Source organism: Bifidobacterium kimbladii (assembly GCF_032193675.1).
GTDB lineage: Bacteria > Actinomycetota > Actinomycetes > Actinomycetales > Bifidobacteriaceae > Bombiscardovia > Bombiscardovia kimbladii.
This window is the reverse complement of record NZ_JASTZZ010000006.1, coordinates 1-57,671: the sequence shown is the minus strand read 5'-3', so window position 1 is coordinate 57,671 and position 57,671 is coordinate 1. Positions and strand designations below refer to the sequence as shown.

At 62.0% G+C, this 57,671-nt stretch carries 46 protein-coding genes and 2 tRNA genes (1 of these 48 running past the window's edge); 30 read left to right on the top strand and 18 right to left on the bottom strand.

Going from position 1 to position 57,671, the window contains the following annotated elements; all coding sequences use genetic code 11:
• The 3 genes from QRX41_RS07775 to QRX41_RS07765 form a co-directional block, all read right to left on the bottom strand.
• Window positions 1–29: the start of an FHA domain-containing protein FhaB/FipA gene (locus QRX41_RS07775; RefSeq protein ID WP_372338672.1), read on the bottom strand. 487 nt of this gene lie to the left of the window's left edge; the window shows 29 of its 516 coding nt (coding positions 1–29); its start codon is at window positions 27–29; its stop codon lies beyond the left edge, outside the window.
• A 36-nt stretch (window positions 30–65) separates the two neighbouring features.
• A complete protein-coding gene (locus QRX41_RS07770; protein WP_015021121.1) occupies window positions 66–770 on the bottom strand; it encodes an FhaA domain-containing protein in 705 nt (234 codons plus the stop codon).
• A 199-nt stretch (window positions 771–969) separates the two neighbouring features.
• Complete coding sequence (locus QRX41_RS07765; RefSeq protein ID WP_313839803.1) at window positions 970–1,827, bottom strand: LPXTG cell wall anchor domain-containing protein; 858 nt, start codon at window positions 1,825–1,827, stop codon at window positions 970–972.
• Between the two features lie 348 nt (window positions 1,828–2,175).
• Between QRX41_RS07765 and QRX41_RS07760 the strand changes: the two genes are divergently transcribed.
• The 5 genes from QRX41_RS07760 (at window position 2,176) to QRX41_RS07740 (ending at window position 12,302) form a co-directional block, all read left to right on the top strand.
• Entirely contained in the window at window positions 2,176–4,584 is a 2,409-nt protein-coding gene (locus QRX41_RS07760; protein WP_313839802.1) for a S9 family peptidase, read from the top strand.
• Window positions 4,585–4,640: 56 nt separating this feature from the next.
• The gene (locus QRX41_RS07755) at window positions 4,641–5,948 is read left to right on the top strand and encodes a chloride channel protein (RefSeq protein WP_313839800.1); all 1,308 of its coding nucleotides are present in this window, start codon (window positions 4,641–4,643) and stop codon (window positions 5,946–5,948) included.
• Window positions 5,949–6,210: 262 nt separating this feature from the next.
• Window positions 6,211–8,847: a YhgE/Pip domain-containing protein gene (locus tag QRX41_RS07750; RefSeq protein ID WP_313839799.1), complete on the top strand. Its 2,637-nt coding sequence runs from the start codon at window positions 6,211–6,213 to the stop codon at window positions 8,845–8,847.
• Entirely contained in the window at window positions 8,844–11,174 is a 2,331-nt protein-coding gene (locus QRX41_RS07745) for a YhgE/Pip domain-containing protein (RefSeq protein WP_313839798.1), read from the top strand. The genes QRX41_RS07750 and QRX41_RS07745 overlap by 4 nt, the downstream gene beginning before the upstream one ends.
• Before the next feature lie 36 nt (window positions 11,175–11,210).
• Entirely contained in the window at window positions 11,211–12,302 is a 1,092-nt protein-coding gene (locus tag QRX41_RS07740) for an alpha/beta fold hydrolase (RefSeq protein WP_313839796.1), read from the top strand.
• A gap of 21 nt (window positions 12,303–12,323) precedes the next feature.
• Here the strand turns inward: QRX41_RS07740 and QRX41_RS07735 are convergent, their stop codons facing one another.
• The gene (locus QRX41_RS07735) at window positions 12,324–15,203 is read right to left on the bottom strand and encodes a heavy metal translocating P-type ATPase (RefSeq protein WP_313839794.1); all 2,880 of its coding nucleotides are present in this window, start codon (window positions 15,201–15,203) and stop codon (window positions 12,324–12,326) included.
• A 119-nt stretch (window positions 15,204–15,322) separates the two neighbouring features.
• Between QRX41_RS07735 and QRX41_RS07730 the strand changes: the two genes are divergently transcribed.
• The gene (locus QRX41_RS07730; RefSeq protein WP_313839792.1) at window positions 15,323–15,604 is read left to right on the top strand and encodes a metal-sensitive transcriptional regulator; all 282 of its coding nucleotides are present in this window, start codon (window positions 15,323–15,325) and stop codon (window positions 15,602–15,604) included.
• Window positions 15,605–15,769: 165 nt separating this feature from the next.
• Window positions 15,770–17,104, top strand: coding sequence for a dicarboxylate/amino acid:cation symporter (locus tag QRX41_RS07725; RefSeq protein ID WP_313839790.1), 1,335 nt, complete (start codon window positions 15,770–15,772; stop codon window positions 17,102–17,104).
• Window positions 17,105–17,275: 171 nt separating this feature from the next.
• On the opposite strand, the gene QRX41_RS07720 is transcribed toward QRX41_RS07725, so the two are convergent.
• Window positions 17,276–17,358: transfer RNA gene (locus QRX41_RS07720), tRNA-Leu, on the bottom strand.
• A gap of 56 nt (window positions 17,359–17,414) precedes the next feature.
• Complete coding sequence (tgt, locus tag QRX41_RS07715) at window positions 17,415–18,713, bottom strand: tRNA guanosine(34) transglycosylase Tgt (RefSeq protein WP_313839788.1); 1,299 nt, start codon at window positions 18,711–18,713, stop codon at window positions 17,415–17,417.
• 232 nt (window positions 18,714–18,945) lie between these two features.
• Here tgt and QRX41_RS07710 point away from each other — a divergent pair, with 232 nt between their 5' ends.
• From QRX41_RS07710 to htpX, 6 genes are all read left to right on the top strand, one after another.
• On the top strand, window positions 18,946–20,808 hold the full coding sequence (locus QRX41_RS07710; RefSeq protein WP_313839786.1) for a trypsin-like peptidase domain-containing protein: 1,863 nt from the start codon (window positions 18,946–18,948) through the stop codon (window positions 20,806–20,808).
• A gap of 173 nt (window positions 20,809–20,981) precedes the next feature.
• Complete coding sequence (locus QRX41_RS07705) at window positions 20,982–22,949, top strand: heavy metal translocating P-type ATPase (protein ID WP_313839784.1); 1,968 nt, start codon at window positions 20,982–20,984, stop codon at window positions 22,947–22,949.
• 118 nt (window positions 22,950–23,067) lie between these two features.
• Complete coding sequence (locus QRX41_RS07700) at window positions 23,068–24,534, top strand: FAD-dependent oxidoreductase (RefSeq protein ID WP_313839817.1); 1,467 nt, start codon at window positions 23,068–23,070, stop codon at window positions 24,532–24,534.
• A gap of 171 nt (window positions 24,535–24,705) precedes the next feature.
• Window positions 24,706–25,887: an ImmA/IrrE family metallo-endopeptidase gene (locus QRX41_RS07695; protein WP_313839782.1), complete on the top strand. Its 1,182-nt coding sequence runs from the start codon at window positions 24,706–24,708 to the stop codon at window positions 25,885–25,887.
• Window positions 25,884–26,483 carry a DUF4411 family protein gene (locus QRX41_RS07690; protein ID WP_313839780.1) on the top strand — a complete coding sequence of 200 codons (600 nt, stop codon included), beginning with the start codon at window positions 25,884–25,886 and terminating at the stop codon, window positions 26,481–26,483. The genes QRX41_RS07695 and QRX41_RS07690 overlap by 4 nt, the downstream gene beginning before the upstream one ends.
• A gap of 87 nt (window positions 26,484–26,570) precedes the next feature.
• A complete protein-coding gene (gene htpX, locus QRX41_RS07685; RefSeq protein WP_313839778.1) occupies window positions 26,571–27,509 on the top strand; it encodes a zinc metalloprotease HtpX in 939 nt (312 codons plus the stop codon).
• Between the two features lie 133 nt (window positions 27,510–27,642).
• On the opposite strand, the gene nagA is transcribed toward htpX, so the two are convergent.
• Genes nagA through QRX41_RS07665 form a run of 4 tightly spaced genes read right to left on the bottom strand, consistent with a single transcriptional unit; the run spans window position 27,643 to window position 32,166 of the window.
• Entirely contained in the window at window positions 27,643–28,950 is a 1,308-nt protein-coding gene (nagA, locus tag QRX41_RS07680; protein ID WP_313839776.1) for an N-acetylglucosamine-6-phosphate deacetylase, read from the bottom strand.
• A 14-nt stretch (window positions 28,951–28,964) separates the two neighbouring features.
• On the bottom strand, window positions 28,965–29,753 hold the full coding sequence (gene nagB / locus QRX41_RS07675; RefSeq protein ID WP_313839775.1) for a glucosamine-6-phosphate deaminase: 789 nt from the start codon (window positions 29,751–29,753) through the stop codon (window positions 28,965–28,967).
• Entirely contained in the window at window positions 29,750–30,856 is a 1,107-nt protein-coding gene (locus tag QRX41_RS07670) for an ROK family protein (protein WP_313839773.1), read from the bottom strand. Before QRX41_RS07670 ends, nagB begins: the two co-directional genes overlap by 4 nt.
• Window positions 30,857–30,861: 5 nt before the next feature.
• Window positions 30,862–32,166, bottom strand: a complete 1,305-nt coding sequence (locus QRX41_RS07665; RefSeq protein ID WP_313839771.1) for an AGE family epimerase/isomerase — start codon at window positions 32,164–32,166, stop codon at window positions 30,862–30,864.
• A gap of 296 nt (window positions 32,167–32,462) precedes the next feature.
• Here QRX41_RS07665 and QRX41_RS07660 point away from each other — a divergent pair, with 296 nt between their 5' ends.
• From QRX41_RS07660 to QRX41_RS07635, 6 genes are all read left to right on the top strand, one after another.
• Window positions 32,463–33,581, top strand: coding sequence for an ROK family transcriptional regulator (locus QRX41_RS07660; protein ID WP_313839769.1), 1,119 nt, complete (start codon window positions 32,463–32,465; stop codon window positions 33,579–33,581).
• Window positions 33,582–33,704: 123 nt separating this feature from the next.
• Window positions 33,705–33,775 (top strand) — tRNA-Gly (locus tag QRX41_RS07655).
• Between the two features lie 95 nt (window positions 33,776–33,870).
• Entirely contained in the window at window positions 33,871–34,344 is a 474-nt protein-coding gene (locus QRX41_RS07650) for a hypothetical protein (protein WP_313839767.1), read from the top strand.
• 650 nt (window positions 34,345–34,994) lie between these two features.
• Window positions 34,995–35,228, top strand: a complete 234-nt coding sequence (locus QRX41_RS07645; RefSeq protein ID WP_313839766.1) for a DUF2188 domain-containing protein — start codon at window positions 34,995–34,997, stop codon at window positions 35,226–35,228.
• Window positions 35,229–35,432: 204 nt separating this feature from the next.
• Entirely contained in the window at window positions 35,433–36,242 is an 810-nt protein-coding gene (locus QRX41_RS07640) for a hypothetical protein (protein ID WP_313839764.1), read from the top strand.
• Between the two features lie 31 nt (window positions 36,243–36,273).
• A complete protein-coding gene (locus QRX41_RS07635; RefSeq protein WP_313839762.1) occupies window positions 36,274–37,029 on the top strand; it encodes an alpha/beta hydrolase in 756 nt (251 codons plus the stop codon).
• 6 nt (window positions 37,030–37,035) lie between these two features.
• On the opposite strand, the gene QRX41_RS07630 is transcribed toward QRX41_RS07635, so the two are convergent.
• The gene (locus QRX41_RS07630) at window positions 37,036–39,258 is read right to left on the bottom strand and encodes a cation:proton antiporter domain-containing protein (protein WP_313839760.1); all 2,223 of its coding nucleotides are present in this window, start codon (window positions 39,256–39,258) and stop codon (window positions 37,036–37,038) included.
• Window positions 39,259–39,779: 521 nt separating this feature from the next.
• Here QRX41_RS07630 and QRX41_RS07625 point away from each other — a divergent pair.
• Both QRX41_RS07625 and QRX41_RS07620 read left to right on the top strand, forming a co-directional pair.
• Complete coding sequence (locus QRX41_RS07625; RefSeq protein WP_313839758.1) at window positions 39,780–42,566, top strand: cation-translocating P-type ATPase; 2,787 nt, start codon at window positions 39,780–39,782, stop codon at window positions 42,564–42,566.
• A gap of 35 nt (window positions 42,567–42,601) precedes the next feature.
• Window positions 42,602–43,054: a nucleoside deaminase gene (locus tag QRX41_RS07620; RefSeq protein ID WP_396176803.1), complete on the top strand. Its 453-nt coding sequence runs from the start codon at window positions 42,602–42,604 to the stop codon at window positions 43,052–43,054.
• A gap of 9 nt (window positions 43,055–43,063) precedes the next feature.
• On the opposite strand, the gene QRX41_RS07615 is transcribed toward QRX41_RS07620, so the two are convergent.
• Entirely contained in the window at window positions 43,064–44,002 is a 939-nt protein-coding gene (locus QRX41_RS07615; protein WP_313839755.1) for a sulfite exporter TauE/SafE family protein, read from the bottom strand.
• Window positions 44,003–44,113: 111 nt separating this feature from the next.
• Between QRX41_RS07615 and QRX41_RS07610 the strand changes: the two genes are divergently transcribed.
• The 4 genes from QRX41_RS07610 (at window position 44,114) to ilvA (ending at window position 51,269) form a co-directional block, all read left to right on the top strand.
• On the top strand, window positions 44,114–45,088 hold the full coding sequence (locus tag QRX41_RS07610; protein ID WP_313839753.1) for a ketopantoate reductase family protein: 975 nt from the start codon (window positions 44,114–44,116) through the stop codon (window positions 45,086–45,088).
• Window positions 45,089–45,148: 60 nt separating this feature from the next.
• A complete protein-coding gene (locus QRX41_RS07605) occupies window positions 45,149–47,059 on the top strand; it encodes a glycoside hydrolase family 13 protein (RefSeq protein WP_313839751.1) in 1,911 nt (636 codons plus the stop codon).
• 161 nt (window positions 47,060–47,220) lie between these two features.
• Window positions 47,221–49,686 (top strand): bifunctional alpha,alpha-trehalose-phosphate synthase (UDP-forming)/trehalose-phosphatase, encoded by a 2,466-nt coding sequence (locus tag QRX41_RS07600; protein ID WP_313839749.1) that lies wholly within the window; start codon window positions 47,221–47,223, stop codon window positions 49,684–49,686.
• Window positions 49,687–50,003: 317 nt separating this feature from the next.
• Window positions 50,004–51,269 carry a threonine ammonia-lyase gene (gene ilvA, locus QRX41_RS07595; protein ID WP_313839748.1) on the top strand — a complete coding sequence of 422 codons (1,266 nt, stop codon included), beginning with the start codon at window positions 50,004–50,006 and terminating at the stop codon, window positions 51,267–51,269.
• A 207-nt stretch (window positions 51,270–51,476) separates the two neighbouring features.
• Here the strand turns inward: ilvA and QRX41_RS07590 are convergent, their stop codons facing one another.
• Window positions 51,477–51,752, bottom strand: a complete 276-nt coding sequence (locus tag QRX41_RS07590; protein WP_313839746.1) for a hypothetical protein — start codon at window positions 51,750–51,752, stop codon at window positions 51,477–51,479.
• A 371-nt stretch (window positions 51,753–52,123) separates the two neighbouring features.
• Between QRX41_RS07590 and QRX41_RS07585 the strand changes: the two genes are divergently transcribed.
• Window positions 52,124–52,390 (top strand): hypothetical protein, encoded by a 267-nt coding sequence (locus QRX41_RS07585; protein ID WP_313839745.1) that lies wholly within the window; start codon window positions 52,124–52,126, stop codon window positions 52,388–52,390.
• Between the two features lie 46 nt (window positions 52,391–52,436).
• On the opposite strand, the gene QRX41_RS07580 is transcribed toward QRX41_RS07585, so the two are convergent.
• The 3 genes from QRX41_RS07580 to QRX41_RS07570 are packed head-to-tail and all read right to left on the bottom strand — an operon-like array spanning window position 52,437 to window position 53,147.
• Window positions 52,437–52,676 (bottom strand): hypothetical protein, encoded by a 240-nt coding sequence (locus QRX41_RS07580; RefSeq protein ID WP_313839743.1) that lies wholly within the window; start codon window positions 52,674–52,676, stop codon window positions 52,437–52,439.
• Window positions 52,673–52,888, bottom strand: coding sequence for a hypothetical protein (locus QRX41_RS07575; RefSeq protein ID WP_313839741.1), 216 nt, complete (start codon window positions 52,886–52,888; stop codon window positions 52,673–52,675). The genes QRX41_RS07580 and QRX41_RS07575 overlap by 4 nt, the downstream gene beginning before the upstream one ends.
• A 43-nt stretch (window positions 52,889–52,931) precedes the next feature.
• On the bottom strand, window positions 52,932–53,147 hold the full coding sequence (locus QRX41_RS07570) for a hypothetical protein (protein WP_313839739.1): 216 nt from the start codon (window positions 53,145–53,147) through the stop codon (window positions 52,932–52,934).
• Window positions 53,148–53,268: 121 nt separating this feature from the next.
• On the opposite strand from QRX41_RS07570, the gene QRX41_RS07565 reads away from it, so the two are divergent.
• Window positions 53,269–53,490, top strand: a complete 222-nt coding sequence (locus QRX41_RS07565) for a hypothetical protein (protein WP_313839737.1) — start codon at window positions 53,269–53,271, stop codon at window positions 53,488–53,490.
• A gap of 248 nt (window positions 53,491–53,738) precedes the next feature.
• Here QRX41_RS07565 and QRX41_RS07560 read toward each other — a convergent pair whose 3' ends face one another.
• On the bottom strand, window positions 53,739–54,059 hold the full coding sequence (locus tag QRX41_RS07560; protein ID WP_313839735.1) for a hypothetical protein: 321 nt from the start codon (window positions 54,057–54,059) through the stop codon (window positions 53,739–53,741).
• Window positions 54,060–54,199: 140 nt separating this feature from the next.
• Here QRX41_RS07560 and QRX41_RS07555 point away from each other — a divergent pair, with 140 nt between their 5' ends.
• The 3 genes from QRX41_RS07555 to QRX41_RS07545 all read left to right on the top strand — a co-directional run bounded on the left by QRX41_RS07555 (window position 54,200) and on the right by QRX41_RS07545 (window position 55,529).
• Window positions 54,200–54,409, top strand: a complete 210-nt coding sequence (locus tag QRX41_RS07555) for a hypothetical protein (protein WP_313839733.1) — start codon at window positions 54,200–54,202, stop codon at window positions 54,407–54,409.
• Window positions 54,410–54,801: 392 nt separating this feature from the next.
• Entirely contained in the window at window positions 54,802–55,152 is a 351-nt protein-coding gene (locus QRX41_RS07550) for a hypothetical protein (protein WP_313839731.1), read from the top strand.
• Window positions 55,149–55,529 carry a toxin-antitoxin system protein gene (locus tag QRX41_RS07545; protein WP_198189747.1) on the top strand — a complete coding sequence of 127 codons (381 nt, stop codon included), beginning with the start codon at window positions 55,149–55,151 and terminating at the stop codon, window positions 55,527–55,529. Before QRX41_RS07550 ends, QRX41_RS07545 begins: the two co-directional genes overlap by 4 nt.
• Window positions 55,530–56,422: 893 nt before the next feature.
• On the opposite strand, the gene QRX41_RS07540 is transcribed toward QRX41_RS07545, so the two are convergent.
• Window positions 56,423–57,178, bottom strand: coding sequence for a Sir2 family NAD-dependent protein deacetylase (locus QRX41_RS07540; RefSeq protein WP_313839729.1), 756 nt, complete (start codon window positions 57,176–57,178; stop codon window positions 56,423–56,425).
• Window positions 57,179–57,671: the final 493 nt, after the last annotated feature.

Here is a 57,671-nt window from a genome sequence, read left to right as displayed (position 1 = left end):
TTGAGGATGGCGAATGTCAGTTCAGTCAGCATAATGATTCGACCTTACTTCAAGGTCTGGGCGACTTACGAATCCTGTTCCTGCGACGATGCCCAGTAGAGGATGCGGGTACGGCCGATGGTGATGGTATTGCCGTCCAGCAGGGTGGCTGCGGGAACCTGATGTCCCTCTACATAGGTGCCGTTGGTGGACCCCAGATCGCGGGCTACCACGCCCTTGTCAGTGATCTCGATCTGCAGGTGTCGGCGGGAGATGCCTGCGTCGTCGATGACGATGTCGCAGGAGGATCCGCGGCCGATGGTGGTGATGGGGGCGGTCAGCAGGTACTGGCGGCCGTTGATCTCCAGCACCGGGCAGTCCTTGGACTCCTCGGGTGTGGTGACGGGTGCCGCGTTGCCCTGGACCGACTCGGCAGACAGGTGGAAGTCGCCCTTGTTCAGGTTGAGGTCCTCCTCGAAAATGACCACGACCGGGCCGACGAAGGCATAGTGCTGGCTTTCGGCGTACTTGGTCAGGTTGTCTGCCAGCTCGTTGGCCAGTGCCTCCGAACCCCACTGCTCGATGCGGTCGAAGTCTGGGGTGGATAGTCTGAACCGATACTCGTTGGGCGCCACGGTGCGGTCGCGACCGACGGGCATGGCCTGTGAGTCTATCTCACGCTCGAGGGCGCTCGACAGGTCGACGGGCTGTAGGTCCTTGGAGCCGAACTTCGAGAAGACACCGTTAACGGCGCCTTCCACGCTCTTCTCGAAACGATCGAGAACGCTCATAGTCATCCCTTTCCATATAACCCTTTCATAGTACGTGACCCTGCCGGAAGGGGGTAATGGGCGGTCGGATGCTTGCAATTTCTCCAATGAACAGGTTCGAACGACCGCGACTGCCAGGTATAAATAAGGCCCCGTGGCCACAATTGACCAGGGGGCCTTTGAACTTCAATCATCATGGGTCAGGCCGAAGCCTGCAGGCTCACAGAGCCAGCTTGCGACGCAGACCCAGGGTGATGCCGGCGGCCAGGCAGAGGCCAGCGGCAATGGCCAGAGGAGCCACGGCGTCGGCGCCGGTCTGAGCCAGAGTGTTGTTGTTCTTGGCGTCCTTCTTAGCCGGATCCTTGGCGGGAGCCTTGTTGTCCTTGGCAGGCTGCTTGGTGTTGTTGTCAACCGGAGCGGTCTGACCAGGCTTGTTAGGCTCGTTGGGAGTGGTCACCTTGGTGTACCTGGCCCTGAAAATAGTGTCTGCGTTGTAGGTGCCACCGGGGACGTAACGGGACCCGCCATTTTCGTTAAACCAACCGTCGAAGGTGTAACCATCGAAGTTGTGAACCGTGGGTTCCTCAGATAGCTTTCCCTCACTATTGGTTTGCATCACGTCCGCGGTGGATTCTTCGATATCTTCCGGATTCATAGTGATGAAAGTGATGTTGTAAGTGATGGGGTTTATCTGGACGAAGTTAGGATAGAGATCCTCGTCTTGGGTGAAAACATAGGTGTTGAAGTCGATTTTTTGTGAATTTGGGTCATCAGCTGGGCCACCAGATCCATTGATAGACCAGCCATCAGCTTTCGTATTCTGATCGGGCAATGTAGGCTCTGGAATCGTGTTGGGATCCAGCTTGCCGTTGGTGTCGGTGTGCAGAGTGGTTGTCGTCTCCTGCCCCTCATCCCCCCGAGGACCATAGGGGTCGTGGAATATGATTTGGTAGCTATCGGCCTTGGTCTGGACATTCTTGCTTTCCACAGCCTGGGCCACGGTGGGCAGCAATGCCAGGCCGCCTGCCAGGGTGGCGCCGGCAGCGAGTACTGCGCATGCGCGTTTGATACGAACCATGATATTCATTGGTTACCTCTATTTTCTCTATTGTCGGTTGCTCCCCAGATACATTCATGAGGTGTCCTGCCTTGACACCCCGACCCCTGGGAAACAGGCATCATCAACCAGTCTTTGGCGATAACACGCTACTATTCTACCGCAGGGAATGGTCATCGGCCGGCCGAAGGCCGGGAATAGGCCATATTCGGCAATAAGAATTTCTCATGTAGAACGATTAACGTCTGCTGCGGGCTGGGTGGCGCTTCGCAGTTGAGCTATTCGAATTCCCCTTTGGCACCTGGGCGCTTATCATCGTGGCAGATGCATGGTCATGGGGATCATGTCAGAGATAGTCGAGGAGCGAGCATGGCCGAAGAGGTGGATCGGGCGATGGAGGCATATCCGCGGGCCAAGGCCCGGACCCTGCGGTTTACGTTGGGTGCGCCACGGTCGGCCCTGGCGGTGGGGGACGGCTCACGGGCTGTCTTTCTACGCTCCGACGGGCCTGAAGACCTGGTGACCGGGCTCTGGCTGTCCGTCTTTGACCAGGAAGGCCGCCACCATGAGGTGCTCCTGGCCGACCCCAGGGCCCTGCTGGAGGATGCGGACCAGGAACAGGTGCCGGCCGCCGAGCTGGCTCGCAGGGAGCGCTCGCGAGAGGGTGGCGAGGGCATTGTCGATTACAGCGTGGATGCTTCCGGGGATCGGGTGGTCTTTGCCTTGGGCGGTCGGCTCTGGCTCTCGCTGATAGCCCCCGATGGTCTCACCGCCTCCACGCGGGTCCTGAGTTTGGAAGACAGCGATTCGGCTGTGCTCAATCCCGCCATCAGTCCGGACGGCACCATGGTGGCCTATACGACTGGCGACCGGCTGATGGTGGTCACTATCGGGCAGGATGCCGGGCAGGATCGAGAAAGGGCTGTCCTGGCCCTGCGCCCAGGCACCGATGATCGAATGCGGCTGGGGCTGGCCGAGTTCGTGGCCGGCGAGGAGATGGACCGCTACCAGGGGTTCTGGTGGTCGCCGGATTCCCGGGCCCTGTTGGTCGAGCACACGGATTCCTCCGATGAGCCGATTTGGTACATCAGCGATCCGGCCAATCCCCAGGTCGGGCCGCGCGCTCGGCGGTATCCCCAGGCTCTGACCGCCAACGCCCGCGTCGGGCTGAGTCTGGTCCTCCTGGGCCAGGATGACGACGACCCCTGGGTGGGCGAGGTGGACTGGGACCATCAGGCCTTCGAGTACTTGGCCGTGGTCCGTTGGCAGGACGGGCATCGGCCCCTGCTGCTGGTTCAGAACCGTCGGCAGACCGAGGACAGGATTCTGGATGTGCAGGTGCCGGATGCCCGCCAGGGCTTGGAGCCGGGGCAGAATATGACCCTGCTTGATCCCGAGGCGGCGCCCAAGGTGGCCACCAGGGTGCTGCAGGAGCATGGCAACGACCAGTGGATCGACCTGGTGCCGGGGCTGCCGGCCTACCGGCCCCAGGGCGGGCTGGTGGATGCCTTCATCGATACAGAAGCCGACACCACTCGGCTGCGCCTGGACGGAAGGGTCTTCTCCCCTGCTGGCTGCCAGATTCGACAGGTGCTGTCCGTGGAGGATCGCGATGTGCTGGCGGTGGTCTCTACTGACCCCCGCAGCTTCGACCTGATGCGCCTGGGCTATGACGGCTCCATTCATGTGCTCAACCGTCTGCCTGGGGTGTGGTCCGCCTCGCGAGCCGGCCATGGCATCGTGGTCAGCGGACGGACCATGGCTTCGGCGCAGGGACAAGTGCGCCATTGCTACCTGGGGGCTGATGGAGATCTGGACCGCCTGGGTGCTGAAGGGCTGGGGCTGGTTGGCGAAGCCCGCCCCGACAGCAGCGCTAAGCAGACTGGCGAAGCTGTGCGGCATGAGCATCAGGATCGTCCTGATCGGCGGGCCGTGGATGCCGGTCATATCAATAGCCAGGGAGCCATGAGCGCCGTCTTGGCCGACACCAGCAGCGATCCCGGGTTCACCCCCAACGTGGACTTCGTGCGTATGGGCCAGCACGAGCTGTTCGCTGCCATCGTCAGACCGTCCGAATCCAGCCCCTACGCCAGCGCCGACAGCCTGCCCGTCCTGCTCAAGCCCTACGGCGGGCCGGGCGCCCAGCAGGTGGTCTTCAACCAGTCCTACTACTGGGAGTCCCAGTGGTGGGCGGATCAGGGCTTCCTGGTCCTGACCGCCGACGGTCGGGGTACGCCGGGTCGTGGGCCTGCCTGGGATCGGGCCATTTTCGAGGACATGGCCCAGGTGACTCTGGATGACCAGCTTGAGGCTCTGGAGGCCCTGCCGGACTTCGCTCCTGAGGCAGACCTGGGACATGTGGCCATGATCGGCTGGTCCTATGGCGGCTTCCTGTCGGCCCTGTCGGTTCTGCGGGCTCCCGACCGGATCCATGCGGCCTGCGCGGGCGCCCCGCCCACGGACTGGACTCTTTACGACACTCATTACACCGAGCGCTATCTGGGTATGGACCCGGCCGTCTACCGCCGCAACGGGATCATTGATGACGCCCCCTCGCTGCGCCGCCCGCTGATGCTGATCCACGGGTTTGCGGACGACAACGTCTCCGTGGCCAACACCCTGAGGCTCTCCGGCGCTCTGATGGCGGCTGGCCGTCCCCATACGGTCCTGCCGCTGACCGGCATCACCCACATGACCAACGACGAGATCGTGGCCGAGAACCTGCTTATTCTGCAGCGGGACTTCCTGCGGGAGGCCCTCAAGAACAAAACGGACTGACAAAAGGCTGTTTGGGCTGACGCTCTGCTGGCGGTTGCTTCCGCTAGATTGGGGTTGTGCATATCCAACGAAAGCCTGACCAGGCTCCAGGGTCCAGTCGCGGATTCCAGCTTCCTCGCAGCTGGGGCCTGGCGGTCTCGGTGCTCTGCCTGGGCCTGCTGGTCGGACTTTCCTCGGGCCTGTTGGCAAGGTTCTTCGAGCTGACCCAGGTCGGCCTGCTGGGTTTCGCTGAGACTCCAAAGACTCCCACGGCTGAGGCGGTGCCGCCGATCAGGAGGCTGGCCTCGGTGACCATTGCCGGGCTGGCGGCCGGTCTGATCTGGGCCTGGCTGCGGACGAGGACCAGACTGGTTCCCTCGGTCGGCCAGGCTGTCAAGGGCGTGCCCATGCCCCCGGGGCGGACCGTGGTTCATGTGCTCACCCAGATCTTCTTTGTGGCTGCCGGTGGCTCCATCGGCAGGGAGGTGGCCCCGCGCGAGGCCGGGGCCCTGCTAGGCGGTCTTTGGTTCAGGATGGGCCGACGGCTGGGGCTGCGTGATCAGGACGGTCCGCTGCTGGTGGCCTCCGCAGCAGGAGCCGGATTCGCCGGCATTTATATCGCGCCGCTGACCGGCGCCTTCTTCGGCATCGAGGTGCTGTTGCGGCGGGTGGATGCCGAAGTGGTGACGGTCAATCTGGCCATGTCGGCCCTGGCTACCCTGGTCGGCGGCTCCATCAAGGGGTTTGCTCCTTACTATAAGGTCGGCTCCGAGCCCTTCCGGCCCTGGCTCATGGCGGTGGTCCTGCTGATCGGGCCGGTCATGGGACTGTTGGGGGCAGGATTTCGGCGGATGACCTCCTGGGCAGAAGCCCATAGAACCACTGGTCCTGCGGCCATCTGGCAGCTGACGGTGGTAGCTCTGTTGACCGGTCTGGTCGCCCTGGCCGTTCCCCAGGTTTTGGGCAACGGCCGGGCTCTGGCCCAGATGGGCATGGATCAGCGGCTGTCTGCAGGGTTCTCGGGACTCCAGCTGGCTCAGTCGCTCGCCTTGCTGGTTATCTTCGCGCTGGCCAAGGCCCTGCTGACCACAGCCACCATCCGTGCCGGGGCCTTCGGCGGCACCCTGACGCCGTCCATAGCTCTGGGATCCGCCATGGGCGCTGTTCTGGGCCTCTTGCTGTCTTGCCTTGTGCCCGGCCTGCCGGTCTGGCAGTGTGCCGTGATTGGCGCCGCCTCCCTGCTGGCCGCCTCCCAGCAGGCCCCGCTCATGGCCATGGCCATGCTGATGGAGGTCTGCCATCTGCCGGTCATGGCCTTCATGCCCATGGGCCTGGCTGTGGCCCTGTCGACGGCGGTCTCCCGTCTGTTCGTGGCCAAGGCATAAACCGTCGTCGGTAGCCCGTGTCGCCCAAGGGATCCGTCCTTACTCATATACGATGAAACCACCATTGGTCGCATGCCTGCCCTTCCGCCTCCAGCATTGAGCGGGCGTCGAGCGGGCATTCACGATCAGCTGACCGGCCTGGGCCAGTAAGGAAGGGTGGCTATACTCGGGCCGGACGTAGGTCCCGGGAGGATGCAGCCGATCCGAGTGGAGCAGGCCAATGCCGTGATACCCCGGACAGACAAGAAGGAGGTGCCTGGCGGTGAAGACCGTGTTGGCCATCTTCAGGCGAGATCTCTGGCGGATACTGCGCAACCCCGTGGCCCTGGTGGTGACCATCGGCGTGGCCGTGCTGCCCTCCCTCTATGCCTGGTTCAACATCATGGCCCTCTGGGACCCCTACAGCAACGTCAAGAACCTGCCCGTGGCCGTCGTCAGCATGGATCGAGGGGCCCAATCCGCGCAAACCGGCAGGATCAATGCCGGCAGATCAGTCATCCAGGAGCTGCGCGCCAACAAAAGCCTGGGTTGGAAGTTCATGGATGATGACCAGAGAGCCATCGACGAGGTCCACTCAGGCAAGTGCTACGCGGCCATCATCATCCCGGAACGGTTCAGCGCCGATCTGGTCGGCATCGTCGAGGGGACCGGGAGCAGGCCTGCGCTGAACTATTACGTCAATGAGAAGAAGAACGCCATCGCCCCCAAGGTGACCGACACCGGCGCCTCCACCATCGACCAGGAGATCAACACCGTCTTCGTCTCGGCCGTCAGCGATGCCCTGGCCGGGAAGGTCCTGCAGACCGCCGGCGATGCCCAGGGTGCGGCCGAGCAGAGCCGCAGCCAGGTGGTGGGCGACCTGGGGGAAATCATCGGCCAGCTGGATCGTACGGATGGCCAGCTTGACCGGATTGGTTCCACCATGGGCCAGGCCCGGCAGACCGTGGCCAGCTCCAGAAGCGACATCAAGGACCTGCAGGGTCAGATATCGGCCACCCAGGCCACCCTGAGCAAGGCCCAGGACCACATGACCAGGACCCGCGATGACAGCCTCCGCTTCTCCTCCGCCCTGAATCAGGCCCTGGCGGACGGGTCGGTGCGGCTGTCCAGCGCGGTCACGGATGTGAATACGGTGGCAGGCGGGATCACCGCCGACCTGAACGCCACCCAGGACAAGGTGGACCGGGTCAATTCCGGCCTGGGCCAGTTGGTGGACGCCAACGGGAAGGCCGTGGACCGGCTCCAGACAGGTCTGGACCAGTCCGGGCTGCATCCCGGGGATCCGGCCTACGAGAGCATCCAGCGGCAGATCGACGATCTGAAAAAGACCAACCAGCAGCAGAAGGCATCCCTGGATGCCTTCAAGAAGAACTCCTCCACGGCCCTGGGCTCGGGCAAGCAGGCTGCAACGGACCTGAGCTCGGCCATGACCGACACCGGCGACACAGGCATCAAGGCCCTGACTGCGGCCAGCCAGAGCCTGACGGGGACCACCATGCCCAACCTCCTGACTGGGCTGGACAACCTCAACGCTTCCAATGGCTCGCTCCAGGGCGCCCTGAGCAGCCTGTCCACCACGGCCGCCCAGACCGATGCCCTGCTGGACCAGCTGGATTCCACCATTGGTCAGGCCCAGTCGACCCTGTCCACCACCAGGGCCTCCCTGGCCTCGGTCAGGTCCGATCTGGAGGGGGTTCGCACCGATGTGGCAGCTCTGGGATCCTCGGCCGCCTGGAACCGGATGTCCCAGACCCTGGGGTTGAGCCCCGAATCCTTCGGAAAGGCCATGGCCTCTCCGGTCAAGCTGGATTCCCACACGGTCTATCCGGTCAGCAACTACGGGTCGTCCGTGGCGCCCTTCTACACCAATCTGGCCCTCTGGGTGGGCGGGTTCATCCTGATCGCCATCTACAAGCTGGAGGTCGACAAGGAGGGCATCCGCAAGTGCACCGCCACCCAGGCCTACCTGGGCCGCTGGCTTCTGCTGGTCTTCGTCGGCTTCTTCCAGGCGCTGATCGCTACAGTGGGCGACCTGATGCTGGGCATCCAGTGCCAGCAGCCGGCCCTGTTCGTCCTGGCCGGGGTCTTTGCCTCCTTCGTCTACATCAACATCATTTATGCCCTGGCCGCCTCCTTCAGGCACATCGGCAAGGCCCTGGCCGTGGTCCTGGTCATTCTGCAGATACCCGGCTCCTCGGGCATGTACCCCATTGAGATGATGCCCGACTTCTTCCGCAATCTGAACCCCTGGCTGCCCTTCACCTACGGGATCAACGCCATGCGCGAGACCATCGGCGGCATGTACGGCAACCATTACTGGCAGGACATGCTCCACATCTTCTGGTACCTGCCCGCGGCCCTCCTGATCGGACTGGTGGTGCGGCGGTACCTGCTCAACCTGAACGCCCTCTTCGACCGGCGGCTGGGCGCCACCGACCTGATGCTGACCGAGCAGAACCATTCGGCCGACCGTCGTCTGAGCCTGGGCAGCCTGGCCCGCTCCATCCTGGGCGAGGGCGACTACCGTGCTGTCATAAGGCGGCGGGCGCATCGCTTCCTGGCCCTCTATCCAACGCTGATCCGGGCTGGTCTGGCCCTGGTTCTGCTGCCGGTCCTCTTCCTCATCCTGCTGTTCAGCACCGAGGCCAAGATCGTCATGCTGATCGCCTGCATCGCCTCCATCGTCCTGATCGACGCCTACCTGATCATCGTCGAGTACATCTGCGACAGCTATGTGCAGCAGCTGGGCCTGACCGAGCGTCCCGGCATGGACTTCCACACCCTGATTCGCCCCCGTCGGCAGGGTCCCTCGGCCATGACCAGGCTGACCACGGCCGTGCGTGAATCAGTTTTGAACCGCGATGAGGAAGGCGCTCGCGAGGATGGTGATCGCCGATGAGGAACATTTGGAGGATCCTGCGCAAGGATCTGGCCGATGCCACCAGCAACGTCATCGCCATCATCGTCCTGATGGGCCTGATCATCGTCCCGGCCCTCTACGCCTGGTTCAACATCGCCGCCAGCTGGGATCCCTACAAGAACACCAAGGCCATCAAGGTGGCCGTGGCCAACACCGACAAGGGGTACAAGTCCGACCTGATCCCGGTCAGGATCAACGTGGGGGAGACGGTCACCAGCACGCTGCGGGCCAACGACCAGCTGGACTGGAGGTTCGTCAACCGCGACCAGGCCCTGGAGGGGGTGCGCTCAGGCGAGTACTACGCCGCCATCGTCATTCCCAAGGATTTCAGCGCGGACATGATGACCCTCTTCTCAAAGGATGTGAAGCACGCCAACCTCGAGTACTACCTGAACGAGAAGAAGAACGCCATCGCCCCCCATGTCACGGAGCAGGGGGCCGACACCGTGGCCACGACCATCGACAAGACCTTCGTCAAGACCGTGGGGCAGGTGGGGATCGATCTGGCCAGCCAGGTTTTCACCTACTCGCAGAGCCCCGAAGTCCAGGATTATCTGACCAGGACGACCGGCCACATCGACCAGATGTCACAGCGGCTGACCACCGCCTCCAGCCAGGTGAATGCCTATGCGGGCCTTCTGGACTCCTCCGGCCAGATGATCGACTCCACCGGCAGAATCCTGGGCCGGTCCGATTCCGCCATGGCCGATGCCAGGAAGGCCCTGAATCAGGGAACCAAGGGGTCCAAGGATCTGGGCAGGTCCCTCTCCGGGTCGGCCCAGGCGGTCGATGCCGCCCTTGACCAGGCCTCGGGCGCCTATGACACCATCGGTTCCAAAATCGACGATGCCTTTGACAAGGTAGGCCAGCAGAGCGATGCCGTCAGCAGCCAGCTGAACGACCTGAGCGAACGGATCAGGGAATCGGCGGCTGACTACGACGGAATGATCGCCAGCCTGGAGGATCTGCGCAGCACTGTGGAATCCGACGCCAATCTGACAGCAGACCAGCGCCAGGCCCTGCTGACCGCCATCGATCAGGCCCAGGCCGGAATGCGGGCGGCCCAGGCGGCCCAGCGCGATCTGGCCGATCGGATCAGCCAGGCCTCCCAGACGGCCAAGGAGGGCAAGGACAAGCTGGCCGGTCAGCGGCAGGATCTGAAGAACAGGATCGCCCAGGCCCGCACCTCGGTGGATCAGGTCCGCGCCCAGTACCGCAATGACCTGAAGCCCCGCCTGGATGACCTGGCTTCCTCCATGGACACTGTGGTCACTTCGACCGACCGGCTGCTGACGGGTCTGGATGGAACCGTCAAAGGCGCCTCTGGGCTGACGGGCCCTATGACCAAGGACATCAGCCAGGCCAAGGACCAGCTGGGCGAGATCTCCCAGCGCCTGGACCAGGCCTCCAAGCGGCTGACCGACCTGGGGGGACACCTGACCCAGGCTTCGCAAGGCAAGGATGCGCAGGAGGTCAAAACCCTGCTGAGCGGGGATTCCGAAACCCTGGCTGCGCTTCTGTCCTCGCCTGTCGGCATCCATCGGCATGCGGTCTTCCCGGTCATGAACTACGGGTCGGCCATGACCCCCTTCTACACCATCCTTTCCATCTGGGTGGGCGCCACCATTCTGGCAGCCATGATGAAGGTGGCCCTGTCCGACAAGAAGAAGGCCTTCGTCCTGCACCTGGACTCCCTGCAGGATGCCTGGAAGAGGGCCGATGACCTGGATGAGGATTCCGAGGGCAGCCGCTCCTGGGGAGCCTTCCGCCCGGAGTCGCCAGGCAACGCCCGCCGCTTCGGCCTTCAGCTCTACCAGGAGTACTTCGGCAGATTCGCGGTCTTCGCGCTGATGGCCATCCTCCAGGGCTGCCTGATCGCCCTGGGTGACCTCTTCTACCTGAAAGTTCAGTGCGTGCATCCGCTGATGTTCGTGCTGGTGGCGGTCTTCGCCTCCTTCGTCTTCATGAATCTGATCTATACCCTGGTCGTCTCCTTCGGGGACATCGGCAAGGCCATCGCTGTCATCCTCCTGGTCATGCAGGTGGCTGGCTCGGGCGGCACCTTCCCCATGGAGACCCTGCCCGGCTTCTTCCAGGGGGTCTATCCCTTCCTGCCCTTCGTCCACGCCATCGGGGCCATGCAGTCGGCCGTTGCCGGAGCCTACGGCATGGAATTCTGGCGGGAGATGGCCACCCTGGCCCTCTTCCTGGTACCCTCGCTGCTGCTGGGGCTGGTCCTGCGTAAGCCCGTCATCCGCTTCAATGATTGGATCGTCAGAAACCTGGAGAGCACCCGGCTCATGTAGGGCCGAGTCCAACAGAAGGTGGTATAGGGTGAGAGCATGAGCGTCCAACTGGTTGAGGAGCGCCGCTACGACCAGATCATGAAGGATCGCGTCCTTCCTGACCTGGCCTCCTGTCGCAGTGACGGATGGATGATCTCCCATGACGGCGGCGAGAATGGGGGAACCGTGCTGGACAAGGCCCATCTCAGCGGCGTGGATCCCTCCCGGCTTCTGCATTACGTCTGTTATGACCGGACGCTGTTTCGTCAGGGCGCGGTGGAGTCAGGGTCGGCTCGCGTGCGCGGGGCCGTAATCATCTCCTTCGGTTTTTCGGAATTCGCCGACAAGTATCAGGAGATGGCCTGGTACTTCCTGATGCAGGGGTACTCTGTCTGCATTCCCGAGCACTGGGGACACGGTTTCTCCGGCCGGGGCGTAAACGATCCCAGTCTGGTATGGGTGGATCATTGGCAGCGGTATGTGGCGGATCTGGCCGCTTTCTGCTCCCAGGTGGGCCAGCAGTACGCCCAGGACAAGCCCATGGTGCTCTATGCCCACTCCATGGGCGGCGGCGTGGCTGCAAGGATGCTGGAAACTTTTCCTTCACTTATTGATAAGGCGGTCCTGTCATCGCCCATGATTGCGCCGCGGACCGGGTTGATGCCCTCGGTGGCATGGACGGCGACAAACGCCGCCTGCATGATGGGCCGCTCGCGCAGCATGGCTCCAGGGTTCGGCCCCTTCCGTCCCGAACTGGACATGGGCAAGTACCCCAATGGCAGCCAGGCTCGGGTGGCTTGGACCCATAAGTTACGTGCCAAGGAACTGCACTACCAGACCAGCGCAGCCACCTTCGGCTGGGTCAGGGAGAGCCTGGAGATGAGCCGGGCCATACTGCGTCCCGACCGGTGCAGCCGGGTGGAGACCCCTCTGCTGCTCTTCCAGGCGCAGCCCGACCGCTTTGTGCTGCCGATGCCCCAGAACCGTTTTGTCGACCAGGTCCAGCAGGGCGGCTGCCAGGCCACGCTGGTGCGCATCCCGGGCAGCATGCACGAGCTCTACCAGATGCCCGACAAGGTTCTGGGGCCCTACTTGGAGCGCATCTTCGACTTTTTCGACCAGCCCTGGCAGCTCGCTGACGACCGCTGATCAGACGCCGAACACGCGATCCTACTTGTCGAGCACCTTCTGAGGATCGGCATCGAAGGTATCGACACAATTCTGCGAGCAGAAGTAGTAGGTCTTACCCTGGTAGTCGCGCTTGGCTGCGGCCGTGCTGGGGTCGATGGACATCCCGCAGACCGGGTCGGTGACCTTGTCTGTTGCTGCCTGATCCTGCTGCATGTCGTCGTGATGATGGAAGAGTCCCATCTCGTTTCCTTTCTCTTGGTTGTGTTCTTGGTGGGTGGAAATACTGAGGTCCCTGGTCAGGGCATCCATGTCGATTGGCTTGGCCTCCTTGACCGGCCTGGCCTTCAGGGGCGTGTGCCGCAGCCGGTTGGCGTTGAGCACCACTGACAGGGAGGAGAAGGCCATGGCTGCGCCGGCGATCATGGGGTTGAGCAGGAGGCCGATGAAGGGGTAGAGCACGCCGGCGGCGATGGGGATGCCCAGGCCGTTGTACCCGAAGGCGAACCAGAGGTTCTGATGGATGTTGCGCATGGTCGCCGCCGAAAGGTCGATGGCCTTGACCGCCGCGTTCAGGTCGCCCGAGACCAGGGTCACGTCGGCGGACTCGATGGCCACGTCCGTTCCGGTGCCGATGGCCATGCCCAGGTCGGCCTGGGCCAGGGCCGGGGCGTCGTTGATGCCGTCGCCGATCATGGCCACCTTGTGCCCCTGGGCCTGGAGGGCCTTGACAATGCCCGCCTTGTCCTCGGGATGGATCTGCGCCACCACCCGGGTGACCCCGACCTGGCTGCCGACCTGCTCGGCGGTGCCTTGGTTGTCGCCGGTCAGCATGATGGTCTGGATGCCGCGCTCGTTCATGTCGTGGATGGCCTGCTTGGACCCGGACTTGACCTGGTCGGTCACGGCAAGAACCCCGGCAAGCCTGCCGGCGATGGCCACGAAGATGGTTGTGCGGCCCTGGTCCTCCCAGCTGCGGGCGGTGTCCAAGAGGGATTGTGCGCCAGCCTGGTCCGCCATGCCGTTCCCTAGATCGATTCCCTTGCCCTCGAGCAGTCTGCGGTTGCCGACAAGGACATGGAGGGTATTCTCTTCATTCCGGCTGTTTTCTGTCATGCTCTTGAAGGAGCCGGAGGGGAAGGTTGCATCGATGCCGGCGCCGGTGACCGAGTCGAAGTCCTTGATCGGGACCAGCTCCAGATTGCGGTCCTTGGCGGCCTGGACGATGGCCTGGGCCAGGGGGTGCTCGGAATTGCTCTCGGCACTCGCGGCTGCCCTGATCAGCAGATCCTCATCCAGACCCTGCACGCTCAGGGCATCAGCCAGTTCGGGTCGGCCCTGGGTGATGGTGCCAGTCTTGTCAAGGACGATGGTATCGACGTCATGCGCTCCCTGCAGGGCCTCCGCCGACCGGTAGAGCACGCCGGCACGGGCGCCGCGTCCGGTGCCGATCGTCACGGACAGAGGGGTGGCCAGGCCCAAGGCGCAGGGGCAGGCGATGACCAGGACGGAGACCGCCGCCACGATTCCGTATACTCCGCGGGGCATGGGGCCGAACGCCCACCAGGCCACGAAGGTCCAGAGCGCTACCAGGATGACCCCGGGGATGAAGATTGACGATATCCGGTCAGCCAGCTTCTGGATGGGTGCCTTGGAGGTCTGAGCCGTCTTGACCAGCCGAATGATCTGCGCCAGAACGGTGTCCTGCCCTACCTGGGTGGCCTTGTAGCGCAGGGAGCCTGTGCCGTTGACGGTGGCTCCGACCAGGGAATCGCCCTCCTGCTTGAGGACAGGCATGGGCTCGCCGGTCACCATGGATTCGTCCACTGAGGATGATCCGGAAATGACCTGGCCGTCCACCGGCAGCTTCTCGCCCGGATGGACCTGGATCACGTCCCCGACGGTTACATCGTCGACGGCGATCTCCTGGGTGGTCTCCCTGCCGTCCTGGTCGGTCCTCACCACGGTGGCGGTCTTGGGCCTGAGCCCGATAAGGGCGCGGATCGCATCGCCGGTGCCGCACCGGGCCCTTGCCTCCAGGATCTGGCCGAGGATCATCAGGGTGATGATGGTGCCCACGGCCTCGTAGTAGGGTTCGCGGCTTCCCTCAGGCAGGAGCTGCGGGGCCACGGTGACCGCCAGTGAGTAGAGGAAGGCCGTGGCAGTGCCTAGGGCGACCAGGGAGTTCATCTCCGGGGCCCGGTGCGCCAGGGCCAGCCATCCGGTGCGGTGGATGGGCCAGCCTGAGTAGAACATCACCGGCAGGATCAGGACCAGCTGGACCCAGGGGTTCATCAGCATGTGGGGCATGGGCAGGAACATGCCGAACATGGCCGGGATGAAGACCGGGAGCGTAAAGACCAGGGCTACGATGAACCGCCTGGTCAGGTCACGGATTTCTGCCGTGCGCTCCTGATCCGCCTCGTCCTGGTCGCTGCCGCCATTGGTCTGGGCGGGCTTGGCGGATTCGGTGGGTTCGGCTTGTGGGCGCTCGCCTTGTGACTGGCTACTTTGTGCTTGTTTGGATTGTGCCTCGGCGCTGCCGGTTGTCGGTCCATCGGTGGCCCGGAGCATCCCGTGGAGCATGTTCATCCCGCAGGCGAAGGGATAGTCGCCGGCCTTGGGCGGGGTCAGCTGGACGGTCGAGGTCTGGAAGGCGGGCAGGGTCTTGTCGATGTTGAAATCGTTGAAGACCACGTGCGAGGAGCACTCTCCGCTCTCCTGGCGGTCGAAGACCAGCTTGACCGGCCGCCTGGCCTGGACTTGGATCAGCTGGGGGCTGTATCCGCCCTTGACTGTGATGTGGACTGTCTGGACGCCGCCCTCATCCTTGGCCTGGGTGGCCTTTCTGGGCGCGAAGAAGTACCAGATGATGCCCGCCGTTATGGCCAGGGCCGCGATAAGGACCAGGATGCTGCTCATGTGGCTCACTATACCCCCCAGGGGTATACTGATAGTGAATTTCGAGATGGGTTTCATGAATTCGAGTCAGTCTTGGCTGCGTCATGAAGGCCATGGGATGAATGCGAATGGAGTGAATCGTGCCCGGATATGCCAACGATAAAAAGCGGACCATCACCAGACTGCGGCGTGTCGAGGGCCAGGTCAGGGCCATCGAGCAGATGGTTGAGTCGGACACCTACTGCATCGATATCCTCACCCAGATCGCCGCCTCGACCAGCGCCCTGAAGTCGGTGGCCCTGACCCTGCTGGACGACCACATGAACCACTGCGTCCGCGAAGCCGCCGAAAAGGGGGGTGAAGAGGCCGACGAGAAGATGCAGGAGGCCTCCGAGGCCATCGCCCGGATGGTTCGCTCCTAGCAGCCCTTGTCAGGCAGGCCTAAGCCACCCCGGAATAGCAGTCCATAAGCAACGGGTATAGGCATTCTTCCGGGAACCGCTGGACTTCCGTCTCTTTCCTGTTAGATTGAACCCAACCCCGGGCCGTTCGGTCCTGGGAAAAGCAGAGGTTGAAGGGGAGAGGCAATGTCGGAAACGAGTTGGGATTGGGCGGCCCTGATAGTGATCGTCATTCTCTTTGCAGGGCTGGCCTTGCTGAGCAGGAGGACCAAGGTCAATTTCAGTTGGCGGGTCATCATAGCGACGGTGCTGGGAATCCTGGTGGGTGTGGGCTTCTCAGGTCACACGACCTATGTGGGGGCATTCGGTAACGTCTGGTCCGAGGTCATATCGGCCCTCGTGGTGCCCCTCCTGCTCTTCAGCATCATCGCCAGCATCAGCCGCATCGGCGGGTCAGGTCGGTTGAAGAACATCAGTGTGAAGACCATCGTTCTGCTCATGGTCAACACCTTCACAGCCGCCGTGATCGCCCTGGTTCTGGGGTTGCTCTTCCAAGTCGGCAAGGGGTTCAACCAGGCCCTGCCCAAGGGGGCCAAGCCTCACGAGGTGCCGGGAGTGCTCGATACCCTGATCGGCCTCTTCCCTTCGAATCTGGCGGAGAACTGGGCCCAGAACCAGGTCATTCCTGTCGTTATCTTCGCCATCCTCCTGGCAGTCTCTCTGAACAAGGCTGCTTCCACCCCGCGTGGCGAACAGAGCGTGGCCCCCTTCAAGACTTTCGTGGAAGCCGGCAATGTGGTCCTGTCCAAGGCCACCCAAATCGTGGTCGGATTCACCCCCTATGCGGTCCTGTCCCTGATCGCCGCCGCCATCGGTCGTAGCAACCTGAAGAGCCTTCTGCCCCTGTTGGCGGTTCTCTTGGTGGCCTACCTGGGTCTGGCCATTCAGCTTTTCCTGGTTCAACCCCTGATTCTGGCCCTGGTCGGCCGGGTCAATCCTCTGCCCTTCTTCCGCTCCCTTTGGCCGGCGGGCGTGGTGGCTTTCACCTCCGAGAGCAGCATCGGCACCATTCCTGTCACGGTCCGTCAATTGCGTTCTGCCGGCGTTCCCGAAGAGACGGCTTCCTTCGTGGCTAGCCTGGGAGCCAATCTGGGCATGCCCGGATGCGCCGGGCTCTGGCCCGTCCTTCTGGCGGTCTTCGCCATCAATGCTCAGGGGATTCCTTACTCCCCCCTGCGTTTCGCCCTCCTGATCGTCTTTGCCCTAGTGGTTTCCGTGGGGACGGTGGGCGTGCCCGGCACAGCCACGATCACCGCCACCTCCCTCTTCACGGCGGCTGGCCTGCCTGTACCTTTCATCGCTATCATGCAGCCTATTTCCCAGATTGTGGATATGGGCCGCACGCTGGTGAACGTGGCTGGCGCCGCCAATACGGCAGTCATCGTGGCCAGGACCGAGAACGAGCTGGACCTCGACCTCTACAAGGGCCGCAAGGTCTTCGACGACCAGGACATCGAATGATCGGTCTGCATCATCAAAACCGCATGGTCAGGCGGCAGGCGGCAAGAGGATGAATCAGCCTGGCCCGATCTGCAGCGGCCGGAAGGCCAAATAACCTCAACAGCCTCGGCCAACATCGGACCAATAAAAAATGTCTTCGACTGACATCGATCAGTCGAAGACATTGCTTTGTGCGAACGGAGGGAGTTGAACCCTCACGAGCATCAGCTCACTGCCACCTGAAGACAGCGCGTCTACCATTCCGCCACGTTCGCAGACAACTGGAAAGGTTAGCACGGTTGTCTGCGCGGCGCAATAATGGCGTGTTGATTCAGCCCTTGGATCCGTGGGCGTAGAACCTGGCCAGCGTCTCCTTCTTGTAGTCGTCGAAGTAGCCGCCATCGATGGACTGGCGGATCTCGTCCAGCAGCCTTACGAAGAAGCGCTCGTTGTGGATGGTGGCCAGCGTGTAGCCGTTGAGCTCGTGGGCGCGGAGCAGATGGTCGATGTAGGCCCGGGAGTAGTGGGTGCAGGTGTAGCAGTCGCAGTCCTCTTCGATGGGTCTGAAATCGGTCTTGAACTGGGCGCGCTTGATGTTCCAGCGGCCGTCACGGGTGAAGACGGCCCCGTTGCGTCCACAGCGGGCCGGGGATACGCAGTCGAAGGTGTCCCCGCCGTTCTCCACGCCTGCAAAGATGTCGTCCACAGCGGCGATGCCCAGAACGTGTCTGGGCCGGGATTCGGGCATTTCGTCGCAGATCCAGGCGCAGGTCTGTCCCAGCAGCCGTTTCTCTATGGCGCCCCCGATGCCCACGCCGTCGAAGTCCAGGGAGGCGATCTGGCGGGCGGCGCGTCGGCGCAGATCCTCATAATTGGCCCCCTGCACCACGCCGAACAGGGCCTGATAGGGCTTGCCGGTCCGCGCTTGGGTCAGCCTGTGGTGCTCGTCCACGCAGCGTTTGGCCCAACGGAAGGTGCGCTCCACTGACTGTTCCTGGTAGGTGCGGGTGTTCATCAGGGTCGTCAGCTCGTCGAATGAGAACATGATGTCGGCTCCGATGCGATGCTGGATGCCCATGGAGATCTCGGCCGAGAAGCGGTGCCGGTCGCCGTTGAGCGGGGACTTGAAGGTGACCCCGTCCTCATCCACGAAGGCCAGGCGTTCCTTGCCTTCGGCGATCACCTGGTCCGACTTCATGCCGGTCACGTCCATGGCCAGGGTCTTCTTGAATCCCGCCCCCAGCGAGAGCACCTGGAAGCCGCCCGAGTCGGTGTAGGTGGGGCCGTCCCAGTTCATGAACCGGGCCAGGCCGCCTGCCTGGTCCAGAATGTCAGGGCCGGGGCGCTCGAACAGGTGGAAGGCGTTGGCCAGCAGGACCTGGGCGCCCAGCTGCCGCATCTGCTCGGGCAGGACGGCCTTCATGGCCGCCTGGGTGGCCACGGGGATGAATGCGGGGGTGCGGATGTCTCCGTGCGGAGTATGGATGATGCCGGTGCGGCCGTAGCGGCGGCCATTGCGTCCCAGGCCTTCGGGGCTGTCAGGCAGACGGTTCAGGGTCTCGAATGAGAATGCGGCGCGGTCGCCGGGTTGGCCCGGCGTGGCTCCCAGCGGGTTGGTGATCAGGCTCATGGCTCCACTGTATCCAAGACATCCAACCGTCCAGCAGCTGCTCTGCGTACAGTCGATATGACTTTCATGCAATGTCCAGATAACATTCAGCATTTCGGCCCTAGACTTGGAAGCAATGCATGCGAGGACCCGCTTCGCCTGTCAGCCGGAAACAGCAAAAAGCGCGGGCGACGGGGTAGATTGACAAGCGTGACCGAATAGCAGGCAGCGGCATCGATCCGAAGGAGCAGAAATGGCTGAAGAGCACAAGGCCGACCCTTGGAGGGGCGGCGATGACGATCAGTCCTGGCAGCCAAGCCACATCGAGCGCGGGGCCGCCGATCGAGAGCAGGGGACGGGAGCCTCCACAGACCAGACCGACTCTGCTCAAGTCCCAGCGACAGAAGAAGGGGACCAGCAGACTCAGGCCTGGGATCAGAGGCCCACGACCCCTATTGCCATGCCTGGTGGCGATGCACAGTCCGGGACTACGGAAAACAGGTCGAATGGCGATAGCAACGCCGGGGCTTCGGCCTCCGCCTCCAACGGCTCGACTACAGGGCAGGATGCGCAGACGCAGCAGCAGTCTTACTATCGGCCTGCGCCCGAGTATGGTGCCTACGCACCCGCAGGCTCGCGTCCGTCCGCCAGCGATCAGGGGCAGCAGCAGCCCAGCCAGGGGTATGGCTCCGGTCCTCAGCAGGGCTTCTTCGGACCATACGGACAGCCAGGCCAGTTCGGGCAGAACGGCCAGCCCCGTCCGAATGCCGGCCAGAGCCCCCAGGGTGGCCAGCCCTCCGGCCAGGGTCCCTTCGTGCCTTTCGGATCCGGCGGCCCCAACAACGGCCGGTCCGGTCCTGGCAATAACGCCGGCAGCAGCATGAGCGGCACGGGCAAGTACGTCTTCACCGCTGTGGTGGCCGCCCTAGTGGCCGCAGCCCTCATGCTGGGCTTGGGCTGGGCGGCACTGTCCAACGGATGGATCACCCTGCCCTCGTCCTCCTCGCTGAACGGGGTCTCCTCCAACTCCTCGGGCCAGGGCACAGCCAAGGTCCAGGGCGGCCAGGCTCCCGACTGGCAGGCCATCAGCAAGCAGGTTTCCGAGTCCGTGGTCTCTATCCAGGTGCAGACCAAGAGCGGGGTGGGGGCCGGATCGGGCGCGGTCTTCGACACCCAGGGCCATGTGGTCACCAACAACCACGTGGTCGATGGCGCTCAGGAGATTCACGTCACCCTCTCCAACGGGCAGATGTACACGGCCAAGGTGGTCGGCACCGACACCACGGCCGATCTGGCCATCCTCAGCCTGGATCAGGCGCCCTCCGACCTGAAGCCTGTGAAGTTCGCCGACTCCGAAAAGCTGGCTGTGGGCGAGAATGTCATGGCCATCGGCAATCCCTTGGGCTATGAGAACACGGCCACCACCGGCATCGTCTCGGCTCTGAACCGCCCGGTCTCGGTCATGGACGAGAGCAACAACAACCCGATCGTAACCAACGCGGTCCAGCTGGATGCGGCCATCAACCCCGGCAACTCGGGCGGCCCCACCTTCAACGCGGCCGGCGAGGTCATCGGGATCAACTCCTCCATCGCCTCCATGGCCTCCTCCAAGTCCGAGGCGGGATCCATCGGCATCGGGTTCGCCATCCCGTCCAACCTGGTCAAGCGGATCGCCGATGAGATCATCAAGGACGGCAAGGCCAAGCATGTCTCCCTGGGTGTCACCATCCAGAGCAGCACAGCACAGGCCGATGGGGTCACCCGAGGCGGGGCCAAGGTCACCAAGGTGGTCTCCGGCTCCCCGGCCGACAAGGCGGGCATCAAGGCCGGCGACACCATCGTGGCCTTCAACGGCCATGCGGTCAACAACAACTTCTCCCTGCTGGGCTTTGTCCGGGCCGCCGCCTTCGGTGACTCGGTCAAGATCACCGTGGTCAGGGACGGCAAGACCTCCGAAGTGAACGCCACTCTGGACCGCGAGGAGCAGACCGTTCAGGGCAAGCCCAGGACCAACAGGAGGAACTCGGACGGCAGTGGTCAGGACGGCGACTCTGACCAGGGCGGTTCGGGCGACGACGATTCCATGGATCCCTTCCGCTTCTTCTTCGGGCAGTGATCCGGGACTGACTCCCTGGGGCCGCATCCGTCAGATGACGGGCGCGGCCCCTTGTCATATCCGCCGTCCGCCGCTGGGCCTGGCGCGGTATAGGCTTGATATGTCAAGAGGAAAAGAGAGCCGTGATCCGGCTACGGCTGTCAGACTGACAAGTCCGGAGCGGGGAAGTGGTCATGTCGAAAATCCTGGGTTTCGCCAAGAAGGTACCCATGCTTTGGGTGGTTCTGATTTGCGGGCTGGTCATGGGCCTGCTCTGGCACCCCTATCGCCAGGCCGCCCAATGGCTGGTTGCGGCCCTGGTGGCCGTTTCGCTGGTGGACACCCTCAAGGGGATGATCGATGACGTGCGACATGGCCACGTGGGCGTGGATATCCTGGCCGTGGTCGCCATTCTCTCCACCCTGGCTGTCAAGCAGTATTGGGCCAGCTGGGCCGTGGTCCTCATGCTCTACTCCGGCGATGCCATCGAGCAGTATGCAGGGAACAGGGCACAGAACAACCTGACGGTACTGGTTCAGGCCGCCCCTCAGGTGGCCCATGTGGTTCAGTCAGAGCTGCCGGAGGGGGAGCATGGCCTTCCCAAGGAGAACGACTGGAGCACGGTGGCGGTCGATCAGGTCCGCCTGGGCGACCTCCTGGTGGTCAAGCCCGGCGAGACCGTGCCCGTCGATGGCGAGCTGATAAGCCGCACCGCCACCTTGGATATGTCCACCATCAATGGTGAGCCCATGCCCCGCAGGCTCTACCAGGATGCCCAGGTCATGTCCGGGGCGGTCAATGGCTCGGGCACCTTCCTGATGCGGGCCCGGCAGCTGGCCCGTGATTCCCAGTACCAGCGCATCCTCAACCTGGTGCGTTCCGCCCAGAACTCGCGGGCTGCAGTCGTCAGAACAGCTGACCTGATGGCAGTCCCCTTCACCGTGGTGGCCTTCATCATCGCCTGTGTGGCCTGGATCATCTCCGGCGTGCCGACCCGGTTCGCCCAGGTTCTGGTCCTGGCCACCCCCTGTCCTCTGCTGATCGCCGCCCCTGTGGCCTACATGGCCGGGACTGGGAGGCTGGCCAAGGCGGGTCTGCTGATCAAAACCCAGGACGTGATCGAGAATCTGGGCCGGGTCTCGCACATCTTCTTCGACAAAACCGGCACGCTGACCGTCAAACGTCCCCAAGTGGCCAAGATCGACCTGCCTGACGGCAAGGAGCAGAAGGTGGATACAGACCGGATTCTGGCTATGGCGGGCGCTGTGGAGTCCTACTCGGTCCACATCCTGGCCAACGGAATAGCTGAAGCAGGGGCCGCGGCCCAGGAGCGACTGCGGGCACAGGGCAAGGGCGAGGCCCACCTGCATGCCCAGGAGGTTCAGGAGGACTCCGGCAACGGGGTCCAGGGTATGGTCGACGGCCACCAGGTCAAGGTGGGCAGGGCCCAGTTCGTGGCTGACGGGCGTTCAAGTGATTTATTCGGCCCCCTGGCGCCTGACGAGATGGCCTCCTACATTTCTATCGATGGGGTCCTGGCTGCCAGAATCGTCATGAAGGACGTGCCCAGGTCGGATGCCGCCCAGACCATCACCCAGCTTCGGGAGCTGGGCATTGCCCGTCTGTCCATGGTCACCGGTGACAAGGAGGACTCGGCCCGGATCATCGCCGACCAGGTGGGCATCACCGACGTGCATGCCGGCCTCTTCCCCGAGGACAAGGCCGATCTGATCGCCAAGGCCTCCAAGGAGGAGCCCAACCGGCAGCCATTCTGGGACATCTGGCTGTCCAAATTCCTGGGGGAGTCAGTGACCAAATCCATCACCGTGATGGTGGGGGACGGGGTCAACGATGCCCCGGTCCTGGCTGCCGCCGACGTGGGTATGGCCATCACTGACGGCACTACCACGGCTGCCTCTGAGTCCGCTCAGGCCGTAATCATGAATGACGACATCGCCTGTCTACCAAGATCGATCACCATCGCCCGCAGGACCAAGCGGGTCATGCTCCAGGCGGTCATGTTGGGACTGACACTGGCCACGGTGGGCATGCTCTGTGCCGCCTTCGACCTGATCCCGGTGGTTGTCGGCGCCTTTACCCAGGAGGCCATCGACGTGGTCTCCATCCTCTGGGCCCTGACTGCGCTGATAGACCGGGACTGAGGCCATTTCGCGACGCTTGGTGAAAGTCCCGGGGATGGAGCCCGCCTGGCTCTGTTCCCGACCCTTGCTTTGCGTTAGGCTGACAAGCATGAGCGATAATACTGTCAACGATTCCACCATGCCCGCACCGGCCCGCGGCGAGGAAGCCGGCTCCCCCCTGCGCGTGGCTGTCATAGGCGCGGGGCCAGCAGGGGTCTACGCCTCTGACATTCTGCTGCGGCAGCTTCGGGAGAAGGGCGCCGACCTTGGACTGGGCGACCGGGCCCGGATTGATTTGTTCGAGAAGCTGCCCGTCCCCTTCGGTCTGGTCCGTTACGGCGTGGCCCCGGACCATCCCAGCATCAAGTACATCGCCGGCGCTTTGGAGAAGACCCTGGACAACCCCGAGATCCACCTCTATGCGGATGTGGAGTTCGGCAGGGACGTCAACCTGGATGATCTGCTTGAACGCTACGATGTGGTGCTCTTCGCCACCGGCGCTGTGGACGACCGCCCCCTGGAGATCGCCGGGCACGGGCTTGAAGGCGTTCACGGGGCCGCCCACTTCGTCGAATGGTATGACGGCTATCCCGACGCTGACCAGGACTGGCCCCTGGATGCCAAGCAGGTGGCCGTCATCGGAGGCGGGAACGTGGCCATGGATGTCTCCAGAATCCTGATGCGGCGGGCTGACGACCTGCTGGGCACGGACATCCCCGGCAATGTCTACCAGGGGATTCAGGGCAACCAGGCCCGCGAACTGCACATGTTCATCCGCCGCGGCCCGGCCCAGGCCAAGTTCTCGGTCCAGGAGCTGCGCGAGCTGGAGAAGCTGCCCGGAGTGCAGATCATCATCAACGAAGAGGACTTCGACCTGGATCAGGAGACCATCGACCGGGCCGGTGCCGACAAGCTGACCCGCCAGATGCTGGAGGAGCTCTTCACCATCAGGGAAATGGCCGAGGACATGGCTGAGGACGGCGGCGTCGACTTCGAGGGCAATCCCGCCGACCGCCGTTTCTATATGCACTTCTACCGGATGCCTGCCGCAATCATCGGCCAGGACGGCAGGGTGACCGGCATTCGCGTGGAGAAGACCAAGGTCACGCCCGAGGGCGCCATGGAGGAGACCAGCCGGTACGAGGAGTATCCGGTACAGGCCGTCTACCACGCCATCGGCTACAAGCCCGCCGAGGTTCCCGGCATTCCCTACGACTTCTCCGGCTACACCCTCTCCAACGTCCACGGTCGCGTGACCACTGCTCCCGAGGGGCAGGACGGCCGACCCATCGACCGTCTCTACGCCACGGGCTGGGCCAAGAGGGGGCCTGTGGGCCTGATCGGGTCCACCAAATCCGATGCCCTGGAGACCATAGGCAACATGCTGGATGACCTGGCGGCCAGCCCGACTCGCGGCCGCTTTGCCCAGGACCGGGACGATGATTCAATTGATCGTTTCCTGGCGGACAAGGGCATCCAGCCTATCGACTTCGCCGGGTGGAAGCGGGTCGATGCCTATGAGCGTGCCGAGGGCGCCAAGGTCGGACGCGAGCACATCAAGGTCATCGACCCAGACCAGCTCCGCCAGCTCGCCCACGGCGAGTAGACGATCGCTCTTAGGTCGTCGGTGGCAGTTGCAGGGCCTGGATGAGGTTCATGAATCCTCACCCAGGCCCTGTTTTCTTGGTATGCCCTACTGGGTGCTTACGGCAGACGGATAGGCCTGGTGCAGCTATCATTGTCATTAGAGCCCCTCACGGAATCGAAGGAGCGTGACATGGCTAATCTGACTCTCTATCCGGCCACCCTCCAGTGGGCCGTTGAGGAGAGCGATGCCGATCCAGTGGCCCTGTCTCAGCGCCGGGGACTTGGCCAGTTGCCGGATTGGCTGGAATCCAAGGAACCCGTATCCGTATCCTTCAACAAGGTTGAGCAGCTCAGCAGGGCCCTGCATGTGCCTTTCGGTGCCCTGGTCAGGTCGGTTGTGCCCCAGCGTCGCCTTGAGCCTCTGGTTCGTTACCGGACCGTAGGCAACACGTCTGTGCAGCCCAGCAAAAATCTGCAGGACACCATCGACCAGATGCGGTTCAGGCAGGAGTGGGCCAGGGATGAATTGCTTGAGTCCGGCCTGGATGCCAACCCGCTAGTCGGTTCGGTGCGCGATGCCGAGCAGGACGATTCCCTGGCTGATGCGCTTCGCTCCACCCTTGGGCTGGATGGGCGCTCTGCCTGGGAGGGTGGCGATTCCAGCGACCGTTTCCGTCAGCTCAAGGAACGTGCCTCCCATGCGGGCATCATGATCATGCTCAACTCCCAGGTGGGTTCCGTGAGTTCTCGAAAGCTGGATCTTCAGGAGTTCCGGGGATTCGTGCTGATCGACGACATGGCCCCGCTGGTGTTCATTAACAGAAACGATTCCTTTGACGGCATGATCTTCACCTTGATTCACGAGGTGGGGCACGTACTGCTGGGCACTCAGGAGCTCTTCGACGGCATTGGCGGCCAAGGGGACCGCAAGGCCACGGAGCGCGCGATAAACCGGGCGGTGGTAAAGGCCGTGATTGACGATGAGCGCTTCCGGCAGGTGTGGCGAGAGCAGCTGGTAGGTGATAAAGAGCCGGCCAGTGCTGCGGAGTCCATAGCTGGTGAATTCCATCTGAGCCCTCTTGCCATGGGGATACAAGCCCATCAGCTCGGCTTGACTGGCGAGGATACGCTTGAGGAGCTGCAGGCACGAATGAATCGGCATCTTCATGACAAGGCCGTCCACCGTCAGGAGCGGGAATCCCGCGGTAATGGCAACAGGACCAATGCCTCCAGGGTCGATACCGGTTTCGTCCGCCTGGTCAATGCCGCCATGGACGGGGGAAGACTGGCTCCGACTGAGGGCTTCGACCTGGTGGGGGTGCGTTCCCCGCAGTCTTATCAGGGGTTGATTCGTGAAAAGAAGCTGATATGACCGCCACCCTCTACCTGCCCGATTCCAACGTCTTCATCGCCTCCTGCCGGCTCAACCATCCTTTCGACTACAAGGAATTCCACCCCTTCTGGCGATGGATGGAAAAGCTGGCTGAGGACAAGGCGATCGCCTTGGTGGATGTCGTCTACGACGAGCTGGTCAACGAGCAGGCCGCTGATCCCGATATGCTGGATCTTTGGGTGCGTGCAATGTTCAAAGGTCGTCAAATAAGTCATAAGGATGACAGGTATGGGCAGGTCTATGCGCAAATCCAGGATTATCTGGTCACCTGCGGGAAGTATACGGAAGAGTCGCGCCGATACTGGGAGTCAGAGAGCAAGGCGGATCCCTGGCTGATCGCCGTGGCCAAGGTCGAGGGGGCAGTCATTGTGACGGATGAGGCCCGGGTTCCGCTGCAGCAGGGGCAGCACATGAAGAAAGAGCCCAAGATTCCTAACATTGCAGACCATTTTGGGGTAAAGACCATGAATCTTCGCCGGTTCTTCGATGAAAACGGGAGGATGAAGAAGGTCCAATATGTTCTTCCTAAGCCTCAAGGCGAGAGGAAAGACGTGAGCCAACCAGGCCTGTTCTGAAAGGACAGTAGGGGGAGGAGCCCAGCAGTCCTATCTTTTCAGCGGTCGTTCAGCAAAAATTCAGCGGCATTGTCTACCATGGAACACATGAATGGCAAGCTGAAGGTTCACGGACATTTCAACGGCCTTAAAACGACGCTTTTGTTCGCCCTTATGTGGGCCGTTATTATGCTCATCTGGTGGCTGACCGGCGGTCGCCAGGGGACGCTGGGCATCTATATCCTCATAGGTCTGGCCACCACTTTCGGATCCTACTGGTTCTCCGACAAGGTGGCGATCGCCTCCATGCATGCCCGGCCGGTCAGCGAGCAGGAGGCTCCCGACCTTTATCGGATTGTCCGGGAGCTGTCGGGGAGGGCCGGCAAGCCCATGCCCCGCATCTACATCGCCCCCACCGACTCGCCCAATGCCTTTGCCACAGGCCGCAACGAGCGCCATGCCGCCGTCTGCTGCACCCAGGGGATCCTGCGCATCCTCAACGAGCGTGAGATTCGCGGTGTGCTGGGCCACGAGCTCATGCATGTCTACAACCATGACATTCTGACCTCTGCCGTAGCTTCGGCCATGGCCACGGTCATCACCTACCTGGGGTACTCCCTCATGTATTTCGGCGGCGACAGCCGGGACAGGGATAACGATTCCGGCGTCTTCGGCCTCCTGGGCGTGCTGATCAGTTCGATTCTGGCCCCCTTGGGCGCATCTCTGATCCAGATGGCCATTTCGCGCACCCGCGAGTATGACGCCGACGAGGACGGCAGTCGGCTGACTGGGGACCCGGCGGCTCTGGCATCGGCGCTGAACAAAATATCCTACGGGTCTCAGGCCGCGCCCATGCCGCAGACCGCCGGCACCCAGAGCGCCGCCGCCATGATGATTGAGAATCCCTTCTCTGTTCGGGGATTCAGCAGGCTCTTCTCCACCCATCCGCCCACCGATGAGCGCATAGCCCGCCTGATGCAGATGAGCCAGGAGATGGGACAGCAGACCCAGGTGAATTCCGGGCATGGAGCCCAGGTGGGGTACTGAGAGAACAGCGGGCTGAGGCGCCTGTACACCTGTCGATAGTGGTGACGGTTTCCGCCTTAGTGCCCTCAGTTGCGAAGAATCCAGCTTGTCATAGAGGCAACGAGGAACCCGAGGTTTTCAGGTTATCCGTGCTTTAGATCTGAATTCTGCGCCCGTTGCAGACCACGGTTTTGACGGACCAGTCGGCCGGGTTCAGGAGGAGGAGGTCGGCCGCATAGCCGGGTGCCAGCAGACCCAGTGGGGCATCGGTGATGGGGTTGGGACGGTCCAGCCCCAGGGCCCGGGCAGGTGTCAGAGTGGCGGCTTCCACTGCCTGTGGGGCTGGGACGCCAATGTATCGGACGGCTCTGCCGACCGCTACATCCAGGGTTAGCGTTGAACCAGCGATGGCTCCGTTGGAGGTCAGGCGGGCGTGCCCGCCCTTCACGGTTACATCCAGGGAACCCAGCTTGTAGGCGCCGTCCTCGCAGCCGGTGGCCTCCATAGCGTCGGTGACCAGGGCTATCCGATGGGGGAAGAGCCTGAAGGCCAGATCGACGCAGGGGTCCTGCACATGGAAACCGTCGTTGATCAGCTCGGCCGTGACCCGAGGGTCCTCCACGGCGGCCGGAATGGGTCCTGGCTGACGGTGGCGGATGCCGTTCATGGCGTTGAAGACATGAGTGAGTATGCGGGCGCCGGCATCAAAGGCGCGGCGGGTCTGGTCATAGTCGGCATCGCAATGGCCGACCGCGGGCACTACACCAGATCCGGCCAGGCGTGATATGGCCTCGTAGCCATGGTCGCGCTCGGGGGCCAGCGTCACCTGGCGTATGCAACCGTCGGCGGCCTCCAGAAGACTGTCGAGAACCGCGGGTTCAGGGTCGCGCAGGCACTTGGGATCGTGCGCCCCCTTGCGGGAGAGGGCGATGAAGGGCCCCTCCAAGTGGGCGCCCAGCACGTCGGGTCTGGAGTCCATGACCCGCCTGACCGAGCGCAGATTGGTGCACATCGTGTCGACCGGGTTGGTGATCAGGCTGAGCACCTGCCGGGTGGTTCCATGGACCATATGGCAGGCCCTGGCTGTGCGAATGGCCTCGTCACCGTCATCGAAGGAGTGAACCCAGCCGCCGTGGGAGTGGATGTCGATGAACCCGGGGGTGAGGATGAAGCCGGCTGCGTCGATGAACTCCACACCGCTCGCATTCGCGCCATGGTTATCGGATCCAGGCTGGAAGGAGGGTGGCAGGCTGGGCAGGCCAGCGGCCCTCAGGGCGGATTCCAGGCTCTCCCGGCCTTGTCCGACCTGCTTGATCCTGCCATCCAGGGCCAGAATCCAGCTGTCTTCCCTGATGCCCCGGGCATCTATCAGCCTTGCGCCGGTCAGGACAAGGGGATGGGTCGGTCCATTCAGGGATGACTCGACCGCGAGCCCCGCCGACCCGTATGCTTCCTTGGACATGTTTGGTCTGCCTTCTAGATGGACTGCCAGTCAGGCTTGTTGGCATATGCCCACTTGTAGTAGTCGCGGTTGCGCAGGCGGGAGGCGGCGGCCTCGTCTACGATCACGGTGGCGTGGGGGTGCATCTGGAGGGCGGAGGCCGGGCAGAAGGACGATATGCCGCCCTCTACGCTCTCGGCCACAGCTTCCGCCTTGCCGGCCCCGAAGGCCAGGAGGACCAGCTGGCGTGCCTTGAGGATGGTCCCGATTCCCTGGGTGATGCAGTGGGTGGGCACCTGGTCCATGTCATTGTCGAAGAATCGGGCGTTGTCGATGCGTGTCTGCTCGGTCAGGGTCTTGATGCGGGTGCCCGAGGCCAGGGAGGATCCGGGCTCGTTGAAGCCGATGTGTCCGTCAGTGCCGATGCCCAGGATCTGCAGGTCGACGCCGCCGGCATCCTCGATTGCCTGGTCGTACACGCGGCCAGCGTCCTTGATGGTTTCCAGGTTCCCATTGGGCACCCTCACCTTGGCAGGGTCCAGGCCCAGAGGCTTGACCACGGTCCGGTCGATGGTGGACCGGTAGGACTGGGGGTGGGCCGGATCCAGCCCCGCATACTCGTCCAGGGCGAAGCCGCGCACCTGGGATACGTCGATCCCCTCCTTGTGGACCAGATCAGCCAGCGCCTGGTATGCCGCCAGGGGGCTGGACCCCGTGGCCAGACCCAGCACGCAGTCAGGCTTGCGCCGGATCAGGTCGGCCGTGCAGCGGGCATAGATTCGGCCGGCTTCCTCCTGGGACTTGACGATGATGATTTCGGTCATGATGCGATTTCCTTTCCGATAAAGTCAAATGGGCGACTGTCGGCGGCCATGCGTCCTGCCAGGGCGGCGCCGATGGCTGCGATGGGCAGGTCGGCCGTGGCCAGGCGCAACCGGTCGGGCAGATTCAGCGAGGCGATGAAGTGGCTGCAGGCTGCGCTCCTATGCAGATGCTCGGTGACCAGATCCAGCAGGGGCTGGCCGGTTTTGCTCATGCCGCCGCCCAGGATGATGATCGCGGGATCGATGGTCAGGGCCACGATCTGCACGGCCAGGGCAATGCCATGGCCGATGATGTCCTCCACTCTCTGGGCGCGCTGATTCCCTTGACTTGCCTGGGCGATCAGGTCGGGCAGGGGATGGGCGATTCCCGGCCAGAGGGCTTCCACGGCCGAGCCTGAGGCCACGGTCTCCAGACAGCCACGCTGGCCGCACTTGCAGGGGAACTGGTGGGCATCCACTGAGATGTGGCCGATTTCGCCGATTGCCCCGCTGGCTCCGTGTTCGATTCGGCCTCCGCGTATGATGCCTGCTGCCAGACCCGTGCCTAGGTTGATGAAGGCCACTACGTGGTTGTCCTGGTCAGGCAGGGCCCTGGGTCCGTCACGCCCCGGCTCTGATGCGGGGTGTCGGGCCTGGTCCTTGGCAGCCTGGGAGTGGGGTGTGGTTCCAGGGGCCATCAGAGTGTCGCCAGTCTGCGAGGCAGCTCCGAGGGCAGCGATGTTGACATCGTTCTCAACGCGGACGGGCAGACCGGTCGTCTTGGCCACGGCAGGGCCCAGAGCCATGTGGCGGATGCCTAGGTTGACCGCGTCATCCACCATCCCCCGATTGGCATCCACTCGCCCCGGGATGCCTAATCCTACGGTGAACGGACCCTGGTTTGGGCCCACCTGATCCAGCAGGTGGCGGATAAGTGCCGCTGTGTCGTCATGAACCGCTTGGTTGCCCTGGCGCGTGGGGGTTCGACGGCAGGCCAGCAGGTGTTCGTCACCATCTATGGCCACGCCCTCGATCTTGGTGCCGCCGATGTCGATTCCCAGGCTGATCGGGCCGGCCTGGACGCTGTCTTTGTCTGCCCTGGGATGCGGGGTCGATGTTGCCATGGGGTTCAGCGAGCCTGGCCCTGGTCCGTCCGTCCCTGCCCGCAGGCCTGCTTGATGGCCGTAGCGATGGAGACCGCCGGGTCGTTGTAGGGGATCAGGGTGGACTGGAAGGCGTGATAGAGGTCGGATTTGCCGGGCCAGACTGTGCCGATGACATGGTTGTCGGCATCCAGCTGATGCCACCAGGACCCGCCCTGGTGGTCGATCAGATAGTGGTCTACGTAGCTGCAGAAGGTGGCGTACCAGTCGGCGTAGGTGGCCTTGCCGGTGGCTGCGTAGAGGGTGGACGAGGTATTCAGGGCCTCGGCCAGGGTCCAGTGCATGCGGTCGTGGACCACCGGGCGGCCCTGCCAGTCCGTGGTGTAGACCAGACCTTCGGCTCCGTCGGCGGCCCAGCCATCCTCAACAGCCCTGGCGAACAGGTGCTCGGCAGCTTCGATATAGCGGCGGCGGTCGGTCTCCTGATCGAACCTGCTTAATGCGTACTGGGTGATCAGCCTGGCCCATTCGATTCCGTGGCCCGGCGTGGCACCGTAAGGCTTGAACTGATCGGCCTTGTTGTCCTGGTTGTAGTCCAGGTCGGCCTGCCAGTCGCTGTTGAAATGCTCGGGAATGCGCCACTGGTTGTTCTCGGCCCAGCTGATGACCTGGTCGATGATGCGGCCGGCGCGCTCGCGGTACTCCTCCTTGCCGGTGGCATCGGCCACGGCCAGGAAGGCCTCGGTGCTGTGCATGTTGGCGTTGAGCCCCCGGTAGGGGTCCAGCCGAGTGAAGCCGCTGTCCCAGGTGTCGACGGCCAGGCCCTTCTCGTCATCCCAGAAGTAGCGGTTGAAGATCTCCAGCGCCTGATCCAGCAGCTCCTGTCCATCGGGATCGCCGGCCAGCATGGCCGAGGAGGCAGCCAGGACCACGAAGGCGTGGGTATAGCAGGACTTGCCGCTCTCGGGCTGGCCCTGCCAGGAGACTGAAGGGTACCAGCCGCCGTGTTCATCGTCGTGCAGGTTGCCTTGAAGGGCCTGGACGCCGCGGTGGACCAGCTCCGACGCTCCCGGGTAGCCCAGGAGGCTGCCGATGGCGTAGACGTGGGTCATCCGGCAGGTGATCCAGGTCTGAATGCCCTGGTCGGGGTCGATGCTGCCGTCGTCATTGAGCCAGCCGGCGCCGCCCTGCTCGGTGGGGAACCCGCGCCCGAAGTCCAGGAAACCGTAGGTCTGCGAGGCCATGAAGATGCGGTTGGCCTCGTTGCCCAGCAGGTATCGGGGATTGATGGCGGACGGTGAGGTTCCCGAATGGTTCGGTGTCGTGGTCATGGCGATCGCTCCTTTGCTCAGCGAGGGGATGCAGCTGTTTCTGGTATCTGTTCACAGCCTAACACGTAATTGTTAGGAAACTGAACTTTTTACTGGCTACCCATGTGGTCTTGTCTACGATGCTAGGAGCAGTCATGAAAAGGACCGCTTTTATGCTGCTATGGCGAGATCTGGATCTGCCTGGACAAGGAAGTTTACAATATAAGGAGCAAGCATGGATGGGCATAGTCACGGGGTTCAAGGCCCAATCCCCATGGCGGGTCCCCGTTCCCGCATTATCTATCGTCAGGCGAATTATGACCAGCAATACCGGCAACCTGTCCAAGGCACTGCCCAAGTCGGTGCGGCATCACAACCGAGCCATCCTGCTCAGGCTGCTCTATCCCGATGTCAGCATGACCAGGGCTGATCTGGCCCGCGCTTCAGGGCTGACCAGGGTTGCCATATCAGACATCGTGGCCGAGCTGCTGGACGAGCATCTGCTCGTGGAGGTGGGCTATAGCAAATCCACTGGGCCGGGCAAGCGGGGACGGCTGCTGCGCATCAATCCTGACGGGCGCAGCATCCTGGCCCTGGACCTTTCCACGCCCTACGTCTTCAGAGGGGCGGTGCTCAACCTGACCGGGCAGGTGGTGGCGCGTGAGGAGATTCCGCTGACTGCTGACGGCAAGGTTTCCCTGGACTTGGTGGGGGAGCTGACCGATTCGTTGATGCAGCGGGCAGCTCATCCCATTATGGGCATCGGCGTATCCAGTCCCGGCATCGTCAGTGCTGAAGGCGTCGTGGATGATGCTACCAACCTTGGCTGGGTTCAGACCGACCTGCGCGGCTATCTGCATGAGAAGACAGGCCTGGATGTGACAGTCAACAACGATGCCAACAACGAGGTTCTGGCCGAGCAGCAGTTCGGCTCAGGACAGTCCGACCTATTGCTGGTCCATCTGGGCGACGGAGTTGGGGCAGGATTGCTGGTTTCCGGCGAGCTGGTGACCGGTTGCAACCGCGCGGCCGGCGAGATTGGCCATGTGGTGGTGGACCCCACCGGCCCTCAGTGCCGCTGCGGCAAGCGCGGCTGCTTGGAATCGCTGATCAGCGTTCCTAAGCTGACTGCTGCAATGGACAGGGATCCTGACAATCTGGCCAGCATTCTGCGCCGGGCTGGCGAACTGCTGGGCCGTGCCCTGACCATGCCTGCCGGCCTTATGGACATTCCTCGCGTGGCGGTCCTTGGCGACTCCAGAGTGGTCAACCGCATCTTCCTGAGCGCCATGGAGAAGACCATGAACGATGCCTTGGCCGCTGATTTCCGGCGGCCCCTTGTGGTCGATCGCTCGGCCCTGGGTGAGGATGCCGCCTTGCTTGGGGCCTGCAGCACAGTGGTGGCGGACCTGATCGAGCCTGACGGCACCGTCTGAAAGTGGATTGAAGACCTGTCTCGCAACCGTGCCCGGTGTTGGTGATTCGCGCACATCGCCGAGACCTGCTACCATGGTGACTCGCATGCGGTTGGCCGAGGTCTGACCCCGGTAGCCGGATTTGCGGGCGTAGTTCATTGGTAGAATGGAAGCTTCCCAAGCTTCAGAGGCGGGTCCGATTCCCGTCGCCCGCTCTCGCAAGAAACATTGGAATGCCGAAGAAGGCGATGGTTTCTATTTTCCTATTCATAAATAAAATAAACACAAGTGTTCTAACTATGATTCAGTCATGAGAGGATCAAAATTGACTGCTTTAGAGACCGCTGCAGTATCTCTCACACAACTAGTCGCAAAGTCTGTTGGCGATGGGGTTCTTTCAAAGGTGAAAGCGATTAAACTGCAAAAAGATCAGAATGCAATGGCTAATGCATATGATGCAATTATCAACGATTTAGTGCAGGATCGGGCTGAAGCTATAAGGATAGCCCAAGCGTACAAGACAGAGGTGGATAGGATTGAAATCAGCGATGATGACATCAACCATTTACATAATACTATAGAAAAATTGATTAGAATTTTCGGTAAATATGATGCAGAATTTACGAAGACAGCAGATCAAATAAATGCACTTATTTCAGTGGATACGCTCAAAGCCATACAACTTCTCGGTTTTAACTATAAAGAAGCAATTGGAGAGCCGCTAACAAGAATATGCGCAGATGCAATTCAAAAGGGCTTATCTAGGAAAGTTACAGTTGGTTAGTGATTAGTTTTATCAACATCTTTAAGGAGCAGGGGTCTGATCAACGCGTTTTCCCAGAAGGATTCGCAGCTTATAGCATGTATAAGTACAAATACGGATCTGTTGAGTCAGTCTTCAAGTTCACTTGTACTATACTCGATACTTTATGATTTATGCATAGTTTCCGCAGTGCGGGCCATCCTGTGGTTTCTAGCGCATTAGTGGGCACGAATGTTTCTTGTTAACTGCATATAACTGTTCCTTACTATCTGGGGTGAAGTGGCTTTCAGCATCTACAAATGTCTAGGTTAGGTTCCTGATACTCAGAATTTGACGCAATAGAGAAGGTCTGGGCGATTTAAGAATATTAGAAGCTGATCTAATGATATAGCTTCGATTTTTGCAGACAGATCTATAACTTTTTCGGTTTGTAGAGGCGCTCCTTACCATCGTCATTTTGCCGTTTGTATTTGTCCTCTCTCCTAAAGCTGTTTTATTACAAATGCCATTTTCAGACTCTTTATAGGTCGTAAAGCTAGTAAAAAAGTATTCCTTTCGCAAAATAAGTATCTGACAATATTCCTGAAAATTCCGGAGTGTCGAAGCACGGTGCCTCAGGTCGGGCAGTGGAAGATGAGGGGGTACAGGGAAGTACGGAAAGGACGGCCATCATGGTTGATTATCACGTGCAATACGACGGGGATCGCGATCTCTGGACAGTCAAGCGGGCCGGGGCCACACGCGTCTCCCGCACCTTCGCCACCAAGGCGGAGGCCACCAAGCAGGCCAAGGTCTTTGCAGACCGGTCCGGCGGCGGCGAGGTCAACATCCATAACAAGGGCGGCAACAAAATCCGCGACAAGCGCACCATAGGCAAGAAGGATCCCCGAGACATCAAGGGGTGAACGCTAACTGAGCTCTGGGACCTTTCGCCGTCACCGGGCCTGTGCATGTGCCGAACATCGCGGCGATAAGCACCTATGCCCATAGAACTATGCCCATCTATCAGCCCAGCAGGATGTTGGGATGGTGAAGCATTGGCCGCCGTCGCTGGTCTGCATGTGTCCGCCCCCATAGACTGAAACCAACCGTGAAAGGTGGCGAGGTCGATGGCCGATGGATTCAACCAGCTGGATCAGCGGCTGGCGGACAGCGGGTATGACGAGGGTCTGCCGGCATCCTACCCTCCTCGCCCAGATATTGATGAGCGTCCTATTCAGATAGCCCATGCCAACATCTGGAGTCGGTTTGCGGCAGTCACGGGGCTGGTCTCGGCCCTGGCGGGCGCTGCCTTGCTGGCCCATGCCATAGCCCCCTCCAGGCTGGGGGTCATAGGCCAGGTGGGCATCTCAGCCTGGGTGGGCGTCTCTGTGGCCTTTGCCCTGTTGACCATAATCCTGGTCGTCATAGCCCGTCATTCCGGACCAGTCCCGAACCGGCCATCGGTAGGCTCGGCGGGCATTATTCTTCTGATCTGCGGAATGCTCTTGACCGTGGCAGGCCTGCTCATCGCCAACTCTTTTCCCAAGGGCATCATCAAGGCTCCTGCGCGCGACGAAGCGCCCATCAGCTCGGCCCAGGCTATGACCGACGGTATCGACAAGGCTGTCGGTCAGTGCGCTTCGGGTTGGCATGACATCGGCCTAGACGGGTATGTGGGCATCTCCCAAGCCCGGTATTGCACCGATACGACCATGGCCTACGTGGTTTTCGACAACGATTCAGCGGCATCCCTGGCCAAAGGGCCTATCCGCGCCCGCGTGCCTGATCTGCTCTCCCGCTATGGAGGCGGGCTACAGCCTCAGGATCTATGGATGCTGACCGGCAAGCGTTGGATGGTGGTGGGCAGCAAGACCCAGGTGACCGGATTGCAGGGCCAGTGGGGTGGCCAGGCCGAGCCGCTCATGAGCCAGCAGTGAATGACCGGGCCAGTCGACTATCGTGGCAGATATGGATCAAGCACAAAAGGATGACGGCGGATTGGTGGGTCGGCCCTCCACGGTGGTGCCCGGACGTTTTGGGCAGGAGCTCAAGGTCGAGCAGGTCCGTTGGTCCCGCAAGGAGGGCACGGGCAACCCCTCGCGGCCCATTTTTGTACTCATGCACGGCTGGGGCTCCAACGAGGAGGACATGGCTGACCTGATGCGCTACGTGGCCCCCTACAACGACTACGCATCCCTTCGGGCGCCCATGGTGGTGCCAGGCAGCGAGCGCGGCATGTTCGGCCCGGGCTACACCTGGTTTCACGATATGCGCCCCGAGCAGGAGGACCTGGATCGGGATGGCTATGCAGCGGCCCGGGCTGTGGACGCCTGGGTTTCAGCCAACATCCCGGAGAACCGACCGGTGGTGGCCATGGGCTTCTCCCAGGGGGCTATGTTGGCGGTTCATCTGCTTCGGGTCAACCCTGAGCGCTACCGGGCATCCATATGCCTGTCCGGGTTCCTTGCCCCGGGTCTGGTGCCTGGCACTGCTCCGGCAGATAAGCGCCTGGCTGGCTTGAACAAGCCGGTCTTTCTGGGCTTCGGTTCGGATGACACCACGGTGCCCAAGTACGAATTCCGCGCCCTGGCCGCCTGGCTGGATGAGCACGTATGGCTGCACACCACCGAGTACGATCACCTGGAACATGCCGTCGACATGCGCGAGATGAACGATCTGCGCCAGTGGCTGGGCGAGATCGACGTGACCTCGGGCCTTATGTAGATCGGCTCACAGGGCCGAGTCGGCATCGACCTGCATGACGTAGACGTTGCGGCGCATCTTCCTGGCTGTCGTGCGCGAGATTTCCCCGGATTCAACCATGTCCTGGATCTGGCTCAGCTCAATGGCGTAGCCCTCGCGCTTGGCCTCCTCCACCTGATCCCTGACGGCAGGTATCCCCGCGTATTCGGTCTTTCCCTCCGCGGAGGATTCAATCATCTGGTGGTTGATGATGGTGTTCAGCAGGTCCTCGGTCTTGAAGCGGCCCTTGCCCAGCTCGGAGTAGAGCTTTTCGATCAGGAAGTGGTTCATCTCCGCCTGCAGATGGCGTCCTGCCACGTAGACCCGGTCCTTGTCGATCGGCTGGGTCAGGTGCTTCAGGCGATGGAACTGGCTGTGCAGCAGGCCCCTGATACGCCGACGAGCCGTGTAGGCCCTCCAGCGGAGCTCCCCGCCCCTGTCCAAGTGGAAGAGGGACCCGGATATGGTGGACAGGATTCTGCGGGCGGCCTGTTCCTGGCTGCGCAGATTCAGCAGTTCCTCCTGGTCGTCTCCGCGGTCGCTGCGCCGGTCGATCAGCTGGGCGTCGGCATCCCTGTCGGCCACAGTCTCGGCCTCGGTGCTGGGTTCGGCTTCGGCCGCAGGCTGTGTTGATGCAGGTGCCTGCTCAATACTTGCGTTCTCGCTCTTGAGCCGCTCCTCCAGCTGGTCCTGGGCCTCCTCGATCCGGCTCAGCCGTTCCTCCATGTAGTCCTGCTCCCACTCCATGGTCTGCACCTGCAGGTCCTGGAAGTCCTTGGGGGAGTACTGGCCGATCCGCGACTTGAGCTTGGCGATGCGGTGGTTGTACTGCTTGATCACCTGCTGGATGGCCAGCCGGTTCTCGTCAGTGATCCTGCTGGAGAGCTCCCGGACCGTGCCCCTGAGCACCTTGATGGATTTTTCGACCTGCTGGGCCGGCACCTCGCTGCTCTGCTGTGAGGGGGCCAGCAGCGGCAGGGCGAAGTTGGCCAGCACCAGGGTGACGATGATGACCCCGGCGGCCACGAAGATCAGCTCGCTGCGCATGGGGAAGGCGGACCCGTCGTCGGTCATATAGGGGATGGTCAGGGCCAAGGAGAGGGTGATGGTCCCCTTGGGGCCGCCGAAGGTCATGACGGCCGCCGACCTCAGGAGCTTGGATGTGATCCTTCGTCTGCTGCCGGTTTCATGGTCCTTGGTGAAGATCAGGACGCTGGCCGTCCAGAGGAAGCGCAGCACGATCACGGTCAGGCAGACCAGGGTGATGGTGGCCACCAGCATCCAGTTGCTGACCCGCCGGTCTCGCCAGCTGGTGCCCATGGCCGCTGGCAGCAGCATGCCCAGAAGGACGAAGACCGCGCCGTTGAGGCTGAAGGAGAGCACCTTCCAGACGCTTGATGAGACGATGTTGGCCTTGGAGGTATTGGGTCCCACTCCGGTGTGGTCGAAACGGACCAGCAGCCCGGTGGAGACCACGGCCAGGACCCCGGACACATGCAGGATGTTCTGCCCGACCATGTAAATCAGGAAAGGAAGGAAGAGCTCCAGCAGGATCCTGGTGGTGGTGGTCTCCCAGCCCAGGCGGCGAGCGGATTCAAAAAGCCAGTTGACCACAAATCCCATGATCAGGCCGAAGCCGATGCCGCCCACGAACTCGAGGAGGAACTCGCCCAGGGCCCGGGGCAGGGAGAAGGAGCCGGTCACGGTGGCCAGGATGGCGAACTGGAAGCCGATGACGCCGGTGGCGTCGTTGAAGAGCGATTCGCCGGCAAGAATGGAATGTTCGTCCGGTGTGAGGTCAGCGCTCTCGCCCAGGGAGGAGACGGCCACGGCATCGGTGGGCCCCAGGGCGGCGCCCAGGGCCATGGCTGCAGCCAGGGGGAACATGGGCCAGGCAGCATGCAGAATGACGCCCACCATGATCATGGTCAGGGCAGCCAGGCCAATGGCCAGGGAAAGGGATGACCGCAAGCCCTTGAGCAGCTCCACCTTGTTGATGGTGTGGGCCTCGTAGTAGAGCAGGGGCGCGATGAAGAGGACCATGAACAGCTCAGGATCCAGCCGCATCCGCGGGAAAATGGGCAGCAGGGCCATGACTGCGCCCAGGGCGATCTGGACCAGAGGGGTGGAGATCCGGGGAATGAATCTGGAAATGAAGGAAGAGACGAGGACGGCAGCAAGTATGCACAGAATGAGGATGAATGTTTCCACGGGCTTCCTTTCCGCCACGCAATCCCGGGCGGGCTGCCGCAGGCCCGACTAGCAGGGTTCGTTCGACCAATGAAGGAATCTTCGAGTGCAGGGTCGCATGAGGATCAACGTCGCATAGTCCAGTATACGGAATGGCGATATCCAGGAACAGTATTGATGGACAATGTGCGCTAAGTTGACACCTCCAGTCAAAACGGTGGACAGACTGCGCTCGCGATAGGCGAACATTTGTGAAAATCCGGCCTGGGGGGTCCCCACAAGCGCATGAAAGGCCGGCTTAATCGGTATACTCGTGAAGACCGGGAAGGCTCCGAACCTCCCAGCGGGCACTGCTTGCGGCGGCTGACCATGGAGCCCCATCTCCTGACCCCGGGGATTTGCGCGCACGCTATTGTTTCCCCGACGCTTTTGGACATCCCCCGGTCCAGAAGGAAGATTGCAAGAACGACTGCAGAGGGTCGCATGCGGGGACAAATGACCGATCCGGTTTGGAAAGGCCAGGTTGACCGATGACATCATCCATGACATCTACAAATATTAAGAATCAGAACGCAGCGGCGGCAGGGGCTGACATGCGTTTCGACGACACCGACTGGCACAGCCTGGAGACCTCGGCTGTGCTGGAGACCCTGCACGCCGGGGATCAGGGTTTGGATACGCAGGAGAGCGCACGCCGACTGAAGATCTTCGGGCCCAACAGCCTGGCCGAGGCCCAGGCCAAACCCCGTTGGAAGCTCTTCCTGGAGCAGTTCGCCGGCCCCCTGATCGCCGTTCTGATGGTCTGCGGCATCATCACCATTTTTCTGCAGCACTATGTGGACGCTGCGGCCATATTCCTGGTCCTTTTCCTCAACGCCATCATCGGCTATGTGCAGGAGTCTAAGGCCGACAAGGCCGTGGAGGCCCTGACGACCCTGTCCACCCCCACCACACGGGTGGTGCGCCAGGGCCGGATGGAGCAGATTGACGCCGACCAGCTGGTCCCGGGCGATCTGGTCCTGCTGGAGAGCGGCGACCGCATCCCCGCCGACCTGAGGCTGGTCGAGGCCCTTCACCTGCGCATCGACGAGGCCATGCTGACGGGCGAGAGCGAGGACGCCAAGAAGAATACAGACCCCGTGGACCGCGATGCAGCACTGGGCGACAGGCACTGCATGGCCTTCTCGGGCACCATGGTCACCAGCGGCCGTGGACGCGGGCTGGTGGTGGCCACCGGCTCCGACACCGAGCTGGGCGAGATCAACGATCTGGTCCATGTGGCCAAGGGCCGCACACCTTTGCAGCGGATCATCCATCGCACTGAGTTGGGCATCGCCGTCGCCGTCATCCTGGTGGCCATCTTCGTCTTCATCGGCGGAGCCATCCTCAATGGCGATGCCACGGGGGCCTTCCTGTCAGCAGTTTCGCTGGTGGTGGCCTCCATGCCCGAGGCCCTGCCCATCGTGCTGACCGTGGCCATGGCCTTGGGCGTTTCGAGGATGGCTGAATACCATGCCATCGTCCGTTCGCTGCCAGCGGTGGAGACTCTGGGCTCCATCACCGTCATCGGCTCGGACAAGACCGGCACGCTGACCCAGAACCGCATGACCGTGGAACAGTTCACCCTGGGCGGCGGCCAGCCGGTCCCCGTAGAGGGCCTGGACCTGGGCGCAGCGGCTGTATCCGACGACGACCGTATGAGCGGCCTGGCCGCCCTTGCCCGGGCCGGGGCTCTGACCAATGAGGCCCACCGGCAGCCGAATGAACAGGGCGGCATCGAATACAGCGGCGACGCGGTCGACATGGCCATGGCCCGCCTGGCCGACCAGACCGGGGCTGTGACTGCTGAAGACCTGGACGCTCCTATCGTCATGGAGACCCCCTACGAGCCGGAGCTGCTCCATTCCATGACCATCCGCCGCAGTCCGGACGGCACCCTGACCCAATACGTCAAGGGCGCCCCGGACGCGGTCATGGCCATGAGCCGAACCATGCTGGACCCGGATGGCCAGGTCGTTCCTCTGGACACCCAGGCCGTCCACAAGTCCTACGAAGCCATGGGCTCCCAGGGGCTGCGCGTCATAGGCGTGGCCAGCAGGGTCCTCTCCTCTGACCAGGACCCCGCCTCCCGTCGTCGACCTGACGACCTGACCTTCCTGGGGCTTGAGGGCATGCTCGACCCGCCCCGACCCGGCGTGCGCGAGGCTATCGCCGAATGCGCAGGGGCCGGCATCCGCGTGGTCATGATCACCGGCGACCACCCGGTGACCGCGGCCGCCATAGGCCGCCGCCTGGGTCTGGAGCACACCGACCAGGCGCTGACCGGCAGCGAAATGCTGGAGATGAGCGACGAGGTCCTCCGGGCCCGTCTGCGTGAGACCTCCATCGCCGCCCGCGTCTCCCCCCAGGACAAGCTGCGCATTGTGGAGGCCCTGCAGGACGAGGGCCACGTGGTGGCTGTGACCGGCGACGGCGTCAATGACGCCCCGGCACTGAAGGCAGCTTCAGTGGGTATCGCGATGGGTCGTTCCGGCACCGACGTGGCCCGGGAGGCAAGCGATGTGGTCCTGACCGACGACAACTTCGTCACCATCACCCAGGCCGTGCGCCAGGGGAGGGTCATCTTCAAGGCCATCCGCGGATCCGCCTACTTCCTCCTGTCCACGGCCGCAGCCGCCATGATCGCCGTCGGGGTCAATGTGATCTCCGAGGAGCCCCTGCTCTTCCTGCCCCTGCAGATGCTCTGGATCAACTTCGTGACCAACGGTGTCCAGGACATCGCCCTGGGATTCGAACCAGGCAACGGGGATGAACTGGAGTCGCCCCCACGTTCGTCTGGAGAGGGCTTGCTCTCGCGGGTGCTCTGGGCGCGACTGGCCGTCTGCGGGCTCTGGATGGCCACCTGCATCCTGGTCCTCTTCCGCCTCAACATCAACGCGGGGATGGATCTGGCCCACGCCCGGACCATCGCCCTGACCCTGCTGGTCCTCTTCAACTTCTTCGTCGCCATGTCGGCCAGGTCCGAGAACAGGTTGATCTTCCAACTCAATCCCTTGGACAACACCTTCCTTCTGGTGGCCTCGTTCGTGGCCCTGGGCATCCATGCGGGGGCCATGTATCTGGCTCCGGTTGCAGGCGTACTGGGCATGGCCCCCTTGAGCGCAAGCCAGTGGCTTATCTGCCTGGTGATTGGGCTGACGGTCCTGATCTTCAGCGAGGGCGACAAGATGGTTCGTGCCTTCCTGGCCAAGCGTGGCATCGACACGTCCGGGCGGCCCAAGGGCCATCTGCACCATGTGCGCCGCCGCATCGCAGGCATGATCAACTGAACCGACCTGTCGGGCTGAACTGCCAGACTGAACGCGTGCAAGAATGGTGGAAGGCGCCCATGGCGGAGGCCCTGCGGCTGGCCGGCATAGCCGGCGACCGGGGGGACGTGCCCGTGGGCGCCTTGGTCTTGGATGCCTCGGACCGGGTCATCGGCCGGGGCTTCAACCAGCGGCAGGCCCTGGGCCGTCCCCTGGCTCACGCCGAGATGGAGGCCATCGGGAAATCCGACGCGGGCTGGGATCTGGCAGGGTGCACCATGGTCGTCACCCTGGAGCCCTGCCCCATGTGTGCCGGAGCCCTGATGGCCTGCCACTTCAGCAGGGTGGTCTTCGGCGCCTGGGACCCCAAGATGGGCGCCTGCGGGTCGGTCTGGGATCTGCCCCGTGACCCGCACACCGGGTCAAAGGTCGAGGTGCTGGGCGGCGTGTGTGAACAGGCATGCGCCGGGATTCTTGCCGACTTCTTCGCCCGGCACCGCCGGGACTGAGTCCTGTTTTCAGCGGTGGCTGTGATTGGCTCTGTACCGCTGGAAGGCCGGGGTGATCTGGAGGGCCGCCCAGATGCAGCGCAGGACGATCAGGCAGAGGTAGGCGGCGAACAGATTGGCGCCCACTCGCGCGCTGACCCCTGAGGCTGCCCAGGTGCCCACCGGCGTGGTCAGTGCGGCCACGATGCCCAGAAGCAGTCCCTGACCGGCGTGGACCAGATGATGCCTCAGGTTGGTGAATGTCCCTGACAGTGAACTGGGCAGGATGGCCAGCAGGGAGGTCCCCCTGGCGATCAGGTCGCTGGCGCCCAGCAGAGCCAGGGCAGGGACCGCTATGGCTCCGCCGCCAACGCCCAGCAACCCTGACAGGGTTCCGATCAGGATGCCGACCAGCAGAATGATCAGGGCCACCGCCGGGCTCAGCTGGATGCTGCTCTCCCTGGAGGGCGTGGACAGCAGCTGCTGGGCAATGACTGCCATCAGGAAGCCCACATAGAGCCACCTGAGTATCACCTCTGGAAGCCGGTCCAGCAGCCAGGTGCCGATCTGCGCCCCAATGACCGTGCCCACGGCCAGCAGCAGGGCGGCCAGCCAGTCCACATGCCCGCCCAGGGCGTAGGAGGCCACACCGGCCAGCGACATGGGGATCATGGAGGCCAGCGAGGTAGCCGAGGCCTGCCGTTGCTGCAGTCCGGTCCATACCAGGGCAGGCACGATGATCGATCCGCCGCCGATGCCGAACATCCCCGACAGGAATCCGCTGATCACGCCCACCAGAACAAGGATGGCCATGGTCCGCCGGTCCATCCTTCCGGCTCCTCTCTGCTCTTTCTGCATGGGTTCCAGCCTAGGTCGACGTTTCCATCGGGATGGCGGGATGTCCGCGTATGCGGCCAGGTCCTCCAAGGTGCGGGAATCCTGGCATATTCCAGCTCTTGTGTCCACCATGCGACCGTTGCCTTGGTTCCCTTCTGCCGTCTCGGCATACTGCTTGGTATCCCCCGGGCCGGTCCCCGGAGGTGCGTTGTCTAATCAAGAAAATGAAGAGGGTGTGTTTCGATGCGATATACGGTCATCGGTGCCGGAGCCATGGGCTATCGTCTGGGTGTGCTGCTGCAGGAGCAGGCCGGCCTGCAGGTGGATTTCGTGGATACCTGGATGCCCAATATTGACAAGGTTCATGACCAGGGAGGCGTCTATGTCTCCCGCGATCACGAAAATCGTCATTTGGTGCCCGTCAACATTTACACCCCCGAGGACTACGAGGGCGACCCCGATGTCTGGATCGTCATGCTCAAGCAGATGCAGCTGGAGGCTGTCCTGGAGCGTTGCGCACCGCTCTTCCGCGACCATCAGGTGGTCTTCTCGGCCATGAACGGCTGGGGGCATTTCGACAAGCTGCTCAAGTACTTCCCCAAGGAGCGCATCTACGGCGGCACGGCCATGATCGGCACAGTCCTCAACGGGCCGGGCGACGTGGACTTCATCGGCAAATCCGGGGCCGGCTCCATGCACCTGTGCGCCATGACCGAGCAGACCAGCGACCTGGAGCGCGGAATGGCCGAGGACTTCAAGGCCGCCAACCTCAACCCCATCCTGACCGAGAACTTCGAGGGCACCTGCCTGGCCAAGATCATCTTCAACTCGGTGGTCAACACCATCTGCACCATGTACCAGATCACCATGGGCCAGTTCATCTCCTACCCGGGCGCCAAGGATATGTCCCGCCAGCTGATCGACGAGGCCTATGACGCCTGCGAGCGGGCCGGCAAGCAGCTGATCCAGACCCGTCAGGAGACCCTGGACGAGGTGGACTATGTCAGCCGCGTGGGCAATCCCCTCCACTACCCCTCCATGTATCAGGACATGTCCAAGGGCCGCCCGACCGAGGTGGATTACATCAACGGCTATCTGGCACGTCTGGGACGCGAGCATGACTACGTCTGCCGGACCCAGGAGTTCCTGACCCACGGCGTCCATCTGGCCGAGCTGGCCTTCCGCGTCCATCATGAGGAGCAGGCCAACCAGGGGTGAATGGGTGATTTATAGTGGGGGTGGCACAAGGACGTCCGAACCCGTCCGGCCAGGAGGATCATGACCCAGGAAGAACGCATGCAGCTGCCCGACCGGGTGCGGACCAACGGAGCCACCCCCAACCCCTGGTGGGCCAATGCGGTGGTCTACCAGATCTATCCACGGTCCTTCCAGGACACGAACGGCGACGGTTACGGCGACCTGCCGGGCATTACCCAGCGTCTGGACTACCTGGCCGATCTGGGCGTGGACGTGATTTGGCTGAGCCCTGTCTACCGATCTCCCCAGGATGACAACGGGTATGACATCTCCGACTATCAGGACATCGACCCCATCTTCGGCACCATGGACGATATGGACGAGCTTTTGGACCAGGCCCACCGTCGGGGCATCAAGGTGGTCATGGATCTGGTGGTCAACCACACCTCGGACGAGCACGCCTGGTTCCAGGCCTCCCGCAACAAGGATGACCCGCACGCCGACTGGTACTGGTGGCGTCCCGCCAAGGCCGGCCACGAACCCGGCACCCCGGGCGCAGAGCCCAACCAATGGGGGTCCTACTTTGGGGGCTCCGCCTGGCAGTACGATCCACAGCGAGGCGAATACTACCTGCACCTGTTCTCCAAGAAGCAGCCTGACCTCAACTGGGAGAACCCCCAGGTCCGGCAGGCCGTCTTCGACATGATGAATTGGTGGATGGGCCGGGGCATCGACGGGTTCCGCATGGATGTGATCGTCATGATCTCCAAGACCGTCGACCCCGAGGGTCGTCTGCCCGGCGAGGACGGATCGGCCATCGCTGACGGTCCCGTGGGGCCTGAGGGGTACTCGTCCTCGGTGCCCTTCTGCGTGGACGGCCCCAGGCTGGATGAGTTCCTCCAAGAGATGCGCAGCCGGGTCTTCCAGGGTCGGCAGGGTTACCTGACCGTGGGGGAGGCTCCCAGTCTGGCGCCTGCCCGCAGCGGGCAGATCACCGATCCGGCCAACCACGAGCTGGACATGCTCTTCCTCTTCACCCAGACCGAGGTCGACACCGGGGACAGCAAGTGGGACATCCGCCCCTTCCAGGTCTCCCGGCTCAAGGCGGTCATGGACGAGCAGCAGCAGGCCGTGGCCAAGGCCGGATGGGCCAGCCTCTACTTCGACAACCACGACCAGCCCAGGATCGTCTCCCGTTGGGGCGACACCTCCAGCGAGGAGCTGCGCTCGCGTTCGGCCAAGGCCCTGGGGCTCCTCCTGCACATGCACCGGGGGACCCCCTACATCTATCAGGGCGAGGAGCTGGGCATGACCAACGCCGGTTTCACCAGCCTTGACCAGTACCAGGATCTGGAATCCATCAACCTCTACCATCAGCGGGTCGACCAGGCGCACGAGCAGGATCCGGAGTCCATGATGGCAGCCCTGGCCTATATGAGCCGCGACAATGCCCGCACCCCCATGCAGTGGGATTCCACCAAGTTCGCCGGCTTCACGGCTTCTTATGCTCCCAAGGAGCCCTGGCTGGCCGTCAATGCCAACCGGGACAAGGTCAACGCCAAGACCGAGCTGCGTGACCCTGAATCGGTCCTGGCCTTCTACCGTGAGCTGATTCGTCTGCGTCACACCAATCCGGTCGTGGCGGCCGGCGACTTCACCCTTCTGGATCCGGATGCGGACCAGATCTATTCATTCACCCGTTGCCTGGACCAGGCGCCGGAGCCCAAGTCGGGACCCGAGGCTGCCAGTGTTCTGGATGCCCTGCCCTGCCAGCGCCTGCTGGTTGTGGTCAATCTGAGCAGCCGCCCGGCCTCACTGCCTCCTGAAACCGCAGCGCTTCTGGGCTTGGACCAGACCGGATTCACCTCTATGGCTCTTGGGGCTGTGGACCCCGACCGGATCCTCATATCCACCTACCGGCCCGAGCAAACTGCCAGCTCACTGCTGACCGGTCGTCTCTCCCCATGGGAGGGTTTCGTCTACCGACTCTGAGGAAACCCCGTCGCCGGCACAACTTCCAGGCTAGAGTGGAAGTCAGCGATGCCCCGATGGGCCTGTGGGACCGGATGGGTCCTCCGGGTCCAGGGGCGATGGGTCCGCGCCGTGGTCAATCCCGACGATTCCGGCACGGACGGGAATAGAAAGCGGGTTGCATGTCTCGTCTGATCATTGTCTCCAATCGTTTGCCCATGTCACTGCAGGCGCAGGAAGACGGCTCCTACACCTTGCACCAGAACGTGGGGGGACTGGCCACGGCCATCGGCCCCTACCACCGTTCCCATAAGGACTGCCTCTGGATCGGCTGGAGCGGCATCGATCCTCAGAAGTACTCGGAAAAGGAGCTGGACCGCATCCGTCAGGCCTACCGGGAGAGCCGGTGCATTCCTATCTTCCTGAGCAAGGAGGAGCTGAACGGATACTACGCCGGGTTCTCCAACAACACCCTGTGGCCGCTCTTCCATGACTTCTCGCACGAGGCCGTCTTCCGCCAGGAGGACTGGGAGATGTACCGCAAGGTCAACATGCGTTTCGCGCAGGTGGTGGAGCCGCTCATCCGCAAGGGCGACACCATCTGGGTCCAGGACTACCACCTGATGCTCCTGCCCAAGATGTTGCGCGAACGTTACCCTGACGCCTCCATCGGCTGGTTCCTGCACGTGCCCTTCCCAAGCGCCGAGATCTTCCGTTCCCTGCCCTGGAGCCGCGAGATCCTGGAGGGCGTCCTGGGCGCCAACCTGATCGGCTTCCACACGGTGGACTTCTCCGCCAGCTTCCTGGCTTCCCTGCACAGGCTGCTGCCCGAACTGCCGGTCAACCGAGACGGCGTGGTCGAGATGCCTGACGGCCACCGAGCAGCCATCGACGCCTTCCCCATCGGCATCGACTACAACCTCTACCGGCGTACCGCCCACTCCGGCCTGGCCCGGGCCATGCGTCGAGGAATCGACGAGGCCTGCGGCAAGTCCCCCCGTCATCGCTACCGCACCTCGGTGACTGCCGAGGGCGTGGCGGCCAACGAAGCCGCCACATCGGACGCCAACTGGTGGAGCCACTACATGGAGAAGGACATCCCCGAGTCCACGCTGGCCAAGCAGGCGGCTTCCTCGGTGGGCAGCCGCTCCAACAAGGTCATCGTTTCGGTGGACCGGCTGGACTACACCAAGGGTCTGCCCGAGCGGCTTCAGGCCTTCGGCCGCATGCTGGACAAGTACCCTGAGTGGGTGGGCCATGTCACCTACTACCTGCTGGCCACCCCCTCGCGTGAGGTCGTCGAGTCCTATCAGCGGCTCAAGGCCCAGGTGGACCAGCTGGTGGGCGAGATCAACGGCCGCTACTCCCTGCTGGCCTGGACCCCCATCCACTACATCACCCGCTCCCTGTCCATCAAGCCGGTCTGCGGCATCTACACGGCTGGAGACGTAGCCCTGGTCACCCCCCTGCGCGATGGGATGAACCTGGTGGCCAAGGAGTACCTGGCCTGCCATGACGGGCGCGACGGCACCCTGGTCCTGTCGGACATGTGCGGGGCTGCCGACGAGCTGACCGATGCCTTCATCGTCAATCCCTACGACATCGACATGGTCTGCGAGGCGCTGCACAACGCTCTGGAGATCACCCCCGAGGAGTCCAAACGGCGCAACATCCGCATGCAGGCCCGGCTCAAGGTGCGTACCGCAGCCAACTGGTGCACCTCGTTCCTCGACTCCCTGCGGCAGGTCTCCACTCCGGGCATGACAGACAGGAGGCTGCGTATGGATCACCACAACGCCATCGTTCGTCAGTGGGACGGCGCCCATCGTCGTCTGGTCCTGTGCGACTATGACGGGACGCTGACCCCGCTTGTTCGCCGTCCTGAGCGGGCCAAGCCCACCCAGGCCCTCCGCCGCCTGCTGACCCAGGTGGGCAGCAATCCCGATGTGGACTTCCTGCTGGTCTCCGGCCGCAGCCATCAGATCATGCAGGACTGGTTCGGCGACCTGCCGGTGGGGCTGATTGCCGAGCACGGCGCCTGGAACCGCAACCTGCCCGGCAGCGAATCGGACGAGTGGCAGCGGGCGCAAGGCCTGCCCGACTCCGATACCTGGCAGAAGGTGATCCGGCCCATCATGGATGAGTCGGCCGCCAGGGTCCCCAACTCCTTTGTGGAGAGCAAGTCCGATGCGGTGGCCTGGCACTACCGGATGAGCGATGACCAGGTGGCGGAACAGGAGCGTCAGGATCTGCTCCATCGTCTGCGCGGAGTAGTGGTCGGCCTGGGGTTGATGATCATGGAGAACTCCAAGGTCGTCGAGGTCACCCCTGTGGCCACCAGCAAGGGCCAGGCCATCCTGCCCTTCGTCAACAGCGATGATTATGACTTCATGATGGCCTTGGGCGACGATGAAACGGACGAGACCATGTTCGCCGTCATGCCCGATAAGGGATGGACCATCAAGGTCGGGCCCGGCCAGACCAAGGCCCGGCTGCGGGTCAACGATCCGACCGCAGTCACTCTGCTGCTGGCCGACCTGGGTGCCGGTGTGGCCCGTGACTCCAATGAGCCCGTGGCATCCCACGACTTCCGCGACGACCATACCGTGGTCGACGAGGCGCATGCCCAGCTCACTGACGAGAAGTGAGGCGGGGGCAAGTCAGGCAGACGATCGCTTGCCCCACCGGTGACTGCTCGTGAAGCCTGGTAAGTTCACGGGCAGCTGGCGGTGATTGGCGCTCACTGCGGTGACAGCCTGTGATGACCGCGGACGGATGATCATGGGCTGTAGGTTGCGACTGTTGCCTGTCGCTACCTCTTAGTGGCGACTGTCGAGAACTGTCGGCAACTTTTCGGGTATCCAAACGTTCGAGTGCTCACATATTTTGGTTTTCGGCAGGTTTGGGTGTCCACCATGTTGACGGCTGACCCCGTTGGTCGGGCCTTGCCGACCATACTTGGAGCATGGATACTTCAACAATCACTGCCTGTCTTGAGTCCGATCATGCCGCTGATCTGCGCAAAGCCGCCCAACGTCTGGAAGGTGTGGCCCGTCATACCCTTATCGAGGAATCCGATGATCTGGGTGCTCGGATAGGCCATCGCGTTCTGCTCAAGCCGGAGAATCTGCAGCTGACCGGATCCTTCAAGATTCGCGGAGCTTATAACAAGGTGGCCTCGTTGGATCAGGACGAGCTGGATCGCGGCATCGTCACCGCTTCCGCCGGCAATCATGCCCAGGGGGTGGCTTTTGCCGCACGCAGCCGTGGCGCGAAGGCCACGATTGTCATGCCCCGGATCACGCCGCCCCTCAAGGTCGATGCCACTCGGGCCTATGGCGCCGAGGTTGTCCTGCAGGGTGAGGTCTTCGATGAGAGTTCCGATTACGCCTTGGGTCTGGCACGTGATCGCGGCATGACCTTCGTCCCGCCCTTTGACGACTACGAGGTCGTCTGCGGTCAGGGGACCATAGCCATGGAGATTCTTCAGGACGTGCCCGATGTCACCGATATCGTGGTTCCCCTGGGTGGAGGCGGGCTGGGCGCTGGTGTTGCGCTCGCCGTAAAGACCTTCAAGCCAGACGTCATGGTCATCGGAGCCACCCCGGTCGGATCTCCGGCCTGGCGTGAATCTCTGACAGCTGGTCATGTGATTGCAGCGGATCAGATGCGCACAGCTGCCGAGGGCGTGGCCGTCAGACGTCCCGGCGATCTGAACTACGCTCTGCTCAGCCGATATATGGATGATCTGGTTCAGGTGACCGAAAGCGACATCTCCGAGATGATCCTATTCATGCTGGAGAAGCACAAACTGGTGGTCGAGGCAGCTGGCGCCGTCTCCTTGGCAGCACTGGGTCAGTTGGATCTGCAGTCCGATGTCTTCCGGTCGGCCCCGGGTCCGCATGTGATCGTCCCCATCATCTCGGGAGGCAATATCGACACGGTCACCATGGGTGCGGTCATCCAGCGGGGGATGATCTCCCGCGGGCGCATCATGCAGTTCGGCGTGGAGCTGCCCGACGTTCCCGGCCAGCTGGTCAATGTGGCCACGGTCCTGGCCGATCTGCGTGCCAATGTGATCGAGCTCAACCACGACCAGTTCAAATCCTCCGGCCACTATGACAACGGCGTGCTCTTGGAGGTGACCGTGGAGACCAACGGCCCCGACCACATCACCCAGATTTTGGATACCTTGCGCAGTCGAGGCTTCCAGGTCCATCAGAACTACTGAGCCTAGCTTCCCGATCGGAACCGGGGTCCAATGCCCAGCTTCCAAGGTTCCAAGATAAGGATCACGACCGGGCGAACAGCCAGAATGGCCGTCGCCGTTGCTGAGTTTGGCAGATAGCCTGCAGGTTCTTGCATGGACTATCTATGGCAATCTTTGCGCCGCCTTTCTTGATGCTCTAATGTGGCCTGCTCTCTGCGCCGGCATCGGTCAGGGCCGCGTTCCAGAGAGAGCCTCATGGTTCTGCGACTGTTTGAATTTGGTGACGAAGTTTCGTGTTTCTGCATAGTTCGAACCCATCTGGTTCCGGAGCGATTTCCAAGTGATGAGCGGGGTCTGGTAGGCGTAGGTTCGGCTGCCGTTGATGCGCACCCATTCGGCTGCACCCGGCCCGGGGTTGCGGATAGGCAGAAATATGCGGCAGAAGTCGGGCGTCAGGTAGACCCAGCGCTGCCTGTTGAGCTGCTTCCATTGCGGCCCGCCCATGGACCGTGGAATCTGACTGGCGAATTCTTTCGTAAGGAGGCAATACCCTCTATTGCTTCTCTTTGTTCCCCGTTCTGTTCCCGGCAAGAGAAGATTTTCATACTAAATTCAGTATATCTACGCAATGACGGTTCTTGTTAAAGGGGAGGGGCTCAAGGTTTCCGCTCGGCGTTCGCTGTTTGTTTTCCGTGCTGGCGGGTCATCTTTGACTTGTCGGCGAACCGGTTTAGGGCGTCCTTGTCCTCGTTGCAGTGGTAGTTGTTCATGCACTGTGGTGAGCAGAATCGCTGAATCTTCCTCTTGTCTTTGGCCGGCAGGTACGGCTTGCTGCATCAACAGGTAACGGTCCACATAAAGGCCGTTGATCTCGCTTGTTTCGTGCATTGGTTCCCGCGCAGATTTTTGATTTTGCGCATGTCCCTGCAACCGAATTTTGTCAAATTCGCGCATCGTGCGCAGAATTTGGCGTCATTTCAACGATAACACCGGATTTTCCGCATTTTAATGCAAGAAGTCCATCTCTTGAATTTGGTCTGATTGTGGCTTGTCTGGACGTGATTGCTGTCTGTGCTGGTTGGCGCACTTGGGGTGTATTGATTGATGGTGATTTCGTGATTGCCGGTGTTCTATGGATGTGATGAGCTGGTTTCGGGTCCTTTTTGGGATAACGGTGGAATGCTTGCTTCAGACTGTGGCAGTTCTTCCGGTGCGCACGCCCGACTCTGCTCTTTCCTGCCGGCTCCGGCAGGCTTGTACCGCATGCATGGAGATGGAGAATCTGTCCACCAGGATGACCCAGGACCGGCTGGCCGTTCTGGGTATGCCTTGCGGATGATGGCCGACTTGGGGGTGCCCTCCTTCTTGGCCGCCCGGCTGGCTTTGTCGCCCAGGTCCTTGGGCGCCCTGACCCTCCAGGCGCATCACGCGGTCCGTTCCTCGGCCCCTTGCTTCTCCAGCTTCTCCAACTTCGCCATGCTCTGGGCAATGAGCGATGCGGCCTGCTCGTCGGTCAGCAGCGGGGCGCCGGGGTCCCGCCGGATGGCGGCCTCCGTGTGGTGGATCAGCTCCCCCCGATCGGCTGCATGGATCATCGCATCGATGTCCTTCTGGTTCTCGGATGTGACTTCCTTGGCCATTTTGCGTTCCTTTCCCTTCCTGTGCACCTGTCTCTCTTCGCCCTCACCGGGTGGCCTCGGCCCGGCGCAGGCGCATCTGTTCGAATTCCGTATGGAGATCCCTGAAGAACTGGTCCTCGTCCACCTCGCGGTTCGGGTCCATGAACCGTTCGGAGCCGGGGACGGCATCCAGGCGCTCCCCGCGTTCGGCCTTGGCGGTCATCTCCTCCATCTGCCGGCGCTCTTTTTCCGTCTTAGGTTCGTACTCGTATTCCTTCATGGCTTCGATTCCTTTATCCATAGACATGGCTTTTTGATCGTTGGTTGGTTTGTCTGTCCGTCTATCGGTCGCGCTTGTGCTACTCAATCAGCTAGCGCCACACGTCGTTGACGGTCAAGGTGTGGAAGGCGACGAATTCCCCGGGCTCGTCTTCCTTGACTATAACCTCGATGCAATTCTTTTCAAGCGCTCCAGGATGCCTGGGCCCGACGAACACCACGGCATCCAGCCCATTCCGAGCCTAGACCTCCTCTTTGCCTGCATAATGCAGGACGGCATAGCCGATTTCTTGGTATTCGTTACACCATGCCTGCCGGCGCTTCTGGTCATCTTGAGCGTTTGAGCTCCTCTCTCCCGCCTTCTATCTATATGGCACCACACTGACGACCTGCAGTCAAAGGCCGCACTTTTTTCTTCTGAGTATTCCTTGGATCTACCAGCCGCGTCCTGCTGTGGAGGGCATCCTCCTCGAGGATTCATTTCGGCTTCGGGTCGTTTTATAGGCTCCTGTAATCAGGAAAAGACCGCGGCTTTTTCCGGATCGCAGCCATTGCTTTTTGCTTAAGACAACGATAATCAGAAGCCAGGCAGTCAAAAGGCTTTACATGCTTTTTTCGCCCGATTCCGGATGAAGTCGGCCAGGACGGAGTGAACCAGCGCCGAAGAGTTATGCAGGTTCTCCTCCCGGGCGATGCGTTTCAGGGGGTCCTTCATGGTCGGCGTGACCTTCACACGTAGTTCCACGTTGACGGGACGTCGCTCCTCTTCGCGGGGTCGGCCGGCGAAGATGCCCATCAACTCTTTGTCCTTCAGGGCCGGAGCACCAGGGTCCCTGTACACCGCAGTTCCGGGCGCGGGCTTCAGCTCACCCCGGTCAGCCATTGCATCAAGCTTCTCGCTTGTATAGCTCATCTGCGTTTTCCTTTCTATTTATCGAGAGACCGCCATCCCCAGGCCAAACGGTCTGGGATAGCGAGTCCTTCAGCAAACCACCGTCATTTGCAATGCATTAGATGCATCCACCTGTCGGAGATGGGCATGGCGTGGAATGCATGCAGGAGGCCATCCTCACGGCTAGCCGCAATCACCTCGATGACGTTATGGGGCGAGCCTCCTTCATGCCTGGGGCCGACGAACGCGATCGTCGCATCTCCGGGATTGCCCAGAGTTTTTTGAAAGCCGAAAGGGTGGCGGACGGCGTATCTGATCTCCCCATTCTTCAGACCATGTTTGCGTGCAGATTTGTCGACCTTTACCAATGAGCAAGATCGCATTCTCTCTCCTTATATCATCTTCACTTCGCGCCATTTCCCCCTCCTTTCCAATGCATTTCAGTCATACAAAGTTGTATTACTCCGTCAAATTACTCCGCTGACTTACTTCGCTAGCGAATACATCCCTTGCCCTTTGCTTTTTGAATCTTGATTGAGCACTATGGCGAAGTACACCGCCTTGCCGCCGCAGGAACGGCCGGCAGACGGGGTTGTCCGCGTCTGCCGGCCGGCACCCCGATCTCCTCTTTGATGCTTGCAGAGCGCTTCCTCATCCTCTGGCCGATCATGTCATCGCATCAGCATGCCGAATCCTCTGCAGTGTGCCCATCAACAGGGAGGAGCCTCTTCCCGGCGCCGTAAAAGTGCATTACAATAGTGGTATGGCGATTAGGTTCACGGATTCGGCGCACCGGCATTTCGGCGAGGACCGCCTCGACGAGGCCATGGTGCTCAGGGCTATAGGCGAACCGGTATGGACCGCGATCGTTGACCCGGACGACCCGTCTGTGCCACCGCCGGCGCCCGGGGATCCGCCGACAGCGCTCATCGTGTGCAAAAGGCACCCAAGCGCATTGGACGACGACCTGCTCGAAGTGCTCATCCACCCCGATGGGCCCGACATGCGGGTATTCCACGTCATGCACTTGGGCGGACTGTGGCGCAACTACTGGCACCGCTGGTCCGACGGCCGGGACGGGAACGGGACGACGACGGAAAGGAAACGGCAATGAGCGACGAGAACACACGGCGCACGACCGTGAAGGCAAGCGAATACGAGAACCGCATGGACCGGCTCGACCGGGCCCCCTCGAAGCCGCCAGTCTCTGCATGGGGCGGCGAGGAAGCCAGGAGGATTAGCCAGGCCATGCTCGACCCCGACACAGACGCCACGAAGCTGTTCGCCACCCTGATGGGGCGCCCATCGCTCGAGCAGCGCGAACAGGGCAGGAAACCGAGCGTGCAGCACAGTGTGCGCTTGAGCGAACCCATGGACGAATACGTATCCGCCGCCATCAAGCGCGAGGGGTTGAAGAACCGCAGTGAATACTTCCGCATGCTCGTCCAGCGGGACGCTGAAAACCACCACACCGAACTCGTCGGCGCATGACACGGGACTGAAGCCGAACCTGCCGGATCGCGGCGACCTTGCATGATCATTCCGGGATATTCGGCACTCCTCCGTTTGATCATCTGCCGTCAATGGAAGCCACAGCCGGCCATGTGTGCCATGATGACCCAGCGGGTTCGCCGGATGCGGCCACTATTAAGCGGTCGTTTCTTCCGCTGGCGAGAGGTGCCGATGCTTTCCCCGATGAATTTGGGCTCGTGATCACGTCTTTCAGGCGAGTTTGAGCTCGGCTATTACACATGTAATCTACTTGGTGACCATCTAAGAGAGCTGGATTCCATATCGGAAGCGTCGGAGCTCTGTTGGGACAAGGCGTTTCAGGCTTATGGCTCTACTAAAAGTGTGCTATCGGGCATGAAAAGGCTCCGATGGGATGTATGGCCTGAAGCCAGAGGTGTCCGCTGATCATTGTGGCGTGGCTATGGGGGTTTTGGAGCAAAGAATCGACTCTGTCGGTGCTGCAAATAGGTTGAGAGATAGGACGGGGCGCGTTGGATGCCGAGGAGCGGGAGAGTGCGGTTGTTCCTATTCGAATTTTAGGGGCCCTATTGGTATCTGGTCCCAGTCCTCGTCGGTGCTGATAGGGCGTGCCCAGGGCATCATAGCTTTGCTCGGGCGGGAAGACTTTGGCTTCCGGAGTCGATTCGCCCTCCTTCTTCTGGGGCAGGGGTTCGCTTCCTGATGCAGAGTATCCGCGTGATAGGGGACCGGTACAGGCGGAGTCTGTCTGTAGTGAGACGGAAGACGGCTCAAGGATTGCCATAGTGGGCCCTGCAGGTTCTTGCAGGGTCCATCAGAAATCTGCAGATCGCAGACCTGTTCCAATAATTGCTGGAAAGGTTAGGGAAATAATTGCTGGAAAGGTTGGGGAATCAACTCTGGCCGGCGATGGTCTTGTCAACGAGCTTGGGCAGCGCTTCTTCGATGGGCTCGTGGATGAGTCGGGTTGCCAAAGAATCATACTGGGTCGAACCCATGTTCATTATGGTGATTGGCACGCCCGCCTGGGCTGCCACTGGCACCAGCGAGGCCGCAGGATACACCTCCAAGGTGGACCCGATCACCCAGAATTGATCGGCCTGGCTGGCCCGCCTCATGCTCTTCTCCATGGCGCCCTCAGGTAGGGCTTGACCGAAGTAGACCACATCAGTCTTGATGATGCCGTCGCAAGGCATGTTGCCTTGGTAGGGCATGGGCTTATGGCAGTGTGGGTCGGGCTCCTGATCAAGCTTGGCCATGATGTCGGCTGTCCGGTATGCCTGGCTGCATTTCATGCAGTGGGAGGTGCCGATGGTCCCGTGAAGGTTGACGATGACGTCCTCGGAGTTGCCGGCTTTCTCGTGGAGGGCATCGAAGTTCTGCGTAGCCAACAGGTTCAGCATGCCTGCCTGCTCCAGCTTGGCCAGTGCCTTGTGGGCCACTCCGGGCTGGGCCTTCCAGACCGGCGACTCCTTTTGCCACCGCCATGAATACTCCCGCTGTTTCCGGTCGCTCATGAACAGGTCCAGGTCATAGACGCTCATCTGATCGGGATGCTTGGTCCAAACCCCGTCAGGCCCACGGAAATCCGGTATGCCGGCTGAAGTCGAGATGCCCGCCCCGGTCAGTACTGCAATTGTTGTGCTCATACACCCGTCTTACCATCCGTTAATAGACTCAATGAGTCGAAGGCCAACTTGGTGCGCGAATATACGCCTATATCAACATTCGCATTCGTAGGGTGTGGATGACTGGCGATCGCGGACAAAAGGCAAACTCCGTATTGGATGTAACCGGTCCTGACCAGAATTCAGAAGGATCATGCTGACACGCCGACCCAGCAGTGGCTCAAGCAATACTTTGTGAATAAAATGTGTGCATGACGCAGGAACGGTAGGCTGAAGTCCCAACTTCGCGAGGTTCTAAAGTAAAAAGGGACATATGACGACACGCCGTCTGAGGGCTTGTTATTGCTGGTTTTAAGGGTGCTCCCAGAATGGCTGAGTTGCGTTTTGGCCGGCTCGTGGTAAGTTTATCTCTTGCTGCTCAACACGGCGGTTCTTCTTCCGGGAGGAAGTTGAATGGCTTGTTGGTGTGGTGGTGGTTTGAGAACTCAAGAGCGTGTTTGTGCTACTTATAGCT

What these genes read in the sequence shown, in the direction of transcription:
- QRX41_RS07635 (WP_313839762.1), top strand. Translation starts at nt 36,274, where the DNA reads ATGGATCAAGCACAAAAGGATGACGGCGGATTGGTGGGTCGGCCCTCC.
- QRX41_RS07690 (WP_313839780.1), top strand. Translation starts at nt 25,884, where the DNA reads ATGACCGCCACCCTCTACCTGCCCGATTCCAACGTCTTCATCGCCTCC.
- QRX41_RS07570 (WP_313839739.1), bottom strand. Translation starts at nt 53,147, where the DNA reads ATGAAGGAATACGAGTACGAACCTAAGACGGAAAAAGAGCGCCGGCAG.
- QRX41_RS07555 (WP_313839733.1), top strand. Translation starts at nt 54,200, where the DNA reads ATGCAGGAGGCCATCCTCACGGCTAGCCGCAATCACCTCGATGACGTT.
- QRX41_RS07660 (WP_313839769.1), top strand. Translation starts at nt 32,463, where the DNA reads ATGACCAGCAATACCGGCAACCTGTCCAAGGCACTGCCCAAGTCGGTG.
- QRX41_RS07760 (WP_313839802.1), top strand. Translation starts at nt 2,176, where the DNA reads ATGGCCGAAGAGGTGGATCGGGCGATGGAGGCATATCCGCGGGCCAAG.
- QRX41_RS07625 (WP_313839758.1), top strand. Translation starts at nt 39,780, where the DNA reads ATGACATCTACAAATATTAAGAATCAGAACGCAGCGGCGGCAGGGGCT.
- QRX41_RS07740 (WP_313839796.1), top strand. Translation starts at nt 11,211, where the DNA reads ATGAGCGTCCAACTGGTTGAGGAGCGCCGCTACGACCAGATCATGAAG.
- tgt (WP_313839788.1), bottom strand. Translation starts at nt 18,713, where the DNA reads ATGAGCCTGATCACCAACCCGCTGGGAGCCACGCCGGGCCAACCCGGC.
- QRX41_RS07610 (WP_313839753.1), top strand. Translation starts at nt 44,114, where the DNA reads ATGCGATATACGGTCATCGGTGCCGGAGCCATGGGCTATCGTCTGGGT.
- QRX41_RS07700 (WP_313839817.1), top strand. Translation starts at nt 23,068, where the DNA reads ATGCCCGCACCGGCCCGCGGCGAGGAAGCCGGCTCCCCCCTGCGCGTG.
- QRX41_RS07670 (WP_313839773.1), bottom strand. Translation starts at nt 30,856, where the DNA reads ATGGCAACATCGACCCCGCATCCCAGGGCAGACAAAGACAGCGTCCAG.
- QRX41_RS07710 (WP_313839786.1), top strand. Translation starts at nt 18,946, where the DNA reads ATGGCTGAAGAGCACAAGGCCGACCCTTGGAGGGGCGGCGATGACGAT.
- QRX41_RS07695 (WP_313839782.1), top strand. Translation starts at nt 24,706, where the DNA reads ATGGCTAATCTGACTCTCTATCCGGCCACCCTCCAGTGGGCCGTTGAG.
- nagA (WP_313839776.1), bottom strand. Translation starts at nt 28,950, where the DNA reads ATGTCCAAGGAAGCATACGGGTCGGCGGGGCTCGCGGTCGAGTCATCC.
- QRX41_RS07540 (WP_313839729.1), bottom strand. Translation starts at nt 57,178, where the DNA reads ATGAGCACAACAATTGCAGTACTGACCGGGGCGGGCATCTCGACTTCA.
- htpX (WP_313839778.1), top strand. Translation starts at nt 26,571, where the DNA reads ATGAATGGCAAGCTGAAGGTTCACGGACATTTCAACGGCCTTAAAACG.
- QRX41_RS07770 (WP_015021121.1), bottom strand. Translation starts at nt 770, where the DNA reads ATGAGCGTTCTCGATCGTTTCGAGAAGAGCGTGGAAGGCGCCGTTAAC.
- QRX41_RS07560 (WP_313839735.1), bottom strand. Translation starts at nt 54,059, where the DNA reads ATGAGCTATACAAGCGAGAAGCTTGATGCAATGGCTGACCGGGGTGAG.
- QRX41_RS07650 (WP_313839767.1), top strand. Translation starts at nt 33,871, where the DNA reads ATGAGAGGATCAAAATTGACTGCTTTAGAGACCGCTGCAGTATCTCTC.
- QRX41_RS07645 (WP_313839766.1), top strand. Translation starts at nt 34,995, where the DNA reads ATGGTTGATTATCACGTGCAATACGACGGGGATCGCGATCTCTGGACA.
- nagB (WP_313839775.1), bottom strand. Translation starts at nt 29,753, where the DNA reads ATGACCGAAATCATCATCGTCAAGTCCCAGGAGGAAGCCGGCCGAATC.
- QRX41_RS07600 (WP_313839749.1), top strand. Translation starts at nt 47,221, where the DNA reads ATGTCTCGTCTGATCATTGTCTCCAATCGTTTGCCCATGTCACTGCAG.
- ilvA (WP_313839748.1), top strand. Translation starts at nt 50,004, where the DNA reads ATGGATACTTCAACAATCACTGCCTGTCTTGAGTCCGATCATGCCGCT.
- QRX41_RS07590 (WP_313839746.1), bottom strand. Translation starts at nt 51,752, where the DNA reads ATGGGCGGGCCGCAATGGAAGCAGCTCAACAGGCAGCGCTGGGTCTAC.
- QRX41_RS07745 (WP_313839798.1), top strand. Translation starts at nt 8,844, where the DNA reads ATGAGGAACATTTGGAGGATCCTGCGCAAGGATCTGGCCGATGCCACC.
- QRX41_RS07640 (WP_313839764.1), top strand. Translation starts at nt 35,433, where the DNA reads ATGGCCGATGGATTCAACCAGCTGGATCAGCGGCTGGCGGACAGCGGG.
- QRX41_RS07665 (WP_313839771.1), bottom strand. Translation starts at nt 32,166, where the DNA reads ATGACCACGACACCGAACCATTCGGGAACCTCACCGTCCGCCATCAAT.
- QRX41_RS07575 (WP_313839741.1), bottom strand. Translation starts at nt 52,888, where the DNA reads ATGGCCAAGGAAGTCACATCCGAGAACCAGAAGGACATCGATGCGATG.
- QRX41_RS07735 (WP_313839794.1), bottom strand. Translation starts at nt 15,203, where the DNA reads ATGAGCAGCATCCTGGTCCTTATCGCGGCCCTGGCCATAACGGCGGGC.
- QRX41_RS07605 (WP_313839751.1), top strand. Translation starts at nt 45,149, where the DNA reads ATGACCCAGGAAGAACGCATGCAGCTGCCCGACCGGGTGCGGACCAAC.
- QRX41_RS07765 (WP_313839803.1), bottom strand. Translation starts at nt 1,827, where the DNA reads ATGGTTCGTATCAAACGCGCATGCGCAGTACTCGCTGCCGGCGCCACC.
- QRX41_RS07545 (WP_198189747.1), top strand. Translation starts at nt 55,149, where the DNA reads ATGAGCGACGAGAACACACGGCGCACGACCGTGAAGGCAAGCGAATAC.
- QRX41_RS07550 (WP_313839731.1), top strand. Translation starts at nt 54,802, where the DNA reads ATGGCGATTAGGTTCACGGATTCGGCGCACCGGCATTTCGGCGAGGAC.
- QRX41_RS07725 (WP_313839790.1), top strand. Translation starts at nt 15,770, where the DNA reads ATGTCGGAAACGAGTTGGGATTGGGCGGCCCTGATAGTGATCGTCATT.
- QRX41_RS07705 (WP_313839784.1), top strand. Translation starts at nt 20,982, where the DNA reads ATGTCGAAAATCCTGGGTTTCGCCAAGAAGGTACCCATGCTTTGGGTG.
- QRX41_RS07615 (WP_313839755.1), bottom strand. Translation starts at nt 44,002, where the DNA reads ATGGTGGACACAAGAGCTGGAATATGCCAGGATTCCCGCACCTTGGAG.